Genomic DNA, 56053 nt, shown 5'->3' with positions numbered 1-56053 from the left:
CGCGGAACTCTTCAGGTCACGGATCAGCTCGTCGACGCGGGCCTGGAACTTCGTGAAGGACGAGAACTCCGCGACGACTTCGGCTGCCGCGCCGGCAGCCTCCTGTGCCATGTCGAACACGTCAAACACCCAAGACGGCCCCGACGCCGCGCCACTGTCGCTCGGCGACACCCTGTCCTCCCCCGTAGGTCATCAACAGTCAACGACTCGTAAGTAACTGTAACTACCAGCAGTGACAGCGAACACCCAGGCCGTTTCGGGCGGGTGAGGTGATTCCAGCCAACACCGTGACGGGAACGGGACCCGAGGGCGGGAGATGAGAAACCGCAGCCGGGAAAAACGCCGAAGAGGCCGCCCGCGCCACGATGGCGGGCGACCTCTTCGGGTCAGCCAGGACTGCTCAGTCCCCGTCGGTCAGGAACGCGTCGCCTTCCGGCGGCGGGTCATCACGACGATGCCCGCTCCGCCCGCCAGCAGCACCGCCGCGCCGATCGCGATCGGGCCGGTGCTGCTGTTGGCGCCGGTCTCCGCGAGGTCGTCGCCGCCGCCCTTCGGCGTGACGGCCGGGGCCGTGGTGGACTCGGAGGCCGAGGGGGTGGGGCTGTCGGTGCCCGGGGTCTCGCTCGCCGGCGGCTCGGTGGCGGCCGGGGGCGTGGTCTCCTCGGCCGGCGGCGTCGCGGGCTCGGAGGGCTTCTCCGGGGTCGTCGCGGGCGGGGAGGTCGGGGTGGCCGGGGTGGTCGGCGGCTCGGACGGGACCGTCGTGCAGTCCTTCGTGCCGCCGTTCCAGCCCGCGATCAGCTTGTCCTTGATGACCGGGCGGTCCGGGCCCTTGGGCAGGTCGCCGTGGACGAAGCCGTCCTTGACGTCGAGCTTGCCGTCGAACTTGACCGCGCCCCGGTACAGGTCGACCTGCGCGAAGCAGCCCGCGTCCGGCACCGCGATGTCGAGGGACTCGGTCTGGCCCGGCTTCACGGTCACCGTGTCGAAGTCGACGAAGACCTGCTCGCCGGAGGTGTTGAAGGTGGCGCCGTGGGCGAGGTAGGAGGCCAGCGAGGCGGTGCAGGAGTCGGCGTCACCGGCGGTGCGGACCTTGACGTGGATCTTGCCGTCGTCGGTGGGCTTGAGGTTCTGGTCGTCGACCTTGACGGAGTCGAAGAAGCCGGTGCCGTCCAGGGAGAACTGGCAGCGGTCGGTTCCGGTCTCCGTGCCGGCGCCCGTGCCGGGCTTGTAGGTGCCGCCGGACTTCCAGCCGTCGCCGCCGGGAGTGCCGTGGGCCCAGGAGGTCGGGGCGGAGACGGCACAGAGGACGAGCGCCGCGGCACCCGTCCCCAGCAGGCGGCGCGCGGTGACACGTCTGGCTATGGACATGCGGATCCCATCAAGGTGAGGGGGTGGCGGGTGCTCCGCGGAGCACCGTCGTGAGAGACACCGGCTTCACTGGTCAGGTGAATCACCTGCAAGGAGCACGAACAACCCATGCAACCCATGCAACCCATGCAGCACATGCGTCATGTGCATCTTGCGGATCACATGCCTCACGTGAATCACGGTGTTCGCACATCGTGGATCTCCGTGCGGAAGCTGTCAACCTGCGGCAATACAGGGAGCGTTCAAGGATCCGTCACAATTTCATCACACGGGGAATGAACTACTCCGAAAGCGTTCGAGTTCGCTTTACCGACAATGGGGACAGATACGAGAGTGGCGCAGTGCCAGCCATTGACCACCGCCCGAGGGAGACCGCGTGACCGTCCCGCACGCCGACCGTTCCGCTCGTCCCGACCTGCCTGCCGACCTGTCCTCCCGTGACCCCGACTGGTGGCGGCAGGCGGTCGTCTACCAGGTCTATCCCCGCAGCTTCGCCGACGCCGACGGAGACGGGCTCGGGGACCTGAAGGGCGTCACCCGGCGGCTGACCCACCTCGCCGCCCTCGGGGTCGACGCGCTGTGGCTGAGCCCCTTCTACCCCTCCGAACTCGCCGACGGCGGCTACGACGTCGCCGACTACCGTGATGTCGACCCGCGCCTGGGAAGCCTCGACGACTTCGACGCCCTGGCCGTCGAGGCTCACCGGCTCGGCCTCAAGGTGATCGTCGACCTCGTCCCCAACCACACCTCCCACCAGCACGTCTGGTTCCAGGAGGCGCTCGCCGCCGGCCCCGGCTCCGCCGCCCGGGACCGCTACGTCTTCCGTGACGGACGCGGTACGCACGGTGAACTCCCGCCCACCGACTGGCAGTCCGTCTTCGGTGGCAGCGCCTGGCAGCGGGTGCCGGACGGGCAGTGGTACCTGCATCTGTTCGCGCCCCAGCAGCCCGACCTGAACTGGGCGAACGACGAGATCCGCGCCGACTTCCGCACCACCCTGCGCTTCTGGGCCGACCGCGGGGTTGACGGCTTCCGCGTCGATGTCGCCCACGCCCTCGCCAAGGACCTCGACGAACCGCTGCGCGACCTCGGTGCCCCCGCCCTCAGCGCCGAGGCGGCCCTGTCCGAGTTCCCGCCCGGCACCCACCCCTTCTTCGACCGTGACGACGTCCACGAGATCTACCGGGACTGGCGCACGATCCTCGACGCCTACCGTCCGCCCCGGATGGCCGTCGCCGAGGCCTGGGTCCCGGGTGCCCGGCGCGCGCTGTACGCCCACCCGGACGGGCTCGGTCAGGCCTTCAACTTCGAGTACCTGCAGACCGGTTGGGACGCGGACGAGCTGCGCCAGGTGATCACCGACTCGCTGGCCACCGCGCAGGCGGTCGGCGCCTCCGCCACCTGGGTGCTCTCCAACCACGACGTGGTGCGGCACGCCTCCCGCCTGATGCTGCCGCCCGGCACCGACGACAACGCCTGGCTGCTGTCCGGCGGCCACGCCCCGGCGGTGGACGAGGCGGCGGGGCTGCGACGAGCCCGGGCGGCCACGCTGCTGATGCTGGCGCTGCCCGGATCCTCGTACCTCTACCAGGGTGAGGAGCTCGGCCTGCCCGAGGTGGCAGACCTGCCGGTCGAGGTGCTCCAGGACCCGATCTGGGAACAGACGGGACGTGTCCGCAAGGGGCGCGACGGGTGCAGGGTGCCGCTGCCGTGGGCGACGACGGGACCGTCGTACGGCTTCGGGGCGGGTGGCGCGTGGCTGCCGCAGCCGGAGAGCTTCGCGCGGTACGCCGTCGAGGCGCAGGACGGGACTGACGGCTCGACCCTGGAGTTCTACCGCACGGCCCTGCGGGTGCGCCGCAAGCTCCAGGAGGGCGAGTCGCTGACCTGGGCGGACGGAGGCCCGCCCGGGGTGCTCGACTTCAGCCGTCACGACGGCTGGCGCTGTGTCACCAACCTGTCCCAGGCGGCCGTCCCGCTGCCGCCCGGAGAGGTGCTGCTGAGCAGCGCTCCCCTGGCGGACGGGCGGCTCGGCCCGGACACCACGGTGTGGGTCGGGTAGGACCGTTCAGCCGGCCGGCTACTGCCTGATGGTCGGCGGGGTCGTCGTGGCGGTCGGCGGCGGGGTGAGGACGACCATCGGTTCGCCGGGCCGCGCCGCGGGCGGGGTGAGCTGGTCCGAGGGCAGCTTCGGCGGGGTGGTCTGGGTGAAGAGGGCCTGGTCGAAGTTGACCATGCCGGTGTTCTCCATGACCGTGATGTGGTCCAGGACGGTGGCGTTGGCCTGGTCGGCCAGCTGCCGCACCAGGCTGTTCTTCGTGGTGGACCGGATCTTCGCGATCGTGTTGAAGATCGAACCGTGCGTCACCCGAAGGATGTTGGCGAAGTCGGAGTCGAACTGCGTGCCCTTGGGGTCCGCGGTCAACTGGTTGACGAAGCCCACCTGTTGTGGACTGGCCACGTTGGGCAGGGTGATGTTGAGCATGGGCGCGATCTTGCGACAGGTGGTGTCCAGCGCGGCGTGACCGTCGATCAGGTGGTTGGAGGCGGTGATGACCTCCTTCGCCGTTCCCTTGCCCACGCCGATCTGCCCCACCGGGTACTCCCACAGTCCGGCGGCGCGCACCTTGACCACGAAGTCCCGGTCCCCCTCCGTCAACGGCCCCCATTGGGTCTGGGAGATGACTCTGTCCTGGGAGCTGGAGACGGTGTCAAGGCCGAGCATCGAGGGATAGGCGAGCGCTGCCAGGGTCAACGTGAGAGCACCACCCACGAAGAGAGTTCCCATTGCGTTCCGCGAAATACCCACGGTGCCTCCTGCCCGGCCGGGTGCCCGCCGGTCGGCGGGCCTGACGCACAGGAGTACGGATGAGGGTGCCCCGGAAGTTCAACGGGTTGGCAAAAAAATTGCTCGGGGTGTGAGTGGGGGCGAGGGGGAAGTCGCGGCCGATGCCGGGGACTTCCCGCTTCCCTTAGCTGCGTGCGGCTGCCGTGGCCAGGGTCTTTCGATGACCGTTGACAAAGCGGAACGGCGTTCCGTATCGTAAATGGAACGTTGCTCCGCTTCAGTCTGCCTGAAGCCGGACGCTCCTGACCGCCTCGCCCGAGCTCGTCGGCCCGAAGGCCCGGCAGTACGCGGCAGAGGTCCTTCAACGGAAGTCACCTCATGAGTGAATCGACGTACACGGCCGACATGTTCGGCTCGCCCGCTCCCGTCCTCTCGGTCAGCCCGGTGGTGCTGCCGGCTCCCGGCCGGGCCGTGGACCTGGAGGTGCGGGTCTCCGCGCCCATGACCGGGACCGACCTGCCGGTCATCCTCCTCTCGCACGGTCAGGGTTACTCCAACCACCTCTCCTCGCTGAACGGCTACGCCCCCCTCGCCAACTTCTGGGCGGCGCACGGCTTCGTCGTGATCCAGCCCACCCATCTGAGTTCGCGGACGCTGCGCCTGGATCCCGACACTCCCGGGGCACCGCTGTACTGGCGATCCCGAGCCGAGGACATGACGCGCGTCCTGGACGGCCTCGACGCCATCGAGGCCGCCGTCCCGCAGCTCCTCGGGCGCCTGGACCGGGACAGGGTCGCCGTGGCCGGGCACTCGATGGGCGGACACACCGCGAGCCTGCTGCTGGGCGCCCGGCTCACCGATCCGGACGACGGATCGGAGGTGAACCTGGCCGAGCTCCGGATCAAGGCGGGTGTCCTGCTGGCGGCGCCCGGCCGGGGCGGTGACGCCCTCACCGAGTCCACGGCCGAGAACTGGCCCTTCTTCCTGACCACGGACTTCTCCGCGATGGCGACGCCCACGCTGGTGGTCGCCGGCGACAAGGACACCTCCGGCCACCTGACGGTGCGGGGCCCGGACTGGCACGCCGACCCGTACCACCTGGCCCCGGGCCCCAAGTCCCTGCTCACCCTCTTCGACGCGGAGCACGGGCTGGGCGGGGTCTCCGGATACGACGTCGCCGAGACCACCGACGAGAACCCCGAGCGCGTCTCCGTGATCCAGCGCCTGACCTGGGCCTACCTGCGCAGCGAGCTCTACCCCGGGGACACGGCCTGGCAGACGGCGCGCGCCGAGCTGGCGGCGAGCCCCGACCCGCTCGGGCGGATCGAGTCCAAGTAATCGAGTCCAAGTGGACGTGCGCGGGCACCACTTCGGAGGTGGACGTCTCCTTTCCGGCCCCCTCTCCTCTTGTCTCTCCTGTCGCCTCTTGCGTTGCCTCTCCTCTCGGTTGACCGAACATTGACCACTTCGCGGGAGACTGCGGAGGCAAACGCGGGAGACTCGTGACGGGCCCCGGGCCTAGATTCGCCGCATGTCCATGAGCATGTCCATGCCACATCGGTCCTCGCGGCCCGGGAGGGCCGCCGCGGCCCTCCCCGTACTCCCCTACCGCAAGCCCACCAAGGGCCGCGACTACTGGGTGATCGACGACGTGCTGCCGGACGTCGACGCCGTGCGGGAAGGCTGCCTCGGCAAGGACGACTGGGTCGAGGGCTATCCGCACAAGCCGGAGGCGTGGCCGGGGCTACGGGCGATGCCGGGGCTCGAGCAGGGGCAACTCGCGCGGGTGGAGCGGGTGGTGAGGGAGGCGACCGGGGCCAAGGAGCTCTGGGTGCAGAAAGCGCCCGGCGGGGGCACCCTCAACCACAACTGCGTGCAGGTGGTGGGGGAGGGGGAGAGCACGCCCCGCCCGCACACCGACTCGCGGTCGCTGTGCCGGTACGCCGCGGTGCTCTATCTCAACCCCGGTGTGCCCAAGGACTGCGGGACCAGTTTCTACCGGCAGTCCTTGCCCGGCGGGCGGCTCGGCGGCAATGTCGTGCAGGCCCCGCACAACAACCTCGTCGACGCGCTCGGTACGCGGTTCGTCGCGCCCGACGCCTTCGAGGAGGACGTACGCGTGCCTCACCGGTACAACCGTCTGCTCCTCTACAACGCCAACCTCGTGCACAGCGCGACGGGTTACTTCGGGCGCACGTTGGCGGAGAAGCGGATGACGGCCGTCTTCTTCTGGATGGCCTGATTCTGGACGGCCGGAGCGGCGGCGTCAGTTCACGATCGCCATCTCGTGCGGTGTCGCGTTCAGGTGGCGCCCGCCAGTCCGCGTACGCGGACGCGTCACGACGTCCTTGATGGGGACGCCGAAGCGGCCCGCAGCATCGGCAGCGCGACGGTCAGCGGGCGGTACGTGGTCAGCGGCAGCGCCTCCTGGAGGCCCAGCAGGTGCAGCGCCCAGGTGGAGTCGCTGACACCGTAACGGCCGTGCGGACGCAGCAGCCCGGCCGCCACGGCGTACGGGTCCTGGTCGTCCGTCCACACGGAGATACGCAGGGCACCTGCCCCGGGTGACGCCTCCGCGTCCGGGCGCTCCGACGCGGGGACCAGCAGGCGGGGGGCGGAGCCCGGGGTGAGCACGAGGAGGGTGAGGCGTTCGGTGTGCGCGGTCGGGCGGTGGCCGCAGAGCCAGACCATGTCGGGGCCGGGGGTCACGAGGAGCCCGGACAGACCGACGGTCGCCGCATACCGGGCTGCGCGGTCCATGCGGGCGGCGTAGTCCTCTGTCGGACGCTTCCGTGCCGGACCCTTCGGTGCCGGGCCTTTTGATGTCGGGCCTTTTGGTGTCTCAGTCATCGTTCTGCCTGGCTGTCCTGGCTCGCTGTCCTGGCTCGCTCGCCGCCTGCCGCTGGAGTCGATTCGTCGTCGAGGTGTGCCGCGCTTTCGGTCCGCGGTCCCCTTCGGCGGTCTGCCGGTCAGTACCGCACCGCCCGCGCCACCTCCGTCCGCACCTCGCCGGTCAGCTGGCGGTTGCTGCGGGCGGTCGCCTTGCCGGAGTCGCCGGCCGGGACGTCGGAGACGGTCACCACGACCGCGTCGAGCAGTTTGCCGGACTGGTCGGTGAAGTCGACCTGGACCGCGAAGGACCTGGTGGAGTCGGTGGAGTTCGCCGCGATGACCTGCACCGTCGTGCGGTCGTCGGCGGTGGTCGGCTCGCCCAGTCCGACGGAGCCCTTCGCGTCCGCGCCGCCCTTGATGTCGTCGAGCTTCCGGCCCACCTCCGCCGTCGCCGAGGCCAGCGCCGATGAGGCCTCCGACGCCTCCGAGGCGAGCGAGGACGCGGCGGCGGTCGCCTCCCTGCCGACCGACCGGGCGGCCGACTCGGCCTCGCTGACCGTGCTCGACGCACTGTCGTCGCCGGAGCAGCCGGTGAGGCCGGTCAGCGCGACCAGGCCCAGGCCGGTCAGGGCCAGACCGGTCAGGGCGGCGGTCGGGATCGCCGCCGGCGCCGCGCTCTTCGTCCGGCGCGCACGGGTACCGGCCATCTCGCCTCCCGGGGTGTGATGTGTCCCGTCCAGTGAAGGTCCGAGTGCGTACGGGCGCATGCCGGGTGCGCCCACATGGCTCAGCCCTCACGGCGGTGGCCCCTCTTCGGCCGGGAACCCCCTGCTCCAGCCGGGGCAGGCCTCAGGTGTGACCGATGCCGCCGCTGCCGAAGGAGCCGCTGGAGCCCGGCAGCCAGCGCTTTCGGGCCTGGTCCTTGCCTCGCCGGGTTCCGGAGGTGTGGAGCTGGTACGGCATGAGCCGTTCCCGCTCCTCGGACATCGGCACTTCGTCCGGCTCACGTATCTCCCGTATCTCACGGATCGGGCCGGTCGTGGGAAGGTGCGGCTGATCCTCCGGGCGGGGCCGCGGCAGTTCCCGGTCCCGGATCCGCATGCCGAACACCACGGCACACACCAGTGCGCCGGCGATGAACAGCCCACCTGCGAAGGCGGCGATCACGTTGAGTACTTCGGTCGACGTGGCCGCCACTACAAACGTCGATGTACCCATATGTCGATTATGGACGAAAGTGGCAAGTTTGTGAGGTCTGGGTTGTTCCGGGCTTGATCACGGGGACGGGTGCCGGGTGCCGCCTTCGGACCGTATGGCATGGCTGTGACAATCGCGGAGCTGTTTCGTGATGGCCCGCATGTGCCCGTCGCCTTCATGATTGCCCGGGTGAACGATCAAATACCGCAGTCCGCCAGCTCTCCCTCCGACCTGCGGCCCGTCCTGTGGACGGCCCGCTGTGCCATCGCCGCCCTCGGCCTCACCGGCGTCGCCTGGCTGGCCCGGGCGGTGTGGGAGACCCGCCTCGCGGTGGCGGGACAGCCGGCGTCCGGGCCTCCGGACCAGGGCAACGGCAACCACCGGGAGCTGACCTCGCTGGAGAACGCGTACCACGTCGTCAACACCCTGGGCGGCGCCACCGTCGTGCTCTGCGCGCTGCTGTTCCTGTCCTGGCTGTGGCGGGTACGGGACAACGCCCGCGCCCTGTCCGGCGAACCGGCCCGCTACTCCTGGATCTGGATGTACCTGGGCTGGATCCTGCCGATAGCCAACCTCTGGATACCGCGCGGTCTCATCGTCGACATCCACCGCGCCGGCGCGCCCGGCAGGCGGCTGCCGAGCTCGGTGAACTGGTGGTGGGGCCTGTGGCTGATCGGCCTGGTCGGCGGCGTCGGCGTCCTGTCCGAGGACACCACGGACGAGATCATCGCCCGCGCCTACACCGACGTAGGGATGCTCCTGGCCGCCGACGCGGCGATCGTGGCCGCGGCCGTGGCGGCGGTCTTCATGGTCCGCGCGGTCACAGCGGCGCAGCTTGAGCGGATGGCGGGCGTGGGTGCTGGTGCGGGTACGGGTGCGGCGTAGGGGCGTCGGCTGACCGGCCGAGGGCCGTTCCGACGACGGCCGCCCCGCCCCCCGCCCCGTTCGCCCGCCCTACGAGAACGTCGCGTCGCCGCTCCAGGAGAGCTCCACCCCGCCACCGAGACGGAGTTGGACGGCGTGCAGCACCCGCTCCTTGAAGTGGCCCACCAGCCACTTCACATAGGGGTGCGAGTAGCCCGTGGTCCGGGTCAGGCCCTGGATCAGCACCGTTTCGCCACCGTTGGCGGCGACCTCGGCAGCCAGGGCCTTGATGTTGTCGGGGCGCCCCCACTGGGTGGAGGTGTTGATGTGGATGCTCGCACCGGCCGTCGCCGCGGACGGCCCGTGGGTGTCGATGGTCCGCTGGGTACTGGTCGACCGGGCCGTGAGGTGGAACTGGGCGACGTGCAGCCGGATGGCCCCGCTCTGCAACTGCGAGGCGCGCACCATGCAGTTGAGGTGCACGGCCAGGCTGCCCCCGCTGTCCAGCGGCACCGTGACCCACTCCGAGATCATGTTCAGCCCGAGGTTGCCCTGCTCGCCCCGGCGGAAGCGGAAGTCGTCCACCCGCAGCCCGTCGAAGATCTGCTCCAGGAACCGCATGGGCTGCGACGAGGCCAGGCCCTCCGCGGACTCGACGAGCGGCCGTTCCGTGGTCAGGGGTGCCCGCTGCACGACAGCCCGGCCACCGTCCGCGGCCCCCAGCAGCCGGTTCACGGCGGCGTTCCCCGCGCTGCGCTGGAGCTCCAGCAGGGCGGGCGTCCGCCCCACGGCCCCGCCCTGCCGGGACCGCGCCCCCTGGACCTGCGACGACTGCTCGGACTTGTGGGCACGCAAGAGCAACACCTTTCCTGGGGGCAGCCCCCGACGCCGGGCCCGCCATCCGCTCCTCTCTAGCCGCATCCGGCCCACCCCTGAAGGTCCTCCCGGGCAGACTTTCCGCCCCTGCCTCGCACCGGGAATTCCGGGGGATCACCACAGGCTGCCCGGCCGGGCAGGGCGACTGACCCCGCTCGGCCGGCCGGACTGGGCGGTCAGCAGGGCTCGTCCGGGTGGGTGCGGGAGGCCTGGGAGCGGCTGCTGATCAGCCAGGGGTCGGCGGCGGTGGGTGGATCGTCGGGGGGCTGGCGGGTGTCGACCGTCAGGTGGAGCAGGGTGCCCTGGCCGTCCGGGCCCGCCGGGTAGCTGCGTGGTTCGTCGCAGTGGAAGCCGTGGCGGAGCAGCAGCGCGACGCGCTGGGTGACGACGGGGTCCTCCGCGATGATGCGGACCTCGGCGAGGCCCTCGTCCTCGGGTGGTGACATGCCCGCGGCGAAGTGCGCGTCCGCTTCGGTGCGTACGGGGGTGGAGACGGGCGGCGCCGTCGGCGCGCGCTGCGTGCCGGGAGAACTGTCGGGCCTCGTGTGCATCACGGTCACCTGTTTCCGGTTTCGCCGCATGCCCGTTATGTCCACCGTACGCCTGGGTGTTTCCGGGCCGGGCGGGGGGTGTGCGGGCGGGAGTACCGTGAAAGGGCCGAGGGCTTCTCGTGCGCCCCTCCCGTGGTGCCGTTCTCGGCGGATCACGATGCCGGGCCGGGCCCCTCCGCGCCCGGGGCAGGGCTCGGGCGATGACCTTGAACGTGCCGCCTCGCACCCCGCCGCAGCGCCGGCGCCGATGCCCCTCGCCCCTCGAAGGGGAACGGGTCCGCCCACTGAGCCGACGTCAGGTCGAGGACCGTTGGCGGGAACTCGGTGATCTGTACGCGGACACCTCGGGCGTCGAGCCGGGGCAGTGGGCCAGGTCCCGCGCCGCCTTCCTGCGGCGGCTGGCGGTCGACGTACGGCAGCCCGGGTTCGCGCTGCTGATCGCGGAGACCGTCGTCCGCGACGAGATGTCCGTGCTGACGGGGTGCGCGTACGGCTTTCCGGTACGGGTCGACGGACCCTGGTGGCGGGGCCTGGACGGATGCCTCCCCCGGCCCCTGCTCCGGCTGGCCGCCTCCGGCGGGCTCTTCGCGGTCTCCGGGATTTTGGTGCCGTACCGGGTGCGGGCCCATGACCAGGACCGTGACTGGAACCTCGCCCGGCGCCTGCAGAAACGCCTGCTCAGCGACCACGACGGCGCGCTCGGCGTCTTCCTGGTCGACCGGGGCGACACCACGACCCTGGAGGCGCTGCGGTCCTGGGGATGGCGGTCCGTCACGGCCGAACGCCCGGACGACGGCCTGCTCGGCACCGCGTCCGGCCCGCGCCGGGCGCTCGTCGTCGATCCCTGAGCGGGACGGGTACGGCAGCGGAACATCCAATTGAATATCTGTGTTCGCCACAGCAGGGATTCCACCCGGGCGACTAAAGTTCTGGAGCAGGAACCAGCCCCTGTGGCGGGCGCGCTCCGGCGGCCCGCGGGAAGGCGCACATGCCCCCACAAGAGCAGCCGCCCGCCGGCGACCCGCTCGACGACGACCACTACCCCGCGTACACCATGGGCCGGGCGGCCGAGCTGATCGGTGCCACGCCCGGTTTCCTGCGGGCACTGGGTGAGGCCGGGCTGATCGCCCCGTCCAGGTCGGACGGCGGTCACCGCCGTTACTCGCGACACCAGCTGCGGCTGGCAGGCAGAGCCCGGGAGCTGGTCGACCAGGGCACGCCCGTCGAGGCCGCCTGCCGCATCATCGGTCTGGAGGACCGGCTGGAGGACGCTCTGCGGGACAACGAGGAGCTGCGCGGCCCGGCGTGGGTCTCCGGAGCAGGGACGCGCGGCGAGTGAAAACCTGACACCGCCGGAGCAGGATTGCGGGCCGCGGTGGAAAAGAATTCCTCGGTGAATCCCGGCAGGCTTTTAGCGCATATAACTCGGACGCATTACTTCGCTCTTGCCTTCCGATTTGTTTCGGGGCCTCCCGTGCTAGGCTCGGCCTCAGTTGCAAGTGTGGTTGCCATTTTGCTGCCGGTTTTTCCGGGCAGGTGATCATCGCAGCGATGAGGAGGCCCGCGCAGTGCGGGTCCCCAAGCACTGCCTTCAGGAGATATGACATGGCCACCGGTACCGTGAAGTGGTTCAACGCGGAAAAGGGCTTCGGCTTCATCGAGCAGGACGGCGGCGGCGCCGACGTTTTCGCTCACTACTCGAACATCGCCACCCAGGGCTTCCGTGAGCTGCAGGAAGGTCAGAAGGTGACGTTCGACGTCACGCAGGGCCAGAAGGGCCCGCAGGCCGAGAACATCGTCCCTGCCTGATTTATCCGCGATCGCTCGCGCGCTTCGGCGAAACGGGGCCCGCACCTTGGGTGCGGGCCCCGTTTGTTTCCCCTTTCGCCGGAAAACCGAGCCGGACCGACCCAGGTCCCCGAATTGGCGCGCCGCCCGCGCCGTGCTGCCGGGCGTGTCCCCCGTGATCGACCCTCGCGAATTCGCGCCCGGGCGTCCTGGACAGCCGTGCTGACCACGGCCCCCGCCGACCTGCCCACCGCGGACCCCAGCCCTCGCTGATTCCGGTCCGCGTACCACAGCCCCGCTGACCATCGTCCGCGGACCACGGTCACGGCCGGGCACCGCTCCGGCCGAACAACTGACCGACACCGGCCCCGAAGGCATCCCCCGCCCTTCCCTCGACCCTTGGTGAGGTACTCATGCGCTGTGTGATCGCCCGTTACCCCTTCGACCTGACCAAGTCCGAGGTGGAGACACAGATGGAGGGCGTCCGACCGGAGGCCGCCACCGGGGCCTGCGTGGCCATCGGGCGAAAGGTGTTCCCGGTCAAGCAGGTGGGCGAGATCATCACCCGCCAGGACCGCCGCGACTTCACCGCCTTCGAGGTCACCAGGGCGCTCACCCGCCTGGGCTTCACCTGCCACACGGCGCCCCTGGAGACCCCCGCGCCGCGCTCGGAGTCCTTCCCGACCCTCGGCTGACCGCCCCCCCCACTCTCCGCGCAGCGTTCCGACGCCGATCCGCCGGCCCTCAGGCTGACGGGTCGGCGTCGTCGCGTCGGCGTCGGGGTACGGGTCCCGGGCCGCGTCGGTGGGCGGCCGGCCAGTGTGATGGTCGCGGTCAGTTCGTGCTGGTGCCGGTGCTGGTCCGGCGGGCGTAGGCGCGGGCGGCGCGGGCGCGGTCACCGCAGCGGGTGGAACACCAGTGGCGGCGGCCGTGCCGAAGCAGGAAGCGGTTGCAGGGGGGTGATCCGCAGGCCGTGAGACGCTCGGCGTCCGGGCCGGTCAGCAGGTCGGCGGCGTCCGCGGCCAGGCTCGCCAGGGCGTGGTCGACGATCTGTGTCGTGGGATGGGAGGGGGCCCGGTACAGACCCCGCTCGGGATCCCAGCGCAGCAGGGAGGCCGCGGGGGCCTTGGTCAGCGCGTCGTTGAGAGCGGCGAGGGCGCCGACGGGAGCGGGCAGGCCGTCGACCCGGGAGGCGAACAGCGCCCGGATCTGCTCCCGCAGAGCCCGGGACCGGGCCGCGCACATCTCCTGGATGCCGGCGTCCACCGGGGCGAGACCGCGGGCCGTCAGCCACTGATTCGTCGCGGCGGGCGTATCGAGAAAGTCCAGAGACTGACCGCCGGGCAGGGCGATCACGCTGTTCGCGAAGTCGAGCGCGGCGTACTGCTCGGCCCCGGGGGCGGGCGGGACAACCGCCTCCGGGGCCGCGGCCGACGATTCGGCCCGCGAGGTCGACGAGTCCTCCGGTGAGGCCGACGAGTCTTCCGGTGAGGCCGATGGTGACGTGGCGGTCGACTTCGGTGCCGCCGCCCGCCCCGACGACCCGGTCACGGTCTCTCTCATAGTTCTCATGGTACGTCTTGCGTTCATCCGTGAGAAACGGCTACCGTCTCTCACGGATAGAACACTTTTCATCCGTGAGGAGTCCTCTCGTGTCCTTACCGACCCCTGCCGCCGCCCGCGCGTCCGCCGAGCAGATCCCCGTCCGTGTCTTCGGCGGGCCGACCGCCCTCATCGAATACGGCGGACTGCGCATACTCACCGACCCCACCTTCGACGACCCGGGCGACTATCCGAAGCCGGGCCGGCCGACCCTGACCAAGACCGCGTCCGCATCCGTCGCCCCCGCCGACCTCGGCCCCGTGGACGCGGTGCTGCTCTCGCACGACGAGCACGCAGACAACCTGGACCACTCCGGCCGGGCCTTCCTCGCCGACGTACCCGTCACCCTCACCACCCCCAGTGGCGCGCCCCGCCTCGGCGGCACCGCGCAAGGGCTCGCGCCCTGGGAGTCGGTGGAACTGCGCCGTCCTGACGGTGGCACCGTGACCGTGACCGGGGCGCCCGCCCTGCACGGACCGGACGGTGTCGAGGGCGTGGAGGAGGTCAGCGGCGAGGTGATCGGTTTCGTGCTGACCTCCGCCGACCTGCCCACGGTCTACGTCAGCGGCGACAACGCCTCGCTCATCCTGGTCGAGCGGATCGCTGAGCGTTTCGGGCCCGTGGACACCGCCGTACTCTTCGCCGGGGCACCCCGCCTCCCGGTTCTCTTCAACGGTGCGCCGGTCGTCCTCGACAGTGCCGGAGCCGCCGAGGCCGCGCGGATCCTGGGCGCCCGCCGGGTCGTCCCCGCGCACATTGACAGCTGGGCCCACTTCACCGAGGGGCGCGACGACCTGGTGGCCGCGTTCACCGCCGCCGGACTGGCCGACCGTCTGCAGCTCGACTGAGCGGCCCCGGCACACCACGGTTCAGGACGAGTTCGCGCTCGACCGGCCGAAGAACTCGATCTCGGCGATGGACACCTGCTTGCTGCCGGAGGTCTTGAAGGCCGAATCGATCGTGAAGCGGACCTTGGTGACCTCACCGACGCGGAACGCGCGGCGCTGCCCGCCCGATGACTGGTCCAGGGTGAGCTTGCGGGTCGTCGTACTGCCGTCCTTCGTGGTGATGGTCGCCGTGAGGCGGTGCGGCAGCGCCGCCTTGGTGCGGTCCTCGGGGCGGGTGGAGACACCCGAGGTGATGATCACGTCCAGCAGCCGGGTCGGCTCGTCGAAGCCGGCCTCGATCCACTCGCCCTCCGCCGACCCCGCTACGCCCGGGCCCCACCAGGTGTTGTTGAGCATGTCGAAGGCCAGTTCGGGCTTGTGCTGCGGGTAGGAACGCGACGCTGCGACCCGGTCCGGGGGGATCGGGGCGCGCTTGGCGAAGTGGTCCCGGGTGCCCTGGACGGCGTCCGGGGTGTAGATCGCGGCGGTGATCAGGAGGGCGAGGACCATCGCGGCCGTGACCCAGGTGACCACGCGGTCGAAGGTCCGCCGCAGCCGGGGGCGGTCTCCGGCCCACGGGATCTCGCCGTTGCCGAAGCCGAACAGGCGGCGCCACCACGGGCGGTGGCGTTCCGGTGCGCGGTCGTCCCCGGTCATCGGCATCGCACAGCGGGCACAGTAGTGCCGGCCGGGCCGGTTGGGGGTCGCGCACCACGGGCAGGGCGGCCCGTTCTCGGCTCCTTGCTCGGGCCCGGGAGCCCGCACCTGCGGCCGGTCCGCCACCGGACGGCCCGGCAGCACCGGCGCGACGGGCCGCGGCGCCGGATGCTGGGCTTCCGGATCGGCCACGGGGACGAGCAGGGAACGTGCGCGGGCGGCCATGGTGTCCCCGAGCGCGGGGGAGGCCGGGGGCGCGGGCGTGGGGACGGGTTCGGTGGGTGCCGTGTCGTCGGCTGCGGGGTGGGGGGAGTACGGGGTGGGGGGCGCGGGCTGCCGGGTGGGGGCGGGGGCGAAGTCTGGGTCCGAGTGCGGGGTGCTTGATGGGTGGGTGTGTCCCGCGCTCAGGGGGTCGTCGCTCGTACGGTCCGTGTCCGTGCGGTCCGGGGCCGTGCGTCCCGTGTCCCTGGCGTCCTGCGACGCGCCGTGGGCGGACCAGGCGTCCGTCGTTCCGGCGGGGTCGGGGACGTCGGCCGGAGCCGGGCGGTCGTCGCGCGACGGGCGGTCACCGGACGTGGTGGGGCCCCCGCTCACCGTGGCCGTGCCGACCGCCCCGGCGCCGGCGCCCGCACCGTCGTTCGTACCGGCTCCCGCAGCGACCCCTCCGGCCCGCTCGCCGGACCGTTCCGCCGTACGGGTCCGTCCCCGGTCCGTCCAGCTCAGTACGGCGCCGCACGCGTCGCAGAACGACTGGCCCGGTTCTGCTCTGGTGCCGCACTCGGCGCAGTTCTGGGTGGTCATCTCTCCGGAATCCTTTCGGCGGCGGTCACCTTGACCGTGTACGGCATATGAGCGGGGCGGGCGGCCGCCACGAGGGCGTCCAGGCGGTGTTCGTCGGCCGGGCCCGGGTCGGGCAGCCGGACGGTGACGTGCAGGTGGGGGCGGGGCGCGCCGGGGACCGGGCCGAGCGGGCGGGCGCTCCAGGCGGCACCGCCGCTCTCGGAGATCTCCGGTTCCACGCCGAACGCGAGCCGTACCGCCTCCGCGAGGCCCCGCCGGGTGCCCCGGACCCGGTGCAGGTACGCGGCGGCGGCGACGGCGGCCCGCAGCCTCGGCTCCGGTTCGGTGCCGTCGGTCTCGGCGCCGACCCAGCCGGACAGCCAGCGGGTGAAGTCGACCGGCGCCAGGGCCGGGTCGAAGTAGGCGGGCAGACAGTCGAGGACGTTCAGGATCGGCGCGATCACCTCGTCCAGCCCGGCGACGAAACGCTGCGCGAGGTCGTCGTCGGCGAACACCGCGGGCAGCATCATCCCGATCGGCGCGGACGAGCCGAGCCCGTCGACGGACCCCCTCATCGGCCGGCCCCCTCGGACCCGTCCCCGATCACCCGGACGCGGTGGTCGTAGGAGAACACCAGCGCCGGCGCGTCCAGGTCGATACGGTCGGTCGCGTCGCCGCGTTTGCCGGTGAGGGGGTCCGCGGGGTGCAGGGTGACCTGGTCGACCAGCTCCACTCCCGGCACCCGTTGCAGTACCGCGAAGACCTCACCGGACTGCACCGGCCGGCCGAACGGCCAGCCCCGCCCGTCCGCGCCGCCGGTCAGCGGGTCGAGGTGGCGGTAGAGGGCGTCGTGGGCCTGGCGGCGCACCCGGTCGGTGTCGACGCCGCGGAACGCGTGCACGGTGGCGACGACGGTGACCCCCTGGTAGTAGGGCGGTCCGACCGCCAACCTCGTTCCGATCAGGCGGCGTTCGTCCAGGTGCCGGGTGATGCGCTCCAACAGGGCGTCACCGGGCACGAGTTGCTCGAAACGCAGTCGGCCGCCCGGGTCGGGAACGGCCTGCGGCACCACCAACACCCGTACCGCGTACGCCCCGTGCTCGCCCTCCTGGCCCTCCAGGCAGGTGATCCGCGCGGTCTCCGGTGCGGCACGGCGGGCCAGCTCCTCGTAGTCGCGCAGGGTCACCGCCCGCTCCTGGGCGCGCAGCGTGATGGGCGCGCGGACCTTCGCCTCGTCCACGGTCTCGCCGTCGACCCCGCCCCGCGCGGCCTCCCGGTTGACGACCTCCGAGACGTACGGCACGGAGGTGCGCAGCACCTGCACGGCGCCCCGGGCCACGTTGCCCGCGCGGCCGCCGCCGGTGCGGTAGCGGCGGGCGCGGATCACCGCGCCCTTGGGGGCGACGGCGCCGTACTGGCGCAGGGTGCCGTCGGGTTCGCGTACGGACGGGCCGAACGCGATCTCGCCGGTGGCGGCGTCGAGGGTGAGGTGACGGTCGTGCGGGCCGGAGGCGGCGAAGTGCGGGACGACCTGCCAGTCCGTCCAGCCGTCGTGTTCGGCTGTCTGCAGGAGCAGCGGCGGGTCGTCCCCCACGACCGGCGCGTGAGCCAGCCGCAGCCGCTGTCCTGGCAGTCCCGTCGACTCGCCGAGGGCCTCGTCGTACACCGTCTCGGCGTGCACGGCGGGCGCGGTGCCGCCGATGGTGAAGGCCTCCGCCGAGCGGACCGTCGGGGAGGTGGTGTAGAAGGGCTGGGCCGGCAGCGGTTCGGTGACGCGGCAGCGCAGCCAGCCCGCCTCCTGGCCGCCGGAGCGGGACAGGACGTGGCCGCCGGGGATGTGCAGGACCACCTCGCCGGGCCGGTTGAGGCCGCCGGTGCCGTCGCGGTCCACCTCGCAGGCCTGCCAGCCGTCCTCCGTCCACGCCTCCCACACCAGCGGCGGCTGTCGCGGGTCGACGCCGACGCCGTCCACCCTGCTGTCCAGCTCCAGGGCGAGGGCGCAGTGCGGGACGGCGGAGCTCAGTCCGAGCAGCATGCAGTCACCGACCCGGGGTGACTCGGCGAAGCACAGCAGGTCCTTGCCCTCGACGAGGTCCGTGGTGCGGTCGACCACCGCCTCACCCTTGAGCTGGACCACCAGATACGTCAACGAGCACGGCACGACGGCCAGTTCGCGTTCGGTGGCGAAGACGACCGCCTCCTCGCTCTCCGTGCGGACCGTCGCCACCTCCGTCCCCACCGGCAGCAGTACCGGCTCCTCCTGCGGGGCCGACAGCCAGAACGTGACGTCCGTACGGGCCGCCGAGGGCGGGAAGAGACGGATGCCGACCAGGTCCAGGAACGCGAGATGGTTCTTGTCCGGGACGCGGTTGAGCCGGTAGACGATCTGGTCTGCCATGTGGGCCACCGTCTCGACCAGGGTCACGCCCGGGTCGGAGACGTTGTGGTCGGTCCACTCCGGGGCGCGCTGCTGGATGTAGCGCTTGGCGTCGTCGACGAACTGCTGGAAACGACGGTCGTCGAGGTTGGGGGAGGGCAGGGCCATCAGCGGTCGCTTTCAGGGGAGTTGCCGGGGCCGTCGGACGAGCCCGGCTCCTCGTGGGAGGGGATGACATAGAAGGGGAAGACGAGACTGCGCGGGTTGTTCGTGCCGCGGATCGAGTAGCGGACGTCGATGAACAGCACGCCCTGCTCGGCGCCGGCGCTGACCTCGACGTCATTGACCTCGATCCGCGGCTCCCAGCGGTCGAGACTGGCGTACACCTCGTGCTGGATGCGGCCCGCGGTGGCCTCGTTGACCGGCGCGAACACCAGGTCGTGGATGGCGCAGCCGAACTCCGGGCGCATCGGCCGCTCGCCCGGCGCGGTCGCCAGCACCAGCCGGATCGCCTCCTCGATCTCCCGCTCCCCGCTGACCAGGGCGATGCCCCCGGTGGGCCCGATGCGCAACGGGAACGCCCATCCGGATCCGACGAACTGCTCGGCCATCAGAGGGCCACCCGCCTTTCTCTCTCACGACGTCTGTCGACCGCCCGCTTCGCCGTCACGGCAGCGGATACGGCTTGTTGTTGACCAGCACCACGCCCTGCAGCAGCAGCGTGGCGGCGCGAATGCCGACGTTCGCGATGGAGTTGACCTGGAGGGTGCCACCGGAAGTGATCATCGTGGCGCCCACCGCCTTGAGGTTGAGGGCGCCCATCGCGTCCACCGTCACCGCGCCGCCCAGCGACTTGAGGTTGACGATGCCGCGGCCCTGCATGGTGAGCATCCCGCCGCTCTTGATGGTCAGGTTCCGCCGTGCGCTCAGCGAGAGGTCCGTGCCGGCCTCGATGGACACCGAACGGCTGCCCTTGATGCTGACCGAGCCCTTGCTGTCGACGGTGATCTCGGTCTGCGCCCGGTCCAGGTTGATGACGAGTTTGTCGTCGCCGCTGGTCAGCCGTACGCCCTGCTTGCCGCCGGTGCGCTGGCTGAGCAGGTCCAGGCGGTTGCCGTCGCGGTCGGACAGGGTGTGCCGGGAGGCGCGCTGCCGGGCGCCGTCGTGCAGGGGCACGTCCTTGACGGGGGTCGGCTTGTCCTTGCCGTTGTAGAGGCCGCCGATGACGTACGGGTGGTCCAGGGCGCCCCGGTCGAAGCCGACCAGCACCTCGTCGCCGACGTCGAGGGGGAAGATCGAGCCGCCGCGCTTGCCGCCCCACTGCACGACCCGCGTCCAGTCGCTGACGTAGGCGTCGTCGAGCCAGGGGAACTGGAGCTTCACGCGCCCCTGCTTGAGGGGGTCCCGGACGTCGGTGACCAGGGCGTTGGCGGTGCCGGGCAGCCGCAGGCCGTTTCCGGTGCCGCCGCCACCGGAGGACAGCCCGTACAGCGAACGCCACTGCCGTCCGCTGACGGTGACCCAGGCCTCGTAGTGCTTGCCGTCGCCGAAGACGTGCCGTACGGAGGTCGCCGTGTACTTGCCCTCGAAGGGCGGGCCGACGTCGGCGAGGGTGACCGGCAGGCCGGGCCGCAGCTTGGGTGTGCCGCGCGCGATGACCTCCAGCTCGGCGAACGAGCCGGTGACGTCGTCGGCGAGCGCCTCGGCGGCGAACTTCACCTCCGACTGCCGGTCGTACGGCGTCTGCGGGTCGACGAGCTTGGCCGGTTTGAACTTCGCCGCCGCCTCGCCGGGCGTGGTGCCGATGCTGATGCCGGGGTTGGATGTGGCGGGCGCGGTCGCGGTGAGCTTCTTCTTCGTCGTCACGTCCCAGCCGCGGGTCTCGACGGTGTTGACCTGCTCGGCGGCGGTCACCGAGGCCCGCAGTCGCAGGATGTCGGTGCCGGCCTCCAGGACGAACGGGCTTTTGTCGCCGGGCGTGCTGACCGCCGGGGCGCCGGACGCCGGGTCCGGCTTCACGAACTGGAACTTCCCCTTCGCGTCGATCGACATGACCATCTCGTTCTCGTCGGCGAGGCGGGCCAGGAAGTCCCAGTCGGTCACGTTGGCCTGGCTGATGAACTCGTACACCGTCTTCGTCGACTGGATCCGCCCGATCGGGACGCCGTCCTGGGCGGCCAGCTTCCGGGCGATGTCGGAGGCGCTCTGGTTGCGGTAGGCGGCCACCCGGCGCTGCCGCATCAGCCGGTGCCCGTGGTCGTAGCCGCGGATGACGGTGAAGGAGCCGGTGCCGTCGTAGTCGGCCTCCAGGCCGCTCACCTCGCCCGTCAGCAGCGGGTCGGATCCGCCCTTGCCGTCGGCGATGGGGGTGATCACCACCGGCGTGCCGAACGTCACGTCGAGTTTGCCGAGGACCAGCCGGTAGGGGTCGCGGAAGGTGAGCCGGAACGCGGCCGGGACTCCGAGCCCCTGGTCGACCCAGCCGTCCACCAGCAGCGGGGCGAAGTCCGGGGGCAGTGGACGGCCGCCGAGGGTGACCTGGATGACGCTGGAGTAGGCGGACTGCACCATCAGAACCGCACCTCCTCGGCGGCGGGCAGGACGAGTTCGATGCCGGTGGGCAGCCTGCTCGGGTCGTCGATGCCGTTGGCCTCGGCGATCGACCGCCAGGCGGACGCCTCGCCGTACTCGCGCCACGCGAGGGACTGCAGGGAGTCGCCGGCCACCACCCGGTGCACCCGCTGGGCGGTCAGCGCGCCGGAGGTCGGGTTCTGTCCCTTGGTCTTGCTGGGGATCTCGTGCAGGTTCACCTGACAGGTGGCGCGGATCGGCACCCCGGTCGTCCCGAACAGGGAGTACGTGGCCTCGACGCTGCTGACGTAGGCGGTGAACCGGGCCGTGGAGAAGGAGCCCCACTGGAAGACCACCCAGGGCGGGGAGGGCTGCTTGGCCGCGATGCTCTTGGTGGTCACCTCGCAGCACTCCAGCAGCGACTCCACCTTCTTGAGCACGCTGTTGCTGCTCGGCTCGTCGGAGGAGTCCAGGAAGATCTCGACGGTCATCTCGCGCGGCTCGGGCCCCATGAACTCCGGTGTGGCGCCGTCCCGTACGGCCGGTGTCGGCGTCGCCTTCCACTGGGAGCGGCGTGACAGCGACAGCTGCGACGGGTTGAAGTCGAGCGCGAACGACTTGATCAGTCCGCCCGGCTTGGTGCTCGTCCCCACCGGCGGTTCGTGGATCGCGAGGGTGGCGCGGACCAGGCTCTTGCCCGCACCGCCCTTGTTTCCCTTGGCCATGGTCGTTGCTCCCGTCAGTCCGTGAACCCGTGGTGGGCGATCTCCAGGACCTCGGTCGCGACCCCCGGACTGGCGGGATCCAGAGACGGTCCCTTCCAGCTGACCGGCAGCACGTCGATCAGGCCCCACCGGGCCACCTCCGAACCGTCCGCGCGCAGCGCGGCGATCTGGGCGGTGGGGCGGGTGACGCCGGTGGTGACCGAGGAGATCCACTTGGCGACCTTGGTGGTGTCCGGGGTGAGCGGACGGGTCAGCCGGATGGTGGAGAAGGTGACACGGGAGGGGAGTTGCCAGACGAAGCCGTTGTTGCCGCCCTCCTGCCGGTGCTCGACCTCCACCTGGGAGGCCAGCCCCTCACACCCGTTGAAGTAACCGAGGCTCTCGCCGTCGATGGTCAGGGTGAAGAAGATGGTGGAGCCCGGGTCGAGATCGCGGGACATCGCGGGGGCCTTTCTGGGGGCGGGCGGGTTTTACGGGGTGGTGCGCTGCGCTGCGGTGAGGGTTGCCGGTGGTGGGTGGTGTGGTGCGGGTCAGCTGCGGGGGTCGCGGAGTCTGCCGATGCGTTCCCGGTCGAGGCGTAGTTCGGTGCGCAGGAGCCGGGTGATGCGGCCGGTCAGACGGTGCGTGAGCTCGTCGAGCTGGAAGTCGGTCAGGGCACGGGGGTCGAAGGCGTCCTTGGGGACCGCCGAGTACGAGGGCGGCGGCGTCGGGCCCGGGCTGTAGGCCGGCGGAGGCGCGCCCTCGGAGTAGGGGGGCGGGCTGCCGGAAGGTGAGTACGGGGGCGGAGGGGTGGCGGGCGGGGGTGCCGTGAGGGCGGGGCTCGGGGTGGCGGGGGGCCTCTGGGGGGTGCGCTGGATGGCTGGGGCCGCCTGCGTTGTGGGGGCGGTGGGCTGGGGGCTCGCCGAGGGGGTGGTGCTCTGCGCCGACGCGTGCTGGGGGCGGACGACGGGCCGGGGTTCGGCGCCGGGTGCGGTACGACGCAGCGGTACGGGGGTTGGGGTCGGGCGGCGCTGGATGGTGGGGGCGGTGAGGGCTGTTGGTGGGTGGGGCGGGGTCTGCGGGGTGGGCTTCATGGGGGTCGGGGTGGTGCTGGTAGCGGCGGAGGGGACGGTGGGGGCGGTGAGGGCCGCCGGGGTGGTGAAGGGGAAGGGCGTGGGCACGGGGTGGCCTTCGGGTGCGGACGGTGACTGGGCGCGCGGCGGGAGCGGGGCGGCGGCGCGAGGGGGCGTGAGCGCGGTGGGGAGAGACGGGGTCGCGGGTCCCGAACTCCGCGCGCCTGCCGGGCGGGTGGCGGCGGTGCGCTGCACGGCGGGCACCGTTCCCGTCCTGCCGAGCGGCGTCGCGTCGACGGGGCGGGAGGAGAGAGGGGCGCCGAGCGGGGGACGAGCGGCTGACGCGGGGGCGTGGCGGACGGCCGGTGCGGTACGGGTTCGCGGCGGGGCGGGGGTGGTGTGCGGAAGGGGGGCGCCCAGGGCGGAGGTGCGCTGTACCGGGGGGAGTGGCCGTGCGTCCCGTGGATCTCGTGGGATCCGTGGGCTCTGTGTCGTGGCGCCGGGTCCGGTGGGCGGGGGCCCGGACGCCGGGGGCGATGCCTCAACGGACGGCGGGGCTTGAACGGGCGTGCCTGGCGTCGCGCCTGCGTGTGCGGACGATGTCCGTTGCGGCGTGGGTGCGGTGGCCTGCTCGGTGGATGGCGTGGGTCGCGGGGGTGATGAGGTGGCTCGTTGTACGTGCGATGTGGTCGGCGGTGTGGTTCGCGGAGTGGATGAAGTCCCGTGCGGGGCGGGCGAGATGGTCTGTCGGGTGAGCGGTGCCTCGTGCGGGACGGATCCGGTGGCCTGCCCGGCGGGCGGCGTCGGCTGCGGGATGGACGGCGTGGCCGGGTGTACGGCTGACGTGGCTCGGGGGGTGTGGGGCGCGGGGGGTGGGCCCGGAGGCGTGCGGTGCATGCCGGGCGACGTTCTTTGCAGTGTGGGCGCGTCGGACGGCTCGGTGGCGGGGGCGGGGGTGGACTGGGGGACCGGCCAACTTCCCTGCGGGGCGTCCACGGGGGGTCGCTCGGACGAGGGGGAGGCTTGCCGCGCCGACGAGGTGGCCCGCTGGACGGAGGGCGTGGCCTGTGCGGGCGGTGGCGTGCCGGGTGCGGTGGCCGAGGGGCTCAGCGAGGTGGACGTGGCGCCCTGGGGGGCGGCTGCGGAACGTCGTGGGCTGGGTGAAGTCCCGGGCGGGGCAGGCGCGGTGGATCGCTGGGCGGAGGGTGCGGTCGCTGCGGACGGTGTGGTCGTTGACGTGCGGGGTGCGGCGAGGGTCTGGCTCTGCGGGGCGGTTGGCGCGCCTTGGGGTGCGGGCGCGGCTGGTTGTGGCGCGGGTGATGTCCCCTGCGGCGCCGGTGCGGTGGATCGCTGCGCGGTGTGCGTGGGCGCGGGGGGCACCGCGGCCTTCGGCGGAGCGGTCGGCGTGCCCGGGGAGGCAGGTGCGGCCGTCTGCGGCGCGGACGAAGTCCGGTGCGTGGTAGGCGCGGTGGATCGCTGCGCGGAGACCGTGCCCCGATGTGCGGGCGTGGTTTTTTGTGGTGCGGGCCCGGTGGAGCGGGAGGTCTGCGGGGCCGGGGGTGTGGATCGAGGGGCGGAGGGCGTGGTCGTAGGTGTGCCGTGTGAGGCGGGGGCGGTCGCCTGTGGGTCGGTCGGGGTGCCTGCGGACGCGGGCGTGGCCTCTTGCGCCGTCGGTGAAGTAGGTGAAGTCCCTTGTGACGCTGGCCCGGTGGAGGTGGCGGGCTGCGGGGCCGGGGGTGTGGATCGCTGAATGGAGGGCCGGGTCTGCGGGGCGGTGGGCGGGGCCGGAGGTGTGCCTGGCGGGGTGTACGGCGTGCTGGGTCCGGCGGACCTGGTGACCGCCCGCTCGGTGGATGGTGAGGTCTGCGGGACCGCCGGTTGACCGGTCGGCGGGGACGAGGGGCGTTGTTTCACGTGAAACAACGCCTCGCTGGCCCCGTAAGGCGTCGGCACATCCGCCCGTGGTGTCGGCGCACCCAGGCCCGCGCGACGCGGCGACGCGGGGGAGGCGGTGGACGCGGCGCTCCGCTGAACGCTCGGGACCGAACCGGCCGCCGAAGGAGCCGACTTGGGTGCGGTGGGCGCAGTCGTGGAGGTCTCCCCGGCGTTCACCGACCGCTGCACGGCATCCGACGCGTCGGGCGAGTCACCTGTCATGCCGGGTCGCACAGGCGGTGTCCGTTGGGCGGCCGCTGCTCCGGTGTCGTACTCCCGGGCGGGGTCGTCCGGCGTGGGCAGGCGACCGGCATCCGGCAGTGGGACGCTGCCCCGAGCGGGCTCCTTGCCGGTGGCCGTCCCGCCGCCACCGGTGTCCCCGCCGCCCGTTTCTGAGCTGCCGTCCGTGGAGGCCCCGGAAGGCGCGGGCGTGCCCGGTATCCGGGCGGGCAGCGTGCGCCGCTGTACCGGAGGCGTGGTCGACCTGGTCAGCGAAGCAGGTGCCGTGGTCGGGCGGGGCGGTGTCGGGGGTGTCGAGGGGGTCGGGAGTACGCGGATACCCCGCCGTTGCATGGGAGGAGCCGGGTCGGCCGGTGGCGGCGGTGCGGTCACCGGCTGGACGGGGACGGGCTGTTCCACCGACCCCGCAGGACCCGGGGGGCCGGCCCGACCGGCAGAACCCGCGGCGCCCGCGGAACCGGCAGAACCCGCGGCGCCCGCGGAACCGGCAGAACCCGCGGCGCCCGCGGAACCGGCAGAACCCGCGGCGCCGGTGAAACCGCCAGAACCCTCGGCGCCCGCGGAACCGGCATCTACTCGGCCGTGGACCCGCTGGACTCCACGTCCCGCGGAACCCGCAGCACCGACAGCACCCGTAAGCCCCGCAGGGCCCCCAGCACTCGTAGAACCGACGGCAGAGCCCCCGGCCCCCGCAAAGCCAACCGGACCCCCTGCCGTCGAACCGGCGGAGCCCTCCGCCCCCGCAGAACCAACCGACCCCGCAGCCGCCGCCAGTTGCGCAGGCCGCGCCCGTTCCGCGGGCAGCGCCGGTGCGGACAGTCGGTTGCCCGTCAACCCGTTCGGTGCCGTGTTCAGGACGACATGCGGGCGCGGGTCGCCGAAGGAGGGGTTGCGCCAGGTGGCCAGGCGGTTGCCGAAGTCGGGGTCGGCCACACCCGACGTGCCCCGGGCCGACCGTTGGATGGGCGGCAGGGAGGGCCAGGCGGCCGGGCGCGGTCGCACCGCGTCGGCAGCCGTGGGACCAGTCGGCGCGAAACCGCCCTCGGCCTCGCCCCGCCCAGCCCCCTCCGTGCCGGCGGACACCAGCGGGCCGGAGCCCGGACTCACCCCCGGACGGGCACTCGCCCCCCGGCCCCGGAATCGGTCCAGAAGCCCCATGGCTCAGCCCTCCGCCCCGCCCCGCGTCACCAGGGACGCGATGCGGTCGGCGTAGCGGCGCCGGTCGTGGTGTTCCAGGTCCAGGATCTCGTCCTGGCTCCAGTGGAAGTGGAAGGCGACGTACGCGATCTCCTCGTGCAGCCGGTCGGTCGCGTACGTCACGATTCCCCCAGGCGGCTCCCGCCGAGTTCCACCTCGAAGGGCTCCGCGCAGTGCGGGCACTCCACCGAGGCGCGGGTGTGGCCCTCGGCGTTGATCTGGCGGTAGAAGTCCTGGAGGAACGCCAGGTCGGAGGCGAACATGTTCTCCACGATCCCGTCGTGCACCATCGGCAGCGTGCCCAGGCGGGCGATGACCCGGCCCAGCAGCACCACCGACAGGTACGCGGGGTTCTCCTGGACGCGGATGTCCCGCAACGGCACGAGTTCGTCCCGTGCCGTCGCCAGCCGCATCACACCGTCCCGGTGGACCGTGCCCGCCTCGTCGACGTAGCCGCGGGGCAGCTCGAAGGGGAACTCCGTCTGCAGGCGGTACGCCGGTGCCGTGGGCGCGGGAGCGGAAACGGGCGCCGGGGCGGGCGCGGCGGCGGGCGCCGGAGCGACCTGCTCCCCGCCCGCCGCCGCCCGGACAGCGGTGCGCCGCATTACTCGATGACCAGTTCTTCGAACGTGATCGTCACGGTCTCGGTCAGCGCCGAGGCCTCACCGGCCTTCACCGTGCTGGTGTCGATCTTGCTGCACCAGGCGTTGCGCATGTTGTACCGCTTGACCGGGTTGTTCTGGTAGTCCATCACCATGATCGTGGCGTTCTTGCGGGCGCTGCCCATCACACCGTTGATCGACTCGGTGATCCAGGTGTTGAACGCCGCGGACTGCGTCATACCGCGTACGACCGTGCAGGTACCGGCCTTCTTCACGCCGGGCAGCTTCTTGGTGACGGGCTTGCCCTGCGCGGAGACCTGCTGGTACTCGATGACGTCCTGTTCCAGGCTGAGGCCGCTGACCTCGGCGAGGTACTCGACCATCACGCCGTCGATCTGCAGCCCGAAATTGTGCGAAGTGAGGGCGTCACCCGGCTGGAGACTCATCTGTTAGTCCTTCTAAGGGAGTTGACTCGGTGTGCGGAAGCGGAGGCGCGGCTACTCCTCCAGCTCCCCGTTGCCGCTGGAGAACTGGGCCAGCCGGAAGATCACGAACTCGGCGGGCTTGACCGGCGCGATGCCGATCTCGCACACCACCCGGCCGACGTCGACCGACTCCGGCGGGTTGGACTCCTCGTCGCACTTGACGTAGAAGGCGTCCTCGGGCTTGGCGCCGAACAGGGCGCCCGCGCGCCACTCGTTGACCAGGAACGCCGAGACGTTGCGCCGGATCCGGGCCCACAGGGCGTGGTCGTTCGGCTCGAACACCACCCACTGGGTGCCGATCAGGATCGACTCCTCCAGGTAGTTGAAGTACCGGCGGACGTTCAGGTAGCGCCAGGCCGGGTCGGAGGACAGGGTGCGGGCACCCCAGATCCGGATGCCGCGGCCGGGGAAGGCGCGGATGCAGTTGACGCCGATCGGGTTGAGCAGGTCCTGCTCGCCCCGGGTGATCTGGATCTCCAGGTCGACCGCGCCGCGGACGACCTCGTTCGCCGGGGCCTTGTGCACGCCGCGCTCGGAGTCGTTGCGGGCCCACACGCCGGCCACGTGGCCGCTCGGCGGGACCAGCCGGGCCTGGCCGGTGGCCGGGTCGAAGGACTTGATCCAGGGGTAGTACAGGGCCGCGTACTTGGAGTCGTAGCCGGCCGTCTCCTGGCGCCAGACCCGGATCTGACGGGCGTTCATGCTCGGCGGCGGGTCGATGATGGCGACCCGGTCGCCCATCAGCTCGCAGTGCGCGATCAGGCCGAGCTGCACGGCCTTGACCGCCTCGAGGTCGATCGCGCCGCGCTGGTAGGCGGCCATCAGGTCGGGCACCGCGACCATGGAGATCTCGTCGACCGCCTCCAGGCCGCCGAAGCCGGTGCGGTCGGCGCTGTCGCCGAGGTACTGCGCCGGGCCCACGGACTGCGCGGGCGGCTCCTCGACACCGGCCGGGGCGGCGGGCGGCGCGGCCAGCGCGATCGTCTGGTTGTCCGGGCGGGCCAGCTGCGCGGCCGGCGCGGCCTCCGCCACGGTGATGAGCTTGGAGCGCTCCTTGACCTGCGTGACGACGTAGTTGCGGTTGCCCTTCTTGGCCGTCACGTCGAACGTCTCGACCGGCCTGTCACCGTCCTTGACGATCAGCTTGAACCGCTCGGCCGGGCCCTCGCCCTCCGGGTCGGCGACCTCCACGCTCAGCGGGTTGCCGTTCTGGCCGGTCGCGTTGGCGGTCACGGCGAACGTACCGAGCTGCTTGGGCTCACCGGCGGGCAGCGCGGCCGGGGCGGCCGAACCGGACACCGCGGCCGGCGCGGCCGAGTCGCCGGAGGCGCCCGCCGCGGAACCGCCCACCCGGACGACGTACGCCGCGGAACCGCCGTTGTTGAAGAAGCCGTAGACGGAGTGGGCGAGGTAGTACCCGTCGGTGAAGTCACCGAAGGCCGCCACGTACTGCGTCCAGTTGGTCACCAGGGTCGGCTCGTTCAGAGGGCCGGTCGGGGCGAGCCCGACGAAGGCCGCCACCGAGGTGCCCACCCCCTCGATCGGGCGGGAGCCGCTGGCCACCTCCTCGACGTATACGCCGGGCGACAGGTAGGACGGCATAACTGTGCTCTCCTCGGGGTACGAGTCAGGTCGCCTCTCACCTCACGCGCGAAGCGCGTCGGCCGAAACGGCCACGGGTGCCGGATCGGGGGCAACGCTCCTGCCCTCAAGGGCACTTCTGCGCGGCCTTCGGCCCGTCGGGGTGGGCCCGCTGCCCGCGAGGTTGCCCCGGAGGACGTTTCGGCCCTCCGGGTCGGTCCGGTAGAGCTGGATGGCCAGTCGTCCGGTGTCGAAGGGAGCGTCGTGCGCGCACACGGAACACGGGCCCAGCAGACCGGTGGCCAGGACCAGTCCCGCCGGGCGAGCACGCCGAACGGGCCCGCGCATCGGTTGCTGGCCCTGCAGCGCATGGCCGGGAACGCGGCCGTGGCCCGCGCCATCGAACAGGAACGGCACGAGCACGCCCCCGGGTGCGGACACGCGCCCTCGCCCACCGTCCAGCAGTCCACGGCACCGCAGTCCACGGCCGCAGAGCAGTCCACGGCCCCGCAGTCGCCCGCCGTCCAGCAGTCCACGGACCCGCAGCCTGCCGCCGGGGAGCCGAGCGTGCAGCGGAGTCCGTCGGTGGACGACGCCGTCGCGTCGCCCTGGCGTCCGCTGGACGCGCGCATCCGGGCGACGGCGGAGCAGGCCTACGGCATGAACCTGGGCCATGTACGGGTGCACAGCGGTCCGGTCGCGCAGCGTTCGGCGATGGAGCTCGGCGCCCTCGCCTACACCACCGGCGCGCACATCGTCTCCGCGTCCCCGCAGTTGGACGACGAGACGATCTACCACGAGATCGACCACGTCCGGCAGCAGAGCCTGGGCCCCGTGCCCGGCACCGACAACGGCGCGGGCGCGAAGGTCTCCTCCGCCGACGACCCCTTCGAGGTCCAGTCCGCCGCGAACGGCCGACGGCTGGCCCAGGGGGCCGCGCCCGAACTGGGGATCCCCGGGTCCGGTTGACCAACGCCCGGGGGGCGCCGGCCCCGGGAAAGGGACTTCCGGGCAGCGCGTGGGTGACTTTCCGCGCCCACGTCTGCCCCTCGGTCCGCTGCCCCGGGCCGGGGGCCGGCCGTAGCGTCCTCGCGTGAGCCTGTGGACCTCCCTCGAACCCGCCTCCGCCACCGTCGACCCCGGCAGCAGCACGCGCGTACGCCTGCGGCTGAGGAACACCGGTGACGTCGTCGACGAGTACCGCTTCGAGCCGGTGGGGGCGGTGGCGCCCTGGACGACGGTGGAGCCGCCCACGCTGCGGCTCTATCCGGGCACGACGGGCACGGTGGAGCTGACGTTCGCGCCGCCGCGCACCCCGGACGCGACGGCGGGACCGAACCCGTTCGCGGTGCGGATCACGCCGACCGAGCATCCGGACGCGGTGACCGTCCCGGAGGGCAACCTCACCATCACGCCCTTCAGCGAGGTACGGGCCGAGCTGGTGCCGCATACGGTGAAGGGGCGGTTCAGGGGACGGCCGCGGCTGGCCATCGACAACCTGGGGAACACCAAGGTCACCGCCTCGCTCAGCGGCAGCGACACCGGGGACCGGCTGTCCTACGAGATCCAGCCGGCCAACGTGCAGATCGAGCCCGGCCGGGCCGCGTTCGTGAACACCACGCTGCGGCCCCGGCAGATCATCTGGTTCGGGTCGAAGGAGGAGCAGCCCTACCGGCTCGCGGTGCGCCGGTCGGGCGTCCAGCCGACGGAGGTGGACGGCACCTTCGTGCAGCGGGGGTTCCTGCCGCGCTGGCTGGCGACCGCGCTGAGCATCACGCTGGCCCTGGCGATCGCGTTCGTGATGATCTGGATCTCCTACAAGCCCCGGGTGGTCAGCCTGGCGGAGGCGAAGTCCGAGGAGGTCGGCAGCACCCTCGCGCCGCCGAGTCCCACCGCCACACCGACCCCGCCGCCGCAGCCCAGCGTGACGCCCGCCGCCCCGGTGGTGGAGAACACGCAGGGCGCGGCGGCCGGCGCGGACGGCGGGGGCGGCGGTGGCGGCGGAGGCGGCGGCACGGCCACCGTGACCGCGCGGCCCCCGCAGGACACGGCCGCCACCGCCGTGAACCGCCTGGCCAAGGACGATCCGACCGGCCGGCACATCTGCTACCGCGCCTTCGTGACCGGCGACGGCTGGCAGAAGCCGGTGTGCGACGGCACGTTCGCCGGTACGACGGGCCAGAACAAGCCGATCAGGGCCCTCAACCTCGCGGTGTACGGCGGCGGCGGCTCGTCGGCCAACGCCTTCCTCCACAAGTCCGACTCGACCGACGGCAAGGGGCAGTGGTCGCCGTCCTGGACGGCCATCGTCGCCGACGGCAAGGACAACTACATCGGCAGCAGCAAGAAGGACTCGCCGGACATGCTGGGCTTCGCCATCAACATCGGCAGCGGCAAGGTCTGCCAGACCGCCCGCGTCCACGGCTTCGACTGGGGACCGCAGGGGTGCGCGGAACAGCGCCCCAAGTACATCTTCGGTGGGGCCCTGGAGAACGACCGCTGGCTCGAAGCCGTGAAGTTCACGATCTGACGGGTGCTCGGCGCGGGGGGCGTGCGGAGCAACGCCGGATACCCGGCGGCCCCGCGCCCCCGAGTCGGGTGCCCCGCGCCCCCGAGTCGGGTGCCCCGCGCCCCCGAGTCGGCCGCCCCGGCTACCAGTTGGCCTCTCCGGGCACCAGCCGGCCCGCCTTGCGGTACTCGCGGCGGGCCCCCTCCAGCAGGTCGTCCGCGCCGACCGGTTCGTCCCGGCCGGCGGCGAGATAGGCGGCGGTGACGACCGCGCTGCGGATCGAACCGCCGGCCAGTTCGAAGTCCTTGGCCAGCGGCGCCGGGTCGATGCCGGCGGTGCACGGGACGTGGGAGAGCCCGTGCCGCCACAGGGCCAGGCGCTGCTCGGGGTCCGGGAACGGGAAGTCGACCACCAGGTCCAGACGTCGGGTGAACGCCTCGTCGATGTTGGCGCGCAGGTTGGTGGTGAGCAGCGCGATGCCGTCGAAGGACTCCAGGCGCTGCAGCAGGTAGGCGCTCTCCATGTTGGCGTACTTGTCGTGTGCGTCCTTCACCTCCGACCGTTTGCCGAAGACGGCGTCGGCCTCGTCGAAGAGGAGCACGGCGTCGGTGCGGTCGGCCTCGGTGAAGATGCGTTCCAGGTTCTTCTCGGTCTCGCCGACGTACTTGTCGACGACGGAGGAGAGCTGCACCACGTAGAGGTCGAGCCCGAGTTCGGCGGCGACGACCTCGGCGGACAGGGTCTTGCCGGTGCCGGACTCGCCCGCGAACAACCCGAGCACGCCCCGGCCCCGGCCGCCGCCCGCGCTCAGCCGCCAGTCGCCGAGGACACGGTCGCGGTGGCGGGCGCGCAGGGCGAGTTCCCGCAGTTGGGTCAGTGGCCGGTCGGGCAGCACCAGGTCCTCCCAGCCGACCTCGGGCCGGATCCGGCGGGCGTGCCGCTCAAGGCCGGACGCCGACTGCTGACGGGCCGCCAGCCGGACGTGGGCCGCGGTGAGCGGGCCGCCATCGAAGGCGGCGAGGGCGCGGGCGGACCGCGCGGCCCGGGCCACCCGGTCGCCGCCGAGGCGGTACGGGGCGACGGTGGCCGCCAGGTCGAAGCCCGGGGTGTCCGGCCCGAGCGCCGCCGACCAGGCGGCCGTACCGCCGGCCCCGCGCCGCGGTGCCTCCAGCACCAGAGGGTCGCGCACGCTCCACTGCGGGTCGTAGGGGTGCGGGTCGGTCAGCAGCACCGTGACGTCGGTCGCCGCGGTCAACGCCCGCAGCAGCGGGCCGGGTTTGTCCGGCAGGCCCGACAGGACGACGGCGCCGCCGCCGAGCCGGGCCTCGCGCAGCAGGTCGGGGACGCGGTCCTCGGGGCCCGAGAAGTGCAGGGCGTCCAGACCGGCGGCCCGCAGGGCGCCGCCGATCGCGGCGAGTCCGTCGCCCTCGCGGTGTTCACGGAGGTAGGCGGTGAGCGGACCGGAGCGCAGGCGGGCGGCCAGCCGGTGCACGAAGTCGTCGTCGGCGGGCAGGGGTTCGGCCATCGGGCTCAGGTGGGCGTGCAGCGCGGGGTCCGGGGTGTCGTCGCCGAGCAGATGGGCGATCAGCCGGTCGGGTACCCGCAACGACCGGGACAAGAAGGGGCGTTCGGGCTCCTCCACGTCCAGCAGACCGAGCGCCCGCAGGGGCGCCGACGGGTGGAAGCGGGCGCGGGCCGACGCCTGGTGCACGGGGGTCGCGCACAGGTCGAGGGCGAGTGCGGTGGTGGCTCGGCGGCGGCTGACGTCGTCGTTGAGGTAGCCGTAGAGCGGTTCGAAGGTGCGATCCAGGTCCGGGGCGAGGGCGACCAGCAGGATGGCGGTGTCCAGCTCGGTCAGCTCCGTCCGGGCGGCCAGCGCGGCCAGACGGTCACCGGAGTCGAGCGCGAGCGCCGCGTCCCCGAGGGAGCCGGCGGGGGCGGCCGGGGCGGTGTGCAGCAGATGCCGTACGGCCTCCTCGGAGAGGTACAGGCCACGCAGCGGATCACCGGCGGTGGGGTCGTCGACGGACCGCCGCTCCACCAGCGCACCGACCCGCTCCCGCAGCGCGGCGAGCCGTACGAGCAGCGGGTGGGCGGGGTCAGCGGCCCCTCCGTCGGCGTCCCAGGTCCCGCCCGGGGTGTCGCCGTACGGTGCCGTCATCGCGGATCCCTCCGACGCGCGGCGGCCTCGGCGCGGGTGGCTCGCGCCGCGGCCACCTGGTGCGGGCGGTGGGCGCGTTCGGCGGACTCGGGCGGGTCGCCGTCCAGGCCGCGCACCCGTACCGCCGCGCCCTCGGTGACCGGCGGCCCGGCGTCGTACTCGGGGTACGCCGGGAACGGCGCGGTCACCACCAGGTCCAGAGAGGGCTTGAGTTCGCCGCCCAGGGCGGACCAGATCTCGGCGAGCGACCGGGACTCGGTCTGGCTGCCCGCCACCGTCACCGGCACCGCGAGGCCCAACGCGCGCAGGGATCCGGGGAGTTCGTCGGCGGCCAGCAGCTCGCGCGGCAGCATCGTGGCCAGCACCGCCGACAGCAGCCGGTGTTCGTCCTGCGGTGTCTTGGTCCAGGCGGTCACCAGATACGACAGCCGGAACCAGCGGGGCGGTTGGCGGCGCCGTACCACCACGTCCCGTTCGTCGCGCACGGCCATCTGACCGCGCTGGCGCCGGGCCACGTCCTCCCGGATGTCGTACAGGTAGGCGTTGACGACGGGCGCGTTGCGCCGGGCCGCCCAGTCCCGGGTCGGGGCCTCGAAGGACACCTCGATGCCGGAACCCGTGAGCGCACCGCCGCCGAGCAGGCTCTTGAGGACCTCGTCCACCTCGTGGATCACCGTCTCGCTCCTGCCCTGCCGTGCTGTCGGACGCGCTCCGTGCCGTCCGTCACCGATCGTCCCCCCTGCGCTGTCCGGGCCGCAGGCACGCCGGGGTCGGCGGCCGGGCACCCGTACTGCCCGCGAGGGCGACGGAATCTGCCCGTCCGGTCAGAGGTAGCCTTCGCGCAGGGCATAGGCCACGGCGTGCGCCCGGTTACGCAGATGCAGTCGGGTGGTGAGCCCGTGCATGACGTTCTTGACGGTGCGTTCGGAGTAGGACAGCTTGCTGGCGATCTCTCCGGTGTCCAGACCCTCGGCGACCAGTCGCAGGACGTCCACCTCGCGGGACGTGAGACCCAGGGACGGCGCGCCAGGTCTGCCTGCCGCGCCCCGGTGCAGTGTTCCCACCTGGCTGATCAGCCTGCCGAGCAGGTCGGAGGGCAGGTCGCCGTCCCCGCGGGCGGCGGCGAGGACCGCCTGGACCAGCCGGTACGGGGTGGCCTCGCGGCGCCAGACGATGGCTCCGACGCCGCACTCGATGACGTCCAGCAGTTCGTTCTCGCGGATCGTGCCCACGACGAGCACGGCGCGGGCGCCCTCGCTGCGCACGGTCCGGCGCAGCCGGGTGAGCGCCGCCTCGTCGAGGGTGTCCTCGATCAGCAGCGCCACCGTGTCGGGGCCGGTCTCCTCGCGGAGTTCGATCTCCGGGTGCCGGCGCAGCTGGCTGACGGCGCCCTCACGGGACAGCGGGTCGGAGGCCGTCACCGCCACGGGTGTGCGCCGCCCGGGTCCGGTGGCGCCGGTGTCCGTGGCGCCGCTGTGTGTGGTCCGGGGTGAGCTGAGCAACCGTTTCCCCCAAGTTCGCGAGCCCGCCGTCCGGTGCCGACCGGTGACGGGTGGGTGTGTTCCACACTTCTGGGGCCGCTGTGGCGTGCGCAATCGTGGAGCACCACGAGGCTGACCACGAGACCAGCGGCGCGATCGCCACCAGGGGCGTTCCGGGCAGGCAACGTTGCAGGTCAGTGGGGTCGAAGGGGCGATGGTCGGTTCGGAGCGGTCGCTGCGGGCAGCGCCGTGAGCCTCACCACAGCACGGGGAGGGAACCCGCTCACCGACCCGTCGGTACGCCTGCGACGGGCCCCTTCCGTAACGCAGATCACAGCACCGGGGCCGGTGCCGCCGCGTCCTGCTCACCGAGGGCGACGCATCCACCAGGGGAGGCCGGGATGACCGGACCACTGCACGAACGCGAGGCCGCGCAGGCGCTGTTGGCCGCCGAGGCCGAGCGTGCCCGCGCCGGGAACGGCCGCCTCGTCCTGCTGCGCGGCGCCACGGGCACCGGCCGCACGGCCGTCCTGGAGGCCGCCTCGGTGGCCGCGGCCGCATGCGGGATGCGCGTACTGCGGGGGCGCTGCTCCCCCGAGGACTCCGGCGTGCCCTTCGCCGCGGTGCTCCATCTGCTGGGCTCGGTACCGCGGTTCGCGGAGGTGACGGCGGGCGACGACGAACGCGGCAGCGCGGCCCGGCTGTGGCGGCTGCTGCGTGAGTACGCGGACGAGGCCCCGTTGCTGGTCGCCGTCGACGACGTTCATCTCGCCGACGACGCCTCCCGTCGCTGGCTCGTCGACGCGGCCCGCCGCGTCGACCGATTACCGGTGCTGCTCGTCGCCACCGAGCGCAGCCAGTACGACGTCGACCCGCCGGCGGCCGGACTCGCGCACGCGCTGTCCCCCTCCCTCGTCCGCTCGCACACCCTCGCCCCGCTCACCCCCACCGCGGCGGCGGAGCTCGTCCGCGCCACCTTCCCCTCGGCCTCGCCGCGCTGGGCGGCGGACTGCTGGTCCGCGACCGCGGGCAGCCCGCTCCTGCTGCGGGCCCTGCTAGACGACCTGGGCGCCATGCCGCCCACGGCCCTCCCACCGACCCTGCCGGACACCAGCGCCGCCCTTTACCCGGGCGCGTACCCGGCCGCCGTCCAGTGGTGGCTGGACAGCGCCGGCCCGGCGACATCCGAGGTCGCCCGAGCCCTCGCCGCCCTCGAACCGACGTGGCCTGCGAGGGACGTGTCCGGTGGCCCCGCGCGCGCGTTACGTGGCTCGGCGGGCAACGCACCCGGATCCGCGGCGCTCAGGTTCGGCCCCGGGCCCGAACCGTCCGCGCCCGCGCCCGACTCCGTGGATCTTCTCGCCGAGGCCGTGGGAGCCGACCCCGTCCGGGTCGCGGGGTGGCTCACCGCGATGCTGCGGTTCGGGGTGCTGCGGGCCGATGCGGGCGGGCGCCCGTGTTACGCGCATCCGTTGCTGCGGGACGCGGTGCTGGCCGGATGGCCGGTCGGGCGGCGACAGGAGGTGTACCTGGCGGCGGCGGAGGCGATGGTACGGCGCGGTGACGCCGCCGAGGCGGTGGCCGGGCCGTTACTGCGGACCAGGGGATATCCACACCAGTACGCGGACGTCCGCCCGGCACACCGAGAGCACGCACCGTACGCCACAGGACCCGCCCCCCACGCGGACCCACCGGACCCCGCACCGCCGGCCCTCCACGCGGACCCACCGGACCCCGCACCGCCGGCCCCCCACGCGGACCCACCGGACCCCGCACCGCCGGCCCTCCACGCGGACCCACCGGACCCCGCACCGCCGGCCCTCCACGCGGACCCACCGGACCCCGAAGCGCCCGCCCCCCACGCGAACCCACCGACCCCCACCCACCCCGCCCTCCCCCCGGACGACGCGACTCCGCCGACCCCCGCAGACAGGACCGCTGGCCCCCCATGGGTGTCCCGTGTACTGCGGGACGCCGCGCGGGCGGCCCTGCTGCAGTCGCGTCCCCGAGACGCCGTCGACTATCTGCGCCGGGCCCTGGAGGAGCCGCTGGACGACGACCTCAGGCAGCGGCTGCTGACCGAGCTGGGTTCCCTGGAGTACGCCGCCACCGACGCCCCCGGCATCCCCCGCCTGGCCGAGGCGCTCCACTTACCGGCCCGTCCCGACGACCGGGTGCGCACGGGGATCGCCCTCGGCACCGCACTGGCCCGCCGGGGCGAGGTGCGGGCGGCCGTGGACGTGCTGCGCACCCTGGAGGACCGGCTGACCGGCCACCCCGACCTGGCGCACACCGTGCGGACGGCGTCCGCGCTGCTGTCGGACCACGACCACACCATCCGTCAGGAGGCCTACCGCTGGCTGGGTGACGTCGTCGAACGGTCCCCGGAGGCGGCCGGCCCCGCGGGTCAGGCCCTGCTCGTGCGGTACGCGGCCACCGCGGGCGCCCTGTCGGCCGAGGAGGCGATGGCCCGGCTGGGAACGCTGCTGGCGCGGCCCGCCGAAGCACTGGCCGAGCCCTTCCTGCTGGGCACGGCAGCCGCCGTCGCCCAGTGGGCCGACGAACTCGACCACGCCGAACGCCTGGTGGAGCGCGGCCTGGCGGTGCGGCACACCCCGCTGCTGCACCCGATGGAGCGGGCCCTGCTGGACGTACGCACCGACATCGCCGCCGCCCGCGGCGAGTACGGCAGGGTCCTCGCCGAGCAGGGCGAGCGGGCCGTGCCGCAGCACCGTACGGGCCCGACCAACGCCGACGCGCACGCCGTCATCGCGCTCGTGGAAACCGGACGCACCGATGCCGCACGGCGGCTCGCGGACCGCTTCGATCCCGGTCGGGCGCCGGACTCCTGGGAGATGAACCGCTTCCTGTACGCGCGCGGGGTGCTGCGTCTCGCCGAGGGGGACGTCACGGGCGCCCTGCACGACTTCCTGGAGTGCGGCCGACGTCAGGAGGCCCGGGCCGTGGTCAGTCCCGTCGTCACGCCGTGGCGGACGGCCGCCGCGGAGTGCCGGCTCGCGCTGGGCCGGCCCCGGGAGGCGCTGGCCCTGGCCGAGGAGGAACTGCGGCTGGCGCGGGTGTGGAACACCCCGCGCACGCTGGGCCGTGCGCTGCGGGTGCTGGGTCTGGCGACCGGCGGCCGACGTGGCCTGGAGCTTGCCGAGGAGGCCGTCGCCGTGCTGCGCCCCGCACCCGGCGGGCACGCACTGGTCGAGGCGTTGCTTACGCAGGGACGGCTGTTGACCGCAGCCGGGGAGCGGGCGCGGGGCCGGGACTGTCTGCGTGAGGCGGCCGAGCGTGCCGAACGGCTCGGCGCGCCACGGCTGCGGACCCACGTCGAGGAGGCCCTGCGAGCGGGCGGTGCCCGCCGCTCCGCCGCCGCGTTCACCGGATCCAGGTCGCTCACCGGCAGCGAGAGCCGTATCGCGGAACTCGCCGCCAACGGCCGTACGAACACCGAGATAGCGGAACTCCTGCACATCGCCCGACGCACCGTGGAAACCCATCTGACCAGCACGTACCGCAAGCTCGGCATCCGGAGCAGGGCGGAGTTGCGGGCCGCGCTGCAGGGGGCGCGGGGATAGCGGGGCCAAGGCCGCGGACAGCGGCCCGGGTACCGGTCGGCCCGTCAACTCGGGGGCGCCGGCGGTGCGGTGGGAGACGTGGACAGGTCTGACGCTTTCCCGACGACGGATGATCCACCGCAGTACGCTCACCGGAGTTCGGTCACCAGCCCCCCACCCGCAGGCCTCGTTGTGCAACTCGTCAGTAGTTGCTGTTGCGATCTCGTTAACCGCAGCCCTTGACGGTGTGTACCGCAACCGCGTTGGCTTTCAGCCACCCTGGTCGACAGGCTGCTCTCTCGCCTCCGGAAGGCACCCGTTGTGAACGCTTCCCCCACCCGTAGTCCCGCGGTCCGTCGGATCGTCGTCGCCGTCACCGCCTCCACCTCGGCCCTCACGCTCGCCGCGTGCGGTGTGGTCGACGGTGTCGGCGACAGCAGCAGCTCCGCGGTCCCGAAGAAGGGCAACGACATCACGGTGGGACTCCTCCTGCCCGACAAGGAGACGGCACGCTTCGACAGGTTCGACTACCCCCTCATCAAGAAGCGGGTCGCCGAGCTGACCAACGACAAGGGCAAGGTCCTCTACGCCAACGCCGAGGCCAGCCAGTCCAAGCAGAGCGGGCAGATGGCCACGATGATCGCCAACAAGGTGGACGTCATCCTGGTGGACGCCGTGGACGCGAAGGCCATCGCGCCGGCCATCCAGAAGGCCAAGGACGCGCAGATACCGGTCATCGCGTACGACAGGCTCGCGCAGGGCCCGATCGACGCGTACGTCTCGCACGACAACGAGCTCGTCGGTGAGGTGCAGGGCCGCGCGATCGTCGGTGCCCTCGGTGACAAGGCCGCGACCAGCAAGATCGTCATGATGAACGGCTCGGTAGCCGACCCCAACACGGCCCGCTTCAAGAAGGGCGCGCTCAGCGAGCTCGAGGGTCACGTGATCATCGCCAAGCAGTACGACACCAGGGAGTGGCTGCCCGAGGTCGCCAAGGCCAACATGAAGAAGGCGATCCAGTCCATCGGGCTCAACAACATCGCCGCCGTCTACTCGGCCAACGACGGCATGGCGGGCGCCGTCATCGACGCGCTGAAGGAGGCCGGCGCGACCAAGATCCCGCCGGTGACCGGCCAGGACGCGAATCTGGACGCGGTGCAGCGGATCGTGTCCGGCGAGCAGTTCATGACCGTGTACAAGTCGTTCCTGCTGGAGGCGGACAACGCCGCGGAGATGGCGGTCGCCAAGGTCCAGGGCCGCTCGATCGAGTTCGACGCGCTGACCCCGGACTCCGTCGACAGCCCCACGCAGAAGCGCATCCCGTCGCAGCTGGTGAAGGTCGTGGCGCTCACCAAGGACAACATCAAGGACACGGTGATCCAGGACGGCGTCTACACCGTCAAGGACATCTGCACCCCGAAGTACGCGTCGGACTGCGCGGCGATCGGCCTCGAGTAGCCCCCGTGAAGGCCCCTCGCCGCCGTCCCGGCGGGCTGACCGGCCGGTTTGTCGGACGGGTCCCAGTAGCGTTGCCCCCGTCCGACGACGTACGCCGAACGCGATGGAGCAGCACGTGAGCGATCCCCTGTTCGTCAAGATCTGTGGCCTGCGGACCGAGCGGGACGTCGACACGGCGGTGGAGGCGGGAGCCGACGCCATCGGGTTCGTCTTCTCGGACAGCCCGCGCCGCGTCGACGCCGCCACGGCCGCACGGCTGTGCGACCGGGTACCGGAGCACGTGCTGACGGTCGGTGTCTTCCGCGCCGAGCCCCTGGCCGAGGTGCGGTCCCTGGCCGCCGAGGCGGGCATCCGCGCCGTCCAGCTGCACGGACCTGAGGACCGCGGCTATTACGACGACCTCGCGGCGGGCGGTTGGACCCTGATCCGTGCGACGGCGTTCGGCGACCGCGTGCCGCGCTGCGGGGAGATGGGCGAGGACATGCTCCTCCTCGACGCTCCCGTCCCGGGCTCCGGACTCGCCTGGGACTGGTCCGGCAAGCCGTCGGCCGCCCCCGGGGAGAAGTGGCTGCTGGCCGGCGGTCTCAGCCCGGGCAACGTCCGGGACGCCGTCGACACCACCCGTCCGTGGGGTGTCGACGTGTCCAGCGGCGTGGAGCAGACCCGCGGTGTGAAGGATCCCGCTCTGATCACGGCGTTCGTGAAGGCGGCCCGGGCGGGGGCCTGAGCGCGGTGCGCGCGGGCGTCCGCCGTCCGCCGTCCCGTCGGGTCAGCCGGTGCCGTTGCCGGTGCCGGCACCGTCGCGCGCCGCCCGGCGGTACTCGGTGTTGATGCGCTGGGCTTCCTCCAGCTGGTCCTCGAGAATGACGATGCGGCAGGCGGCCTCGATCGGGGTTCCGTTGTCGACCAGTTCACGGGCGCGCGCGGCGATCCGGAGCTGGTAGCGGGAGTAGCGGCGGTGTCCGCCCTCCGAACGAAGCGGAGTGATCAGACGGGCCTCTCCGATGGCCCGGAGGAATCCGGGGGTGGTGCCGAGCATCTCGGCGGCCCGGCCCATCGTGTATGCGGGGTAGTCATCGTCGTCCAGACGATCGCTGAGCGGAGTATCCGCTGGCATGTCACCTCGTTGAGCAACGCGTGGAAGGGGCCCTGACGCCGTACGGCACCAGGGCCCCGAGAAAACTGAACGCAGAAACCATACCCATGCAAATCAGTAATGTCTATGTTGACCAACGTAGATTTCAGCTTGCCAGGGCGCAAGGAATCTTCGCCTTCTGATCGAGTACGGGGTCGGAGGGAGCGGTCAGGCATAGAATCGGCTCTCATGTCGAACCCCGACGAACTGCTCGCCGCCCTTGCCGTCATGGTGGAGCGGGAGCAGAGCAACCAGATGTCGCTGACCGTCGTCGTCGCAGGTGCCGTCATCACCGGACGACTGGCTCCCGAATCCTTGTGGCGGGAGCGAGTGTCGGAGGTCCTCAAGGACTCGGACCGTCTCGGTCCGTTCTCCGACGTCTTCACCACCGACCGGACCCAGCCCCGGCCAGACCCCGGCGAAGTGCCCACACATCTGCACTTCCATCTCGCCCGGATCCTGCAAGGCACCACCGGCATCCCCGAGACGGGCGGCATGTACCGGGTAGCGATCGGGGATGTCAGCGCCTGGACCGTGGGCGACTTCAGCTATTCCGACCAGTGACCTGAGCGGCGGCCGCGCCGGTGACCCGGGCGGCGGTACCTGAACGAGAACGAGGGCCCTGCCGACGCGCGTCGGCAGGGCCCTCGTGGCTGTGGTGCTGTGCGGGTGCCGGTTACCCGGCCTGGCCACCGGTCTCGTCGGCGGACGTGCCGCCGAGCATCGCCGACGCCGCCTGCACGGGACTGAGCGCGGGCGCGGGGGCCGGCGTGGCCGCGGGCTCCTGGTGGCAGGTGAAGCCGAGCTTGGTCATGGCCCGGACGACCTCACCGCTGGTGAAGTCGCGGCGGTCCTGCCGGGTGATGATCTGCCCCACCTGCTTGACGGGGTAACGGCGCCGTCCGATGGTCACGGACTCACCGACGACGGTTTCAGGGTCGACACCCTTCATCGATTCCAGCACTCCGTCCTTGGTGAGGTCGAACGGGTACCGGGCGATGACGCAGCGCATGATGCCTCACAGGGGGCGGAAGAGCGGGCTGGGGAGGAAGCGGGACCGGTGGGGTTCCGGCACTCAGGCGGCCGAGCCGAAGCTGGACCGCGGCCGCGACGTAGTGCCACGACGACTGGCGTCGCCGGTGGAACCGCCTCGGCGCCCGCCCTCGCCGGTGGAGCCGCCACGACGGCTGCCCTCGCCGGTGGCGCCGCCACGCCTGCTGCCCTCGCCGGTGGCGCCGCCACGCCTGCTGCCCTCGCCGGTGGAGCCGTTACGACGGCCGCCCTCGCCGGTGGCGCCGCCACGACGGCCGCCCTCGCCCGTGGAGCCGCTGCCCGGAGCGCGTCGGCGGCCCCGGGACGAGGAGCGGTTGCCGCGGCGCGGGCGTTCCGTCGCCTGCGCCGGCACCGAGATCACGACCGGGACGCCGGACGGGGCCTGGGCGCCCGTGATGCGGGTCAGCTCCTCCTCACCCGAACGGACCTGGGTGATCAGCGGAGTGACGCCCGCGGACACCATCAGGCGGCTCATGTCGCGGCGCTGGTCGGGGGTCACCAGGGTGACGACGGTGCCGGACTCGCCGGCCCGGGCGGTACGGCCGCCGCGGTGCAGGTAGTCCTTGGGGTCGGTGGGCGGGTCCACGTTGACGACCAGGTCGAGGTTGTCGACGTGGATGCCGCGGGCCGCGACATTGGTCGCCACCAGCACGCTCACATGCCCGTCCTTGAACTGCGCCAGGGTCCGGGTGCGCTGCGGCTGGGACTTGCCCCCGTGCAGGCCCGCGGCGCGGACCCCGTTGTTCAGGAGGTGCTTGGTCAGCTTGTCCACCGCGTGCTTGGTGTCCAGGAACATGATCACCCGGCCGTCGCGCGCGGCGATCTCGGTGGTGGTCTGCTGCTTGTCCGTGCCGTGCACATGGAGCACGTGGTGCTCCATCGTGGTGACCGCGCCCTTGGACGGGTCGACGGAGTGCACCACCGGGTCGGACAGGTAGCGGCGGACCAGCAGGTCCACGTTGCGGTCGAGGGTGGCCGAGAACAGCATCCGCTGGCCGCCCTCGCGCACCTGGTCGAGCAGCGCGGTGACCTGGGGCATGAAGCCCATGTCGGCCATCTGGTCGGCCTCGTCGAGGACCGTGATGGCGACGTCGTCGAGTCGGCAGTCGCCGCGGTCGATGAGGTCCTTCAGCCGCCCCGGCGTCGCCACGACGACCTCGGCGCCGCCGCGCAGCGCCCCGGCCTGCCTGCCGATCGACATCCCGCCGACCACGGTGGTCAGCCGCAGGCTCACCGCGCGGGCGTACGGGGTGAGCGCGTCGGTGACCTGCTGGGCCAGCTCGCGGGTGGGGACCAGGACCAGGGCGAGCGGCTGTCGCGGCTCGGCCCGCCGGCCCGACGTGCGGGCGAGCATCGCGAGGCCGAAGGCGAGGGTCTTGCCCGAACCGGTGCGGCCACGGCCGAGCACGTCACGTCCGGCGAGGGAGTTCGGCAGGGTCGCCGCCTGGATCGGGAACGGCACGCTCACGCCCTCGTTGCCGAGCGCGGTCAGCAGCCGGGCCGGCATGTCGAGTTCGGCGAACGCCTCGACGGCGGGCAGGGCCGGCGTGATCGTCTTCGGCGGGGCGAACTCGCCCTGGAGGGCAGCCGGGCGGCTTCCCTGGCCCCTGGAGCGGCGCGGGCCGCCGGAGCGGTTGCCGCCGCCGTAGCCGGAGTTCCCGGAGCCCGACGCCGTCCCGGTGCGCTTGCGGGCGTATCGGTCGTTCGTTCGTACGCGGTTCATGCGGAACCTTCCTTGATATGGCACGTATCAAGGAATTCCCGCGGTGAATGAGCGGCGCAGGGAATCGCAAGAACGAGCCGGGGGCTCTGGTGTTTCACCCACCGAGAGCGATGAATGCGGGGTGCGGAATCCCCGGCAATTGTCCGGGGATTCACGGAGATGCGCGAAGGCTCTCCGAGGTTCTCTGAAATGCAGCGAGCTGGGGCCCGCACCCCAAGGTGCGGGCCCCAGCTGCGATCAGGCGTCAGTGGCCAAATCAGGCGACAACGATGTTCTCGGCCGTCGGGCCCTTCTGACCCTGGGCGATGTCGAAGCTCACCTTCTGGCCTTCCAGCAGCTCGCGGAAGCCAGAGGCGGAGATGTTCGAGTAGTGGGCGAAGACGTCGGCGCCGCCGCCGTCCTGCTCGATGAAGCCGAAGCCCTTTTCGGCGTTGAACCACTTCACGGTGCCGGTAGCCATGTCTATCTCCTTCGGGACGGTGTTCGGAGTTCGCGGGGGTGCGCCCTCCGGTCGCCGTGATGATCAGCCCGTCGGAAAAAACCTTCTGGGCACCACAACTGCAACTGGGAACGACAGTAGCATGGCGTGATCGGCTGCGTCGGTCTGGTAATTCGGATCCGGAGAGGATCGGGTCGCCGGTCCGGGAATACTCATCGCGCGTGGCGTCGAATTCTCACTTCATGGCCACAGATATTGCTCTGCCCGGACCGCAATGTCACGGCCGGGTGCGTTCCGCCGCCGCGCCCGGCCGGGCTCCCACCAGCACATGCGCGGGTCTGCGGGGGTCGATGTGCCGCGGTCCTCGTCAGCGGACGGGCCGCCGCCGGACCCGCCGCGTCCCTCGTACCGTGATGAAGGCCACAGCGGCGATGAACACCACGATGCCGATGGCCAGCAGATAACCCAGACCGTCCGCCGCCGCGCCGATGATGCCCAGGGCGACGGCCACGAGGACGAGGAGCAGGAAGGCCACCATCATTGCGACCACCTCCCGGGTCAGCGGCGGGCGAGCCGGCGTTCCCCGTTGACGCCCGGCTGATACGCCATCCCGTAGTACTGGAAGATCGATTTCTCCCGTCCGGCGGGCAGCACGTCGTCCGTCCCGATCGAAGGGGCCTTGCGCACCGACGCCTTGGCGTGGGAGACCCGTACGTAATCGGGTCCGAGGACGGCCTCGTCGAGCGGGACGAAGATCAGTCGCTGGCGGGTGGGCAGACCGGTGCGGACCGTGGCCACGGCGGGCTGGTCCGTGGCGGTGTCCACATAGACCGCTTCGAGCAAGCCGATCTTGCGGCCCCTGGGATCGACCACGTCGTGGTTGCGCCACTCGCGGATGTCGGCTGAACGGATCATGCCTGCTCCCTGTCTGCCGGCCCACTTGTCATCGTAGAACCGGACGACCCGTCCGGCATCGGGAATTCCAGGTAAATAGGGACGAAACGCCATCGCGGGCGACGCGCCCTCGACCGGCTCGGCCCCGGACAGGAGATGCCTGTCCGGGGCCGAGCGGGGAGGCGCTCCGGCGCTCTACGGCTGCGGCGCGGGGGACGGGGACGGAGCCGGAGTCGTGGACGGTGACGCCGTGACGGCGTCCGAGGGCCTGTCGGGCAACGGCTCGAAGGCCAGGGCGTCCCAGGCGATCGAGTCGTCGCCGGTGCCGTCCGCGGTGTCCGAGCTCAGCGAGACGCTCGGGGTGCCGTGGAACTCGTACGACCCCAGGGAGACCCAGGTGTTCTCGCCCCCGGTGTCCTGGGAGATCGTCTTCTCCAGGACGGTGCCGTCACCGAGGTCGACACGGTACGTGGCCTGGCCGGTGTCGGCCTCGTGGTCGGGCAGGTGCACCATGACCCGGGCCCAGCCCTCGACCGGCCGGTCCGGCGTCCAGGTCCCGGTGACCACCGAGTCGGTGAGGCTCGGCACCCGGGTGTGGGTGAACCAGAAGTGACCGCCGAAGCCCGAACCGAGCTGATGGAAGTCGATCTTCGAGGGGTAGACGGTCGTACCGTCCTCCCGCACCGCCGAGCCGAAGGTGAACGACAGCGTGCCCCGGCTGGTCCAGTTGTGCTTGCCGGCACAGGGGTTGGTGTCGCCCACCCGGAACGTCACCGTGTTCGGCACGTCGTCCACGATCAGCGCGTTCGAGGGCAGGGAGGACGAGCAGGACGCCGGGTGCGGCGCGGTGACCCTCGGCTCCGGGTCGGTCGCCCGGTAGGTCAGCACCTCCGTACCGCAGGTGGTGGCGCAGTCCGTCCAGGTCGACGGCTGGTGCCACCAGCACTTGAAGTCGTCCCGCTGGCACGGACCGGCGGGCTGGCTCGAACCCTCCACCTGGCGCGGCTTGGAGGTGTCGCACTCGTTGACGCCGGGGGAGCAGAACGCGTCGTGCGGCGGCTGGGCGTCCGGCGCCCCGCCGGCCGGCCAGTCGCCGACGGCGAAGGCCGCGGAGGCGGCGCCGGTCGCCGGGTCGGTCTTCTGCTGGGAGTACGCCGCCCAGCCGAGGACCCGCTCCTCGTACGTCCACAGGTTGGGGTTACGGGCGTCGTCGGCGCCGGACGACAGGAACATCGTGCGGTCCGGCGGGTAGAGCCCGTTGGCCGGGTTGTTGAACCAGCCCACGCCCCAGGGGGCGGTGGTGTCCGAAGCGTCCGGCTCGTTGAAGCCGCTGTTGTACGCCCACAGCGCGAACCACCAGTTCTCCAGGTACCGGGGGTCACCGCCGTTGGCGAGGATGCCCCGCGCGTACAGCTGGTTCCACTTGTCCTGGAGGATCCGCACACTCGCCGCGATGTTGGCCGCGTAGTCCACGGTGATCGCCCGCTGCTGCTCGGCGGTGTAGGCGGTGTCGGTGCGGGCCATGCCGCTGGTCACCTGGCCGATGCCGTAACCGCAGTCGGCGGCGGACCAGTCGACGGTGTGGACGCTGCCGGCGTTGCCGTAGTAGCCGCCCTGGATGAAGTTGCCGCTCTCCCCCGCGGACGCCCTGGAGGTGGACTGCAGCAGGTTGGACTCCTGGCTGAGCACGCCGAGCAGGACCTGCGCGGGCACCCGGCCGCCGCCCTTGATCGCGACCGGCGGGAACAGCCCCTGTGGGGTGTACGACGCGAGGTCGGTGCCGTTCCACCCGCTGCCGCGGCGGACGTCGAGCCGGCCCTGTACGGCGAGGTCGGCCGCCCACTCGACCATCGCGGGGGACGGCTGGAGCGACTGGAGCCCGGGGTCGTTGCGGGACACGGCGCAGGCCCGGTCGGGGTCGGTGGTGGTGTGCGCGGGGTCGTCGTCGACGCCGTCCAGCCGCAGGCCGGCCGAGGGGCTCTCGCCGTCGCCGCCCGGGGTGCGTGCGGGCAGCGCCGGGGACTGCTCGGTGCCCTGTGCTCGCCGCGGCGCCGCGGGCTTCACCCGGAAGTCGAAGGACGCGTCGGTGCCCGTCGACACGGCGTGGATGCCGACCGGCTGTGCGGTGTCGGTGGCGGTGCCGGGGGCGGGGAGGACGTCGACGGTCTTGCGGCCGGCCGCCTCGGCGCCGGTGCCGACACCGGTCAGGGCGAGGGCGCCGGTGGTGGAGACCTCGGACGAGGCCGGGACGTCGAGGGCCCGCCAGCTCTTCGGGAGGGCGGAGCCCGGGACGGCCTTGCTCGCGTCCGGCCCGGTGACGAAGACCCGGCCGCCGGTGCCGCGCACCGCCAGGGCGCCCAGCGCGCCGGAGCCGAGCAGCCGGTCGGGGCCGTCCTCGGTGACCCGGCGGACCTGCACCTTCGTACCGTCGTCCGGGACCTGGTAGGCGAGGCCGTCGTGGGCGTCCGGCACCAGCCGGAACGGCGTCTTCGCCGTACGGGCGAGGGTGCGCAGGTGTCCTTGGCCGTCCACCGAGACCACGGAGTTGCCGGTGGCCGCCGCGATGCCGTCGCCGAAGGGCACGGCGGAGGTCAGTTGGCCCGGGACGGTCTGGTCACGGGTCAGTTTTCCCTGCCGTGCGTCGACGGTCAGCAGTTCCGTGCGGTCACCCTGCGGCCGGGACAGCACGGCCTGTTCGCCGTCGCCGCAGCCGGGGTTGAAGTAGGCGAGGGACACCAGCCGCGGCAGTTTGGTCACCGTGCCGTCCGCGAGGTCGACCACGGCCGCGAAGCCGCCCAGCTGGAAGCCCTGTTGGTCGTTGACCGCCTGCCGGGGCGCGTAGACCACCACGGCGCGGTCGCCCGAGGCCGTGACGCAGCTCTGGCCGATCCACTGGTCGGTGTCGACGCCCGGTTCGGTGAGGGTGGCCGCGGTGCGCCAGGCGTAGGCCCGCGAGGCGTCGGCGACCAGGACGTGCAGGCCGGTGGCGTCCCCGTCGTAGGTGACGATCCGGTCGTCGGACTGCCGCCAGCCGGACGGCAGTTGAGAGGTGTCGGTGACCCGGTCGGCCAGCGCCGGGGCGGTGGGGGCGGGCGGGTCGGTCAGTGCCGCCGAGGCGAGTGGCGCGACGATCGCCAGCGCCAGTACGGAGGTCGCGCCGGCCAGGAGTATGCGACCGCGTCGGTTCCTCGGCACCCGCCAACGGTGTCTTCCCTGGGGGTCGTTAAGAGAGGTACGCAAGGCGTTCCGTCCAGATTTACTTGTGGGGGTCTGGTCCGGCTTTCGATGGTCCCCCCGAGCCGGAGAAGCGGAAGTTATCAGTCCGAATTGGCCATTGCGTGTACGGCGGGAGCGCTACTCGGAGGTATCCACGAAATTTCCACCTGGGTGAAATGGACCTTGGCGGTCGGCCGTTGACCCTCGACCTGGTTGAGGGCGCAGAGTCATGGGTGTGGAGAGCGAGATGCGCAGTATCGGCGGGATGGCCCGGGACAGTGGACTGAGCGTGAGCGCGCTGCGCTTCTACGACCGTGCCGGTGTGCTGGTCCCGGCCTGGGTGGATCCGGTGAGCGGCTACCGCTGGTACGGCCCCGAGCAGGTGGACGAGGCCCGGTTGCTGGCCCGGCTGCGACGGGCGGGCATGCCGTTGGCGGACATCCGGCTGGTACTGGCCGGCTGGTCGAGCGCGGACACCGGCCTGGTCCGGAAGCTGCTCGAGGCACATCTGCGCCGTCTTGAACGGGGGCTGTCCGATGCCCGCGGTGAGTTCTCCACGCTCCGAGCACTACTCGAACGCAGGGAGAGACCCATGACCATGCTCCGCACCGCCACAGCCCGGATGACCGTCTCCGCGCCCGAGCTGGCCGCCGCGTTGGACGCGGTCCGCTTCGCCGCCGGTACCGACCCGGAGCTGCCGATGCTCGGCGGTGTCCTGTTCGACATCGAGGGCGACGCGCTCCACGTCGTGGCCACCGACCGGTACCGGATGGCCGTCGCACGAGTCGGCACCACCGGGCACGGCGGACCCCGGGTACAGGTCATCGTGCCGTCCCCGCTCGTCGACGCGATGCGGGCGCTGTCGAGCGACGACGCGTCCGTCCAGCTCACCGTGGATGGTGACCGCGTGGCCTTGGAGACGGCGGGCCGGGAGGCGGCCGGCCAGTGCCTCGACCACGACTTCCCCGACTACCGCCGCCTGCTGCACCTGCCGGCGGGGCACCGTGTGCTCATCGACGTCAGGGCCTTCCAAAAGGCGGTGGAAAACGGCCCCGTCCGTGCGAGCGAGGCGCGGCAGGACGGTGTCTGCGGTGACCTCAGCGTGCTCAAGGTGGCCGCCGACGGCGTGACCGTCTGCGACGAGGGTGACGACGACCCGGACAACGTCGCCGTCAACCGGGCGTTCCTTCTGGATGCCCTGGCCGCCGGGGCCCGGGACCAGCTGATCCTGGAGTTCGGCGGCCCCACGGCGCCCCTGGCGGTCCGCCGGACCGACACCGAGGACACCTTCTCGATCCTGATGCCGGTCCGCCTGGAGCACTGACCACCGGCCCGGGCGCGGGCGCTGCGGCGGTCAGTGCCTCGGGCCTCGCCGACCTGGGGCGCCCGCGTGGCAGGTGCAGCCGTCGCGGCCGAGAAGCCCTGCCCGGTGCAGGGCTTCACGCGCCTGGACCCACGCCCACCGGGACAGCACGCGGGTGCTGGGGCCGAAGAAGCCGCTGAGGAGCACGGCCGGGGTCAGGTTGACGACTTCGTGCCACCAGTACGCGGGTACGTGGAGCACGTCGCCCGGTTCGAGATCCGCCACGAAGAACTCGCCGTCCTCCTGGCCGGCTGCCAGCTTCTCCGCGCCGATCAGGGACAGGCGGGCCCACGCGTCGTATTTCCGGGATTCCAGGCCGGCCCGTTTCACCGCCTCGGGGTGCGCGAGATAGAAGCGCTTCGTCCCGGTGATCTGAACGGCGAGATTGTCCAGGAGATCGCAGTGCAAGCCGGTACGAGCGCCGGCGGGACCGATCCAGGTGGCGCTCGACCTCATCGTCCTGGGCGGGAACAGTTCGCGGCTTCTGAGATCCGCGCGCAACCGCGGGAACTTCCGGAGCAGATCGAACTCCTTGAGGTACACCGGTATGTCGTCCGGGGCGGCTTCGCGTGTCAGACCGCTGACGTAGGAACCCAGGGTCGACGTGGTGAACCGGGTCCTGTCCGTCTCCCTGTTTCCCGCGACCAGTCGTACGGGGAGGCCGGGGTCGAGTGCGGCGAGGCGGGGGAAGCTCCACTCCTGCACGGCGGGCCAGTCGGCGGCGGCCGCCCGGAACACCGTGGGAGTGCGGGAGCGAACGTGAGTCGCGGGCGCTTCCTCGGAAGCGGGCAGCGGGCGGAACGCGGGCATGCTCTCCCCCCTCAGGGATGCGTGGGACCCGTGGGACACGTGCGATCTGCTGCCTGGGGGAGCGCCAGAATCAAATCGGATACCTCGCCCCGTATGACGGCCGCATGGTCGAGTGACCTTTCGTGGGGAAAGTAATGGGGTTTGCAGGCGGTGATGCTCTTGAATCCCTTGCCGTGGTAGTAGCGAAGTTGCGGGTCGAGTGGAAGGCCGTTGCGCTTGGCGTACACGTAGTCCCCGACCGGCGCCTCGGGGTTGGCGCGCTTCCAGTCGCTCAGGCCGGGCAGGGGGGATCCGAGATATACGTCGTGGTATCCGAGTGCCGCTATCTGCGGAAGGAAGAATGACAAGACGGCCGTCACCGCGTCCCCGTCGACACTGCTGAGGCTGATTCCGAAGAGGGAACGGCAGGCGCTCGGATCCGGGGGTTGGGCGTTGGTGCATTCTTCCCAGGAACGTGCGGTGCGCGCCTTCTCGGCAGTGATCGGTTTGGTGAACAGCGAGGTGAGGGCCGCGCCCGTGGTGAGGGAGAAAGCACCGACGTTGAGCCGTGGGTTCTCCGTCATGCGCTGGACGAGACTTTCAGGACTGGCTGACTGTTCCTGTGTCCACTTGGCCTCCTCCAGTGCCATGAGTCCTTCGGCGTCGTCCGGTCGGAGGAAACGCACCTCGATGTCGTCCGCGACATTCATGAAACTCCCCTTGGCTGCGGGTGGGGTGAATCTGCGCCCTGGGGAATATTTGCATGCGAAGCGGGGGCCGGAGGAATACGCACATTTTGTTGCGGTGGTATTCACTCGGAGTTGGGATTACTCGATGTGCTTTCGGGTTGTGGAATGTTTGAAGATGAGCGAATTCCGGTCGGCGGGAGATTGAAATGCGAACGAAAAAGGGCCTCCACAACCGCTCGGAATGGGGTCCCACCACCGAGCTGTCAGGAGGCCCTGCGTTCACGCGGTCCAGCGGTGGGCCACGTCGACCACCAGCCGGTCGGGCAGTTGGATCACCCGGAACGGCAGCCGGGCGCGGACGCCGAGGCCGATCTGGGTGTCGCCCTCGAAGCTGCCGGCGAACCGGGTGTCCCTGAAGGTGCGGTATCCGCTGATGTTCACACCGGGCAGCGGCTTGGCCACCCGGCCCGGGTAGGTGGGTTGGCCGCTCTCCGGGTCGTAGCTGGGCGCGGCGACCCGGATTTCGATGATGGCCCCGCCGCTCACCGGGATGTAGGCCCCGGACGGGTCCTGGTAGAGCTTGTCGACGTAGTGGACGGAGTAGCCGACGGTGCCGCCGCCGGGGACGTCGAACACGATGCGGTCGTAGCAGTCGTGCTGTCCGGTCCTGATGTTCTTCAGCGGTACGGCGCCGGCGGTGAATCCGCCCTTGGCGCCGCTGCCCCAGCCCGTCGGGCAGGCCGAGGCGGATGCGGTGGCCGACGGTGCGGCGCCCGCGGTGACGGCTCCCGCCGCCAGCAGGCCGCCCGCGAGGGTGAGCGCTGCGACTGCGGCTCCTATTCGTCTCATGGTGTCCCCCTTGATGTTGCTTGGCCGGGTAAAGCTGGTATCGGGTGAGACGACCAGGTATCCCGGAAGGTTGCACGCCGCGGAAGAGCATCGCGGCAAGGGCTTCGCGGCGTGCGTCGTAGCGGCTGACGTGTCCGCGCGGCTGACGTGTCCGCCGGTCCACTGGGCGCAGGCGGAGGCGTGCTGGTGTCTCTCCTCGGGCCGATGTGCCGCCACTCACCGCGCCCGTCACGCGGCCGTCCGGCAAGACCTCGGTCTGACACCGGAGCCCGCCCCGTCGTACCAGCGGTTGACCCGGCGGCCGGTTTCTACTGCGTTCTGAGTAGCGGAGAGTGTCGGCAGCCGCACGACGACAGGACGGCCCCGCACCGGACAGCCTGGAGGCACCTTCGGCACCAGAGTGGGGACCTCCTGACGTGGCTACTTTCCTGTATCGAGTGGGCCGCCTGGCCTTCCGGCGGCGCTGGTACGTCGCCCTGGTCTGGGCGGCCGTCCTGGCCGCCGTCGGCCTGGGCGCCGTCAAGGCCCCGGCAGGCGCCGACGAGGGGTTCTCGATGCCGGGCATCGAGTCCCAGCGGGCGTTCGACCTGATGGAACAGCGTTTCCCCGGCGCCACCGCCGACGGCGCGACCGCCAGGGTCGTGTTCGTCGCGCCGAGCGGCGAGAAGGTCACCGCCGCCGAGAACAAGCGGATCGTCGAGCGGACCGTGACCGAGCTGGGCGACGGTTCGCAGGTCGCGGGCGCCGTCAACCCCTTCCAGGCGAAGACGGTCAGCAAGGACGGCACGACGGCGTACGCGACCGTCACCTACAAGGTCGCCGCCGAGGACCTCACCGACGCAAGCAAGAGCGGGCTGACCAAGGCCCTGGACGAGGCGCGGGACTCCGGGCTGACCGTCGACGCCGGCGGGAGCGCGATGTCCGACGGCGGTGGCGCGGGCGGCGCGGCCGAGCTGATCGGAGTCGCGATAGCCGCGGTCGTGCTGCTGATCACCTTCGGTTCGCTCGCCGCGGCCGGGCTGCCGCTGCTGACCGCCGTCCTCGGTGTCGGCGTGAGCATGGCCACGATCCTGACCCTGGCCAGCACGTTCGGCCTGTCCACCACGACCGGCACCCTGGCGATGATGCTGGGCCTCGCGGTCGGCATCGACTACGCCCTGTTCGTGGTCTCCCGCTACCGCGAGGAGCGCGCCAAGGGCCGTACCCCGCAGGAGGCGACCGGCCTGGCGACCGGCACCGCCGGGTCCGCGGTCGTCTTCGCCGGGCTCACCGTCGTCATCGCGCTCGCCGGGCTCTCGGTGGTCGGCATCCCGATGCTCACCAAAATGGGCCTGGCCGCGGCCGGCGCGGTCGTCGTCGGCGTACTGATCGCGCTGACGCTGGTCCCGGCGTTCCTCGGCTTCTGGCCGAACGCCGTGCTCACCCGCCGGGCCCGCAGGAGCGGCCGGATCGAGCAGACCTCGCAGGACAACGGGGGCACCCGCTGGGCGCGGTTCGTGCTGCGCCGGCCGCTGCCCGTCCTGCTCCTCGGCGTGGTCGGCCTCGGGGCCCTCGCGATACCGGTGACCGACCTGCAGCTGGGCATGCCCGGCGACGAGGCGAAGCCGACCTCCACCACCGAACGCCGCGCCTACGACGCGCTCGCCAAGGGCTTCGGGCCGGGCTTCAACGGTCCGCTGACCGTCGTCGTGGACGCCAAGGGCGACTCCGACCCGAAGGGCGCCGCGGACACGGTCGCCAAGGAGATCGGCGCCACCGAGGGTGTCGTGTCCGTCTCCCCGGCGCGGTTCAACAAGGCCGGCGACACGGCGGTCTTCTCGGTCGTGCCGTCCACCGCGCCGACCGACGAGAAGACCAAGAACCTGGTGACGACCATCCGCGGCGAGCGTCCCGCGGTCGAGTCGAAGACCGGGGCGACCTTCGAGGTCACCGGCACCACCGCGCTGAACATCGACATCTCCGAGAAGGTCCAGTCGGCGCTGGTCCCGTACCTGATCGTGGTGGTCGGCCTGGCGATCGTGCTCCTGCTGGTGGTCTTCCGGTCCCTGCTCGTCCCGCTGAAGGCCGCCCTCGGCTTCCTGCTGTCGGTGCTGGCCTCCCTCGGCGTGGTCGTGCTGGTCTTCCAGCAGGGCCACGGCGCCGAACTCCTCGGCGTGCAGCAGACCGGGCCGATCATGAGCCTGATGCCGATCTTCCTGGTGGGCATCGTCTTCGGCCTGGCCATGGACTACGAGGTGTTCCTGGTCTCCCGGATGCGGGAGGCGTACGTCCACGGCGACTCGCCCGCCGAGGCGGTCACCAGCGGTTTCCGGCACAGCGCCCGGGTCGTCGTGGCCGCCGCGATGATCATGATCGCGGTGTTCGCCGGGTTCATCGGCGAGAGCGAATCCATGATCAAGATGATCGGGTTCGGGCTGGCCGGCGCCGTCCTCTTCGACGCCTTCGTCGTCCGGATGGCGATCGTGCCCGCCGTACTCGCCCTGCTCGGCCACAAGGCCTGGTGGCTGCCCGGCTGGCTGGACCGGCTGCTGCCCCGCGTCGACGTCGAGGGCGAGGCGCTGAGCCGACGCCCCGGGACGGACCCGCACCCGACGCCGTCCGAAACCGTCGAACCGGCCCCGGCCCGCGCCTGACACCACCGCCCCACCCCCCACCAGGGGCCGCCCGTGACGAAGGACACGGGCGGCCCCGTCGGCCGTTTCCGCCCGAAAGCGTCCACGATGGACCCAGTCCACCCCCCCGGAGAGCATGATGAGCACCAGCCTGGAGCGCTACACCGGCCGCTTCGAGCGGTACGCGGAGCGCCACACCCTCGTCATCGACGTCGCGGTGGTCATGGCGCTGATGGGCTGCGCGACCCTCGGCAGCTCGCTCACCATGCCCGGTGCCGACCCGCCCGACCAGGACCGGGCCGCCACCATCCTCATGGCGGTGTCCTGTCTCGCCCTCCTGAGGTACCGCACCCATCCGCGCGTCGCCGTCGTCGTGACCGCCGTCTGCACGGTGATCGCGATCTCGCTGGGATACCTGCTCACCCCCCTGCTGCTGGGCCCGGTCATGGCGGCCCTCTACTGGATGGCCAGCCTCACCGACCGCAAGACCATCCGCGTCTACGGCATCACCACGACGTTGTCCCTGACGCTGGCGGCCGTGTTCGCCGACTCGATGGACCACCTGTCCCTGGTGCTCCGGGCGATCGGCCCCATCTTCTGGCTGATGCTGCCCCTGGCCGCCGGCAACATGACCCAACTGCGGCGCGCCTACCTGCAGTCCGTGCAGGCCCGCGCCGAGCACGCCGAACGCACCCGCGAGGAGGAGGCCCGGCTGCGCGTCACCGAGGAACGCATGCGCATCGCCCGCGAACTGCACGACGTCGTCGCCCACCACATGGCCCTCGCCAACGCCCAGGCGGGCACCGCCGCCCACCTCGCGCTCGCCGACCCTGCGCAGACCAAGAAGATCCTCACGGACCTGACCGGCACCACGTCCGCCGCGCTGCGCGAGCTGAAGGCCACCCTCGGACTGCTGCGGCAGAGCGACGACCCGGAATCCGTGTCGCTGGAACCGTCCCCCGGCCTCGCCCGGCTGCCGGAGCTGGTCTCGGCGTGCGCGTCCGCCGGGCTCACCGTCGCGGTCACCACGGACGGGGAGCCGCAGCCGCTGTCCCCCGGCGTGGACCTGACGGCGTTCCGGATCGTGCAGGAGGCGCTGACCAACGTCTCCAAGCACGCCGCGACGGAGACCGCGCACGTGCGGCTGGCCTACGCCGACTCCCG

At 72.0% G+C, this 56053-nt stretch carries 51 protein-coding genes and 1 pseudogene (1 of these 52 cut by a window edge); 18 read left to right on the top strand and 34 right to left on the bottom strand.

Going from position 1 to position 56053, the window contains the following annotated elements; all coding sequences use genetic code 11:
- On the bottom strand, positions 1 to 111 hold the start of the coding sequence (locus ABZ027_RS30765) for a hypothetical protein (protein WP_356773937.1). The gene continues 351 nt to the left of window position 1, outside the view; the window shows 111 of its 462 coding nt (coding positions 1-111); the start codon lies at positions 109 to 111; the stop codon falls past the left edge of the window.
- 303 nt (positions 112 to 414) lie between these two features.
- Entirely contained in the window at positions 415 to 1368 is a 954-nt protein-coding gene (locus ABZ027_RS30760; protein WP_356773935.1) for an LAETG motif-containing sortase-dependent surface protein, read from the bottom strand.
- 415 nt (positions 1369 to 1783) lie between these two features.
- On the opposite strand from ABZ027_RS30760, the gene ABZ027_RS30755 reads away from it, so the two are divergent.
- Positions 1784 to 3430, top strand: coding sequence for an alpha-amylase family glycosyl hydrolase (locus ABZ027_RS30755; protein ID WP_356773987.1), 1647 nt, complete (start codon positions 1784 to 1786; stop codon positions 3428 to 3430).
- A gap of 18 nt (positions 3431 to 3448) precedes the next feature.
- Here the strand turns inward: ABZ027_RS30755 and ABZ027_RS30750 are convergent, their stop codons facing one another.
- A complete protein-coding gene (locus ABZ027_RS30750; protein ID WP_356773933.1) occupies positions 3449 to 4156 on the bottom strand; it encodes a DUF4142 domain-containing protein in 708 nt (235 codons plus the stop codon).
- Positions 4157 to 4534: 378 nt separating this feature from the next.
- Between ABZ027_RS30750 and ABZ027_RS30745 the strand changes: the two genes are divergently transcribed.
- Together ABZ027_RS30745 and ABZ027_RS30740 are read left to right on the top strand one after the other, a co-directional pair.
- Positions 4535 to 5494: a chlorophyllase gene (locus tag ABZ027_RS30745; protein WP_356773931.1), complete on the top strand. Its 960-nt coding sequence runs from the start codon at positions 4535 to 4537 to the stop codon at positions 5492 to 5494.
- Positions 5495 to 5699: 205 nt separating this feature from the next.
- The gene (locus ABZ027_RS30740; protein WP_356773985.1) at positions 5700 to 6398 is read left to right on the top strand and encodes a DUF6445 family protein; all 699 of its coding nucleotides are present in this window, start codon (positions 5700 to 5702) and stop codon (positions 6396 to 6398) included.
- A 125-nt stretch (positions 6399 to 6523) separates the two neighbouring features.
- On the opposite strand, the pseudogene ABZ027_RS30735 reads toward ABZ027_RS30740, so the two are convergent.
- The 3 genes and pseudogenes from ABZ027_RS30735 to ABZ027_RS30725 form a co-directional block, all read right to left on the bottom strand.
- Positions 6524 to 6916: pseudogene (locus ABZ027_RS30735) on the bottom strand (aminopeptidase P family N-terminal domain-containing protein); the annotation flags it as partial.
- A 209-nt stretch (positions 6917 to 7125) separates the two neighbouring features.
- Positions 7126 to 7695 carry a hypothetical protein gene (locus tag ABZ027_RS30730; protein ID WP_356773929.1) on the bottom strand — a complete coding sequence of 190 codons (570 nt, stop codon included), beginning with the start codon at positions 7693 to 7695 and terminating at the stop codon, positions 7126 to 7128.
- Positions 7696 to 7837: 142 nt separating this feature from the next.
- On the bottom strand, positions 7838 to 8206 hold the full coding sequence (locus ABZ027_RS30725) for a DUF6479 family protein (protein ID WP_356773927.1): 369 nt from the start codon (positions 8204 to 8206) through the stop codon (positions 7838 to 7840).
- A gap of 168 nt (positions 8207 to 8374) precedes the next feature.
- On the opposite strand from ABZ027_RS30725, the gene ABZ027_RS30720 reads away from it, so the two are divergent.
- Positions 8375 to 9070, top strand: coding sequence for a DUF4328 domain-containing protein (locus tag ABZ027_RS30720; protein ID WP_356773925.1), 696 nt, complete (start codon positions 8375 to 8377; stop codon positions 9068 to 9070).
- 69 nt (positions 9071 to 9139) lie between these two features.
- Here ABZ027_RS30720 and ABZ027_RS30715 read toward each other — a convergent pair whose 3' ends face one another.
- Both ABZ027_RS30715 and ABZ027_RS30710 read right to left on the bottom strand, forming a co-directional pair.
- Positions 9140 to 9904, bottom strand: coding sequence for a hypothetical protein (locus ABZ027_RS30715; RefSeq protein WP_356773923.1), 765 nt, complete (start codon positions 9902 to 9904; stop codon positions 9140 to 9142).
- A gap of 197 nt (positions 9905 to 10101) precedes the next feature.
- A complete protein-coding gene (locus ABZ027_RS30710) occupies positions 10102 to 10476 on the bottom strand; it encodes a hypothetical protein (RefSeq protein ID WP_356773921.1) in 375 nt (124 codons plus the stop codon).
- A gap of 200 nt (positions 10477 to 10676) precedes the next feature.
- On the opposite strand from ABZ027_RS30710, the gene ABZ027_RS30705 reads away from it, so the two are divergent.
- The 4 genes from ABZ027_RS30705 to ABZ027_RS30690 all read left to right on the top strand — a co-directional run bounded on the left by ABZ027_RS30705 (position 10677) and on the right by ABZ027_RS30690 (position 12959).
- Positions 10677 to 11324: a hypothetical protein gene (locus ABZ027_RS30705; protein ID WP_356773919.1), complete on the top strand. Its 648-nt coding sequence runs from the start codon at positions 10677 to 10679 to the stop codon at positions 11322 to 11324.
- Between the two features lie 140 nt (positions 11325 to 11464).
- The gene (locus ABZ027_RS30700) at positions 11465 to 11815 is read left to right on the top strand and encodes a MerR family transcriptional regulator (protein ID WP_356773917.1); all 351 of its coding nucleotides are present in this window, start codon (positions 11465 to 11467) and stop codon (positions 11813 to 11815) included.
- A 266-nt stretch (positions 11816 to 12081) separates the two neighbouring features.
- Positions 12082 to 12285 (top strand): cold-shock protein, encoded by a 204-nt coding sequence (locus tag ABZ027_RS30695; RefSeq protein ID WP_010986199.1) that lies wholly within the window; start codon positions 12082 to 12084, stop codon positions 12283 to 12285.
- 392 nt (positions 12286 to 12677) lie between these two features.
- Complete coding sequence (locus ABZ027_RS30690) at positions 12678 to 12959, top strand: SCO5918 family protein (RefSeq protein WP_356773915.1); 282 nt, start codon at positions 12678 to 12680, stop codon at positions 12957 to 12959.
- Between the two features lie 139 nt (positions 12960 to 13098).
- On the opposite strand, the gene ABZ027_RS30685 is transcribed toward ABZ027_RS30690, so the two are convergent.
- Positions 13099 to 13827: a CGNR zinc finger domain-containing protein gene (locus ABZ027_RS30685; RefSeq protein WP_356773913.1), complete on the bottom strand. Its 729-nt coding sequence runs from the start codon at positions 13825 to 13827 to the stop codon at positions 13099 to 13101.
- Between the two features lie 89 nt (positions 13828 to 13916).
- Here ABZ027_RS30685 and ABZ027_RS30680 point away from each other — a divergent pair, with 89 nt between their 5' ends.
- Positions 13917 to 14714 carry an MBL fold metallo-hydrolase gene (locus ABZ027_RS30680; RefSeq protein ID WP_356773911.1) on the top strand — a complete coding sequence of 266 codons (798 nt, stop codon included), beginning with the start codon at positions 13917 to 13919 and terminating at the stop codon, positions 14712 to 14714.
- Positions 14715 to 14735: 21 nt separating this feature from the next.
- Here the strand turns inward: ABZ027_RS30680 and ABZ027_RS30675 are convergent, their stop codons facing one another.
- From ABZ027_RS30675 to ABZ027_RS30620, 12 genes are all read right to left on the bottom strand, one after another.
- Positions 14736 to 16211, bottom strand: coding sequence for a zinc ribbon domain-containing protein (locus ABZ027_RS30675; RefSeq protein ID WP_356773909.1), 1476 nt, complete (start codon positions 16209 to 16211; stop codon positions 14736 to 14738).
- Positions 16208 to 16765: a phage tail protein gene (locus tag ABZ027_RS30670; protein ID WP_356773907.1), complete on the bottom strand. Its 558-nt coding sequence runs from the start codon at positions 16763 to 16765 to the stop codon at positions 16208 to 16210. Before ABZ027_RS30670 ends, ABZ027_RS30675 begins: the two co-directional genes overlap by 4 nt.
- Complete coding sequence (locus tag ABZ027_RS30665; RefSeq protein WP_356773905.1) at positions 16762 to 18735, bottom strand: putative baseplate assembly protein; 1974 nt, start codon at positions 18733 to 18735, stop codon at positions 16762 to 16764. The genes ABZ027_RS30670 and ABZ027_RS30665 overlap by 4 nt, the downstream gene beginning before the upstream one ends.
- Positions 18735 to 19178, bottom strand: coding sequence for a GPW/gp25 family protein (locus ABZ027_RS30660; RefSeq protein ID WP_356773903.1), 444 nt, complete (start codon positions 19176 to 19178; stop codon positions 18735 to 18737). The genes ABZ027_RS30665 and ABZ027_RS30660 overlap by 1 nt, the downstream gene beginning before the upstream one ends.
- 55 nt (positions 19179 to 19233) lie before the next feature.
- Positions 19234 to 21138, bottom strand: coding sequence for a VgrG-related protein (locus tag ABZ027_RS30655; RefSeq protein WP_356773901.1), 1905 nt, complete (start codon positions 21136 to 21138; stop codon positions 19234 to 19236).
- The gene (locus tag ABZ027_RS30650; RefSeq protein ID WP_356773899.1) at positions 21138 to 21863 is read right to left on the bottom strand and encodes a peptidase M23; all 726 of its coding nucleotides are present in this window, start codon (positions 21861 to 21863) and stop codon (positions 21138 to 21140) included. Before ABZ027_RS30650 ends, ABZ027_RS30655 begins: the two co-directional genes overlap by 1 nt.
- A gap of 14 nt (positions 21864 to 21877) precedes the next feature.
- Entirely contained in the window at positions 21878 to 22303 is a 426-nt protein-coding gene (locus ABZ027_RS30645) for a phage tail protein (protein WP_356773897.1), read from the bottom strand.
- A gap of 90 nt (positions 22304 to 22393) precedes the next feature.
- A complete protein-coding gene (locus ABZ027_RS30640; RefSeq protein WP_356773895.1) occupies positions 22394 to 23170 on the bottom strand; it encodes an extensin in 777 nt (258 codons plus the stop codon).
- Positions 23171 to 26251: 3081 nt separating this feature from the next.
- Positions 26252 to 26410, bottom strand: a complete 159-nt coding sequence (locus ABZ027_RS30635) for a DUF6760 family protein (RefSeq protein WP_356773893.1) — start codon at positions 26408 to 26410, stop codon at positions 26252 to 26254.
- Entirely contained in the window at positions 26407 to 26892 is a 486-nt protein-coding gene (locus ABZ027_RS30630) for a hypothetical protein (protein ID WP_356773892.1), read from the bottom strand. The genes ABZ027_RS30635 and ABZ027_RS30630 overlap by 4 nt, the downstream gene beginning before the upstream one ends.
- Complete coding sequence (locus ABZ027_RS30625; protein ID WP_356773890.1) at positions 26892 to 27335, bottom strand: phage tail protein; 444 nt, start codon at positions 27333 to 27335, stop codon at positions 26892 to 26894. The genes ABZ027_RS30630 and ABZ027_RS30625 overlap by 1 nt, the downstream gene beginning before the upstream one ends.
- 51 nt (positions 27336 to 27386) lie before the next feature.
- Positions 27387 to 28976, bottom strand: a complete 1590-nt coding sequence (locus ABZ027_RS30620; RefSeq protein ID WP_356773888.1) for a phage tail sheath family protein — start codon at positions 28974 to 28976, stop codon at positions 27387 to 27389.
- Positions 28977 to 29219: 243 nt separating this feature from the next.
- On the opposite strand from ABZ027_RS30620, the gene ABZ027_RS30615 reads away from it, so the two are divergent.
- Together ABZ027_RS30615 and ABZ027_RS30610 are read left to right on the top strand one after the other, a co-directional pair.
- Positions 29220 to 29924, top strand: a complete 705-nt coding sequence (locus ABZ027_RS30615) for a DUF4157 domain-containing protein (protein WP_356773886.1) — start codon at positions 29220 to 29222, stop codon at positions 29922 to 29924.
- A gap of 124 nt (positions 29925 to 30048) precedes the next feature.
- Positions 30049 to 31485 (top strand): hydrolase, encoded by a 1437-nt coding sequence (locus tag ABZ027_RS30610; protein WP_356773884.1) that lies wholly within the window; start codon positions 30049 to 30051, stop codon positions 31483 to 31485.
- Positions 31486 to 31606: 121 nt separating this feature from the next.
- Here the strand turns inward: ABZ027_RS30610 and ABZ027_RS30605 are convergent, their stop codons facing one another.
- The 3 genes from ABZ027_RS30605 to ABZ027_RS30595 all read right to left on the bottom strand — a co-directional run bounded on the left by ABZ027_RS30605 (position 31607) and on the right by ABZ027_RS30595 (position 35052).
- Positions 31607 to 33625: an ATP-binding protein gene (locus ABZ027_RS30605; RefSeq protein WP_356773882.1), complete on the bottom strand. Its 2019-nt coding sequence runs from the start codon at positions 33623 to 33625 to the stop codon at positions 31607 to 31609.
- Positions 33622 to 34299, bottom strand: coding sequence for a DUF4255 domain-containing protein (locus ABZ027_RS30600; protein WP_356773880.1), 678 nt, complete (start codon positions 34297 to 34299; stop codon positions 33622 to 33624). Before ABZ027_RS30600 ends, ABZ027_RS30605 begins: the two co-directional genes overlap by 4 nt.
- Positions 34300 to 34449: 150 nt before the next feature.
- Entirely contained in the window at positions 34450 to 35052 is a 603-nt protein-coding gene (locus ABZ027_RS30595; RefSeq protein ID WP_356773983.1) for a response regulator transcription factor, read from the bottom strand.
- A 455-nt stretch (positions 35053 to 35507) separates the two neighbouring features.
- Between ABZ027_RS30595 and ABZ027_RS30590 the strand changes: the two genes are divergently transcribed.
- The 3 genes from ABZ027_RS30590 to ABZ027_RS30580 all read left to right on the top strand — a co-directional run bounded on the left by ABZ027_RS30590 (position 35508) and on the right by ABZ027_RS30580 (position 40854).
- The gene (locus ABZ027_RS30590; protein ID WP_356773878.1) at positions 35508 to 38690 is read left to right on the top strand and encodes an AAA family ATPase; all 3183 of its coding nucleotides are present in this window, start codon (positions 35508 to 35510) and stop codon (positions 38688 to 38690) included.
- 300 nt (positions 38691 to 38990) lie between these two features.
- A complete protein-coding gene (locus ABZ027_RS30585; RefSeq protein ID WP_356773877.1) occupies positions 38991 to 40127 on the top strand; it encodes a substrate-binding domain-containing protein in 1137 nt (378 codons plus the stop codon).
- A 115-nt stretch (positions 40128 to 40242) separates the two neighbouring features.
- Complete coding sequence (locus tag ABZ027_RS30580) at positions 40243 to 40854, top strand: phosphoribosylanthranilate isomerase (RefSeq protein ID WP_356773875.1); 612 nt, start codon at positions 40243 to 40245, stop codon at positions 40852 to 40854.
- Between the two features lie 42 nt (positions 40855 to 40896).
- Here the strand turns inward: ABZ027_RS30580 and ABZ027_RS30575 are convergent, their stop codons facing one another.
- Complete coding sequence (locus ABZ027_RS30575) at positions 40897 to 41244, bottom strand: MerR family transcriptional regulator (RefSeq protein WP_356773873.1); 348 nt, start codon at positions 41242 to 41244, stop codon at positions 40897 to 40899.
- 207 nt (positions 41245 to 41451) lie between these two features.
- Between ABZ027_RS30575 and ABZ027_RS30570 the strand changes: the two genes are divergently transcribed.
- A complete protein-coding gene (locus tag ABZ027_RS30570) occupies positions 41452 to 41826 on the top strand; it encodes a hypothetical protein (RefSeq protein WP_356773871.1) in 375 nt (124 codons plus the stop codon).
- Between the two features lie 112 nt (positions 41827 to 41938).
- Here ABZ027_RS30570 and ABZ027_RS30565 read toward each other — a convergent pair whose 3' ends face one another.
- The 6 genes from ABZ027_RS30565 to ABZ027_RS30540 all read right to left on the bottom strand — a co-directional run bounded on the left by ABZ027_RS30565 (position 41939) and on the right by ABZ027_RS30540 (position 48566).
- Positions 41939 to 42274: an SCO5918 family protein gene (locus tag ABZ027_RS30565; RefSeq protein ID WP_356773869.1), complete on the bottom strand. Its 336-nt coding sequence runs from the start codon at positions 42272 to 42274 to the stop codon at positions 41939 to 41941.
- A 63-nt stretch (positions 42275 to 42337) separates the two neighbouring features.
- A complete protein-coding gene (locus ABZ027_RS30560) occupies positions 42338 to 44038 on the bottom strand; it encodes a DEAD/DEAH box helicase (RefSeq protein WP_356773868.1) in 1701 nt (566 codons plus the stop codon).
- A 256-nt stretch (positions 44039 to 44294) separates the two neighbouring features.
- On the bottom strand, positions 44295 to 44498 hold the full coding sequence (locus tag ABZ027_RS30555; protein WP_356773866.1) for a cold-shock protein: 204 nt from the start codon (positions 44496 to 44498) through the stop codon (positions 44295 to 44297).
- A 346-nt stretch (positions 44499 to 44844) separates the two neighbouring features.
- Positions 44845 to 45018 carry a hypothetical protein gene (locus ABZ027_RS30550; protein ID WP_356773993.1) on the bottom strand — a complete coding sequence of 58 codons (174 nt, stop codon included), beginning with the start codon at positions 45016 to 45018 and terminating at the stop codon, positions 44845 to 44847.
- 17 nt (positions 45019 to 45035) lie between these two features.
- Positions 45036 to 45392 (bottom strand): PRC-barrel domain-containing protein, encoded by a 357-nt coding sequence (locus ABZ027_RS30545; protein WP_356773864.1) that lies wholly within the window; start codon positions 45390 to 45392, stop codon positions 45036 to 45038.
- Positions 45393 to 45566: 174 nt separating this feature from the next.
- The gene (locus tag ABZ027_RS30540) at positions 45567 to 48566 is read right to left on the bottom strand and encodes a hypothetical protein (protein WP_356773862.1); all 3000 of its coding nucleotides are present in this window, start codon (positions 48564 to 48566) and stop codon (positions 45567 to 45569) included.
- A 268-nt stretch (positions 48567 to 48834) separates the two neighbouring features.
- Between ABZ027_RS30540 and ABZ027_RS30535 the strand changes: the two genes are divergently transcribed.
- A complete protein-coding gene (locus ABZ027_RS30535) occupies positions 48835 to 49911 on the top strand; it encodes a MerR family transcriptional regulator (RefSeq protein WP_356773860.1) in 1077 nt (358 codons plus the stop codon).
- A gap of 30 nt (positions 49912 to 49941) precedes the next feature.
- Here ABZ027_RS30535 and ABZ027_RS30530 read toward each other — a convergent pair whose 3' ends face one another.
- The 3 genes from ABZ027_RS30530 to ABZ027_RS30520 form a co-directional block, all read right to left on the bottom strand.
- Positions 49942 to 50760: a cupin-like domain-containing protein gene (locus ABZ027_RS30530; RefSeq protein ID WP_356773858.1), complete on the bottom strand. Its 819-nt coding sequence runs from the start codon at positions 50758 to 50760 to the stop codon at positions 49942 to 49944.
- A gap of 11 nt (positions 50761 to 50771) precedes the next feature.
- A complete protein-coding gene (locus ABZ027_RS30525) occupies positions 50772 to 51449 on the bottom strand; it encodes a hypothetical protein (protein ID WP_356773856.1) in 678 nt (225 codons plus the stop codon).
- A gap of 258 nt (positions 51450 to 51707) precedes the next feature.
- On the bottom strand, positions 51708 to 52277 hold the full coding sequence (locus ABZ027_RS30520; RefSeq protein WP_356773854.1) for a hypothetical protein: 570 nt from the start codon (positions 52275 to 52277) through the stop codon (positions 51708 to 51710).
- Positions 52278 to 52693: 416 nt separating this feature from the next.
- Between ABZ027_RS30520 and ABZ027_RS30515 the strand changes: the two genes are divergently transcribed.
- Together ABZ027_RS30515 and ABZ027_RS30510 are read left to right on the top strand one after the other, a co-directional pair.
- The gene (locus tag ABZ027_RS30515) at positions 52694 to 54910 is read left to right on the top strand and encodes an MMPL family transporter (RefSeq protein WP_356773852.1); all 2217 of its coding nucleotides are present in this window, start codon (positions 52694 to 52696) and stop codon (positions 54908 to 54910) included.
- A gap of 118 nt (positions 54911 to 55028) precedes the next feature.
- A partial coding sequence (locus ABZ027_RS30510; RefSeq protein ID WP_356773850.1) for a histidine kinase occupies positions 55029 to 56053 on the top strand: 1025 nt, incomplete at its 3' end.

This window comes from Streptomyces sp. NPDC006332, assembly GCF_040612855.1.
Lineage (GTDB): Bacteria > Actinomycetota > Actinomycetes > Streptomycetales > Streptomycetaceae > Streptomyces.
Note: the sequence above shows the minus strand (reverse complement) of the source record. Positions and strands in the feature narration are given on the sequence as shown.

Bases quoted from the DNA above. Each gene is read 5' to 3' on its own strand.
- ABZ027_RS30760 (WP_356773935.1), bottom strand. From the start codon at position 1,368: ATGTCCATAGCCAGACGTGTCACCGCGCGCCGCCTGCTGGGGACGGGT.
- ABZ027_RS30750 (WP_356773933.1), bottom strand. From the start codon at position 4,156: ATGGGAACTCTCTTCGTGGGTGGTGCTCTCACGTTGACCCTGGCAGCG.
- ABZ027_RS30745 (WP_356773931.1), top strand. From the start codon at position 4,535: ATGAGTGAATCGACGTACACGGCCGACATGTTCGGCTCGCCCGCTCCC.
- ABZ027_RS30740 (WP_356773985.1), top strand. From the start codon at position 5,700: ATGTCCATGCCACATCGGTCCTCGCGGCCCGGGAGGGCCGCCGCGGCC.
- ABZ027_RS30730 (WP_356773929.1), bottom strand. From the start codon at position 7,695: ATGGCCGGTACCCGTGCGCGCCGGACGAAGAGCGCGGCGCCGGCGGCG.
- ABZ027_RS30725 (WP_356773927.1), bottom strand. From the start codon at position 8,206: ATGGGTACATCGACGTTTGTAGTGGCGGCCACGTCGACCGAAGTACTC.
- ABZ027_RS30710 (WP_356773921.1), bottom strand. From the start codon at position 10,476: ATGCACACGAGGCCCGACAGTTCTCCCGGCACGCAGCGCGCGCCGACG.
- ABZ027_RS30705 (WP_356773919.1), top strand. From the start codon at position 10,677: ATGACCTTGAACGTGCCGCCTCGCACCCCGCCGCAGCGCCGGCGCCGA.
- ABZ027_RS30700 (WP_356773917.1), top strand. From the start codon at position 11,465: ATGCCCCCACAAGAGCAGCCGCCCGCCGGCGACCCGCTCGACGACGAC.
- ABZ027_RS30695 (WP_010986199.1), top strand. From the start codon at position 12,082: ATGGCCACCGGTACCGTGAAGTGGTTCAACGCGGAAAAGGGCTTCGGC.
- ABZ027_RS30690 (WP_356773915.1), top strand. From the start codon at position 12,678: ATGCGCTGTGTGATCGCCCGTTACCCCTTCGACCTGACCAAGTCCGAG.
- ABZ027_RS30685 (WP_356773913.1), bottom strand. From the start codon at position 13,827: ATGAGAGAGACCGTGACCGGGTCGTCGGGGCGGGCGGCGGCACCGAAG.
- ABZ027_RS30675 (WP_356773909.1), bottom strand. From the start codon at position 16,211: ATGACCACCCAGAACTGCGCCGAGTGCGGCACCAGAGCAGAACCGGGC.
- ABZ027_RS30670 (WP_356773907.1), bottom strand. From the start codon at position 16,765: ATGAGGGGGTCCGTCGACGGGCTCGGCTCGTCCGCGCCGATCGGGATG.
- ABZ027_RS30665 (WP_356773905.1), bottom strand. From the start codon at position 18,735: ATGGCCCTGCCCTCCCCCAACCTCGACGACCGTCGTTTCCAGCAGTTC.
- ABZ027_RS30660 (WP_356773903.1), bottom strand. From the start codon at position 19,178: ATGGCCGAGCAGTTCGTCGGATCCGGATGGGCGTTCCCGTTGCGCATC.
- ABZ027_RS30655 (WP_356773901.1), bottom strand. From the start codon at position 21,138: ATGGTGCAGTCCGCCTACTCCAGCGTCATCCAGGTCACCCTCGGCGGC.
- ABZ027_RS30650 (WP_356773899.1), bottom strand. From the start codon at position 21,863: ATGGCCAAGGGAAACAAGGGCGGTGCGGGCAAGAGCCTGGTCCGCGCC.
- ABZ027_RS30645 (WP_356773897.1), bottom strand. From the start codon at position 22,303: ATGTCCCGCGATCTCGACCCGGGCTCCACCATCTTCTTCACCCTGACC.
- ABZ027_RS30630 (WP_356773892.1), bottom strand. From the start codon at position 26,892: ATGCGGCGCACCGCTGTCCGGGCGGCGGCGGGCGGGGAGCAGGTCGCT.
- ABZ027_RS30625 (WP_356773890.1), bottom strand. From the start codon at position 27,335: ATGAGTCTCCAGCCGGGTGACGCCCTCACTTCGCACAATTTCGGGCTG.
- ABZ027_RS30620 (WP_356773888.1), bottom strand. From the start codon at position 28,976: ATGCCGTCCTACCTGTCGCCCGGCGTATACGTCGAGGAGGTGGCCAGC.
- ABZ027_RS30605 (WP_356773882.1), bottom strand. From the start codon at position 33,625: ATGACGGCACCGTACGGCGACACCCCGGGCGGGACCTGGGACGCCGAC.
- ABZ027_RS30590 (WP_356773878.1), top strand. From the start codon at position 35,508: ATGACCGGACCACTGCACGAACGCGAGGCCGCGCAGGCGCTGTTGGCC.
- ABZ027_RS30575 (WP_356773873.1), bottom strand. From the start codon at position 41,244: ATGCCAGCGGATACTCCGCTCAGCGATCGTCTGGACGACGATGACTAC.
- ABZ027_RS30570 (WP_356773871.1), top strand. From the start codon at position 41,452: ATGTCGAACCCCGACGAACTGCTCGCCGCCCTTGCCGTCATGGTGGAG.
- ABZ027_RS30565 (WP_356773869.1), bottom strand. From the start codon at position 42,274: ATGCGCTGCGTCATCGCCCGGTACCCGTTCGACCTCACCAAGGACGGA.
- ABZ027_RS30560 (WP_356773868.1), bottom strand. From the start codon at position 44,038: ATGAACCGCGTACGAACGAACGACCGATACGCCCGCAAGCGCACCGGG.
- ABZ027_RS30555 (WP_356773866.1), bottom strand. From the start codon at position 44,498: ATGGCTACCGGCACCGTGAAGTGGTTCAACGCCGAAAAGGGCTTCGGC.
- ABZ027_RS30550 (WP_356773993.1), bottom strand. From the start codon at position 45,018: ATGATGGTGGCCTTCCTGCTCCTCGTCCTCGTGGCCGTCGCCCTGGGC.
- ABZ027_RS30545 (WP_356773864.1), bottom strand. From the start codon at position 45,392: ATGATCCGTTCAGCCGACATCCGCGAGTGGCGCAACCACGACGTGGTC.
- ABZ027_RS30535 (WP_356773860.1), top strand. From the start codon at position 48,835: ATGCGCAGTATCGGCGGGATGGCCCGGGACAGTGGACTGAGCGTGAGC.
- ABZ027_RS30530 (WP_356773858.1), bottom strand. From the start codon at position 50,760: ATGCCCGCGTTCCGCCCGCTGCCCGCTTCCGAGGAAGCGCCCGCGACT.
- ABZ027_RS30525 (WP_356773856.1), bottom strand. From the start codon at position 51,449: ATGAATGTCGCGGACGACATCGAGGTGCGTTTCCTCCGACCGGACGAC.
- ABZ027_RS30520 (WP_356773854.1), bottom strand. From the start codon at position 52,277: ATGAGACGAATAGGAGCCGCAGTCGCAGCGCTCACCCTCGCGGGCGGC.